Genomic DNA, 57,671 nt, shown 5'->3' on the forward strand with positions numbered 1-57,671 from the left:
TTACTTTATTGAGGGTGGCTTTTTACCATTTACCTGCGGACTTTCTGGATACCTATATTGACCACATCAATGGTGTCACCAGCGAACAAGTAAAACAAGCATTCCAACAACAAGTAAACCCTGATAAATTATTGTTAGTGACCGTAGGTAAATCATGAAACAAGTAGTCCGTATCATAGGTGGAATATACCGAGGAAAGAAATTACCATTTCCGGATGTAGAGGGATTACGTCCTACCCCAGATCGCGTACGTGAGACTTTATTTAATTGGCTCATGCACGACATTAGGGATGCACGCTGCCTGGATGCTTTTGCAGGCAGTGGCGCATTGGGTTTTGAAGCTTTTTCAAGGGGATCCCGCGAAGTTGTTCTTCTTGAGCAATCCCCAAAAGCCTATGATCATTTAGATAAAATCATCACTTCATTTAACTCGCCAAAACTTAAATTAATCAAAACAGACGCAGTTCAGTTTCTTCAGATGAGACAAAAAGAATTTGATATCATCTTTCTGGATCCTCCTTTTGCACAAAATTATCTGCCCCAATGTCTTTCTGGCATCACAATGTATCACTCCCTAAAAAAAGGGGGGCTTGTTTACATTGAATCACCCACGCCCACTCAATTAGATGAAACTCAGTGGCGATCAATAAAAATAAAAAAAGCCGGACAAGTCTTTTATGCTTTATATGAAAAATTGGTGTGATCTTCCCGCTCTATGTAAGAGAAACATATTTATTTTTGCCCTGATTTTAAAAAACAAAGATATCCTAAGCGCAATTGAATTTAGGACGCTAGCAAGGTTGTAATTTCTTTAAATTCATACATTTCCTAATCTATAGGCTTGACAAGGAGCTTGGCTCCTGTTTCAATCAAACGAATATTCCCAGACATTAAAGAACATTGAATGAACAACAAGCTTCTTATGTTAATTATTGCCTCAGCCTTGCTTGTGGGTTGCAAACATGGTGTGCTTTTTAAAAAACCACCCGTGAATAATCCAAGCGATGATGCCACAATTAAATTAGCAGAAGCAGCAGTATCAGTCAGTGATTCAATGCATGAAATGGCGAGAGTCGAAAAGGAAATTATACCTCCCCATGTAGACAATACGCTTACAATCCCCAACTCTTATAATTTGCAAGCCAGAGCAAGTGTGGATTGGTCTGGACCTATCGAAGAATTAACTGCTCGTATCGCCAAATCCGCGCACTTTAGATTTCGTGTGTTAGGAAAAGCGCCTTCGATTCCGGTTTTGATAAGCCTTAACATAAAAGATCAAAGTTTGGCTGAAATTTTGCGCGATATTGATTATCAAGCTGCCAAAAAGGCTTATATACACGTTTACCCTAACAGTCAGGTTGTAGAATTACGCTATGCCAAAATTTATTCCTAGTTTAATAGTTTTATTATCTGCTTTGCTGTTTGGCTGCCACTCAAAATATATGGGAGATACCAACTCATTAGCTGGGCTGCAGGCTATGGCCAATGTTACGGTAAAGGAACGGAATAAAAAACGAAATGGTAAAATTCGGCAAATGGCTTTAAAAGAAACTGCGCTAAGCTTAGGCGCGCAAGCAGGACTCGCGCACCGTGCCAAAATTATTGATGAGCATCTAATAAGACAATCACGCCGGCTTGATGCCATTTATGATTTTAATTCATTAATTCTAGAGCATAACATTTTACCTCCTGTTCTGCTGGAAGGTAGGAATACACTCAATTTGGCTGATGCTCAAACCATTCGTATCTCTGATCGTACCTATAGAGTTGCGAAACAGGCTCATTTTGTCACTACTCCGCCCACTTGGCGTCAATACTTATGGCTGGACTATGTGAAACCAGAATATCCTCACTATACGTTATTGCCAAAAACGAAAATAGAAAAAAAGATATGGTGCATGTATACAGCCAAAGGTTGGAAAAATGGTATTGATCAGGCAAATACGATTCTTGAAGAAAATATAGCAAGAATTAAAGAAGATTTTGGTGGCATGATCCTTTATCGAAAACTACTCGCTATGAATATGATCTCCCCTCCTTTTGTTTCTCATACAGATTTGGGTGTTACTGGGGATGCTTCGGAAATTCATATCGATGATAGGGTGTTAAGAATTACGGCCTTACCTGGATTAAATGTCAACAGTCAAGAATGGCGAGCCGCCGTTACTAAAGATGAAAATGCTTTAGAACGATTCAAAAACATGGAAAAATTAGCAAAACGTTCTAAAATTATTATAACGGATAAATCGTGGCAGCCTACGATTGCTCCAGTTAACGATAACAATAGAATTCAACAATAGGATGTATGAACAATAACCCTTATTTAATGCCCGATGAACCCACGCGTTTTACTCCGCTTTTCATGGATAAAATGTTAGAGCATACAGAACGACTTAATGCTTCTGATATCACCATCCAAACAGGCGAGCCGATTTATGCAGAGGTTTATGGAAAATTATTACGCATTACAAATCGTCGATTGTCCAATACGGAGCTGGGGGATTTGATCAATTCAATTTACGGACCTAATGCTACAACGCAGCTGTTGTCTGGAAAGGACATCGATACCCATTATGAGTTTCGTCCTAATCGAGGAGTACGTTACCGTTACAGGGTCAATGGGACAGCTTGTCTTGTAGAAGGCCATGACGCGATACAAATAACCTTAAGAACGATTCCAACAACGCCTCCAAGGCTAGAAACAATGAATCTTCCTGATAATGTTCTTGAAGCAATTGCACCCCAGGAAGGAATTGTTTTTATTACAGGGGCAACAGGATCAGGGAAATCAACTTTGTTGGCTTCAATCATTCGAGATCTCATCGAAACAGAAGATTCAAACCGTAAAGTACTAACTTATGAATCTCCAATTGAATTTGTTTATGATGAAATAGAAACAATATCGGCAGTAGTTAGCCAGTCAGAAATTCCGCGCCACTTACCTAGCTTTGCGGATGGAGTAAGGAATGCTCTGCGGCGAAAACCCCGTTTAATCATGGTGGGTGAATGTAGAGATGCGGAAACAATTAGTGCTGCATTAGAAGCAGCGCTTACTGGACATCCAGTTTATACTACCTTACATACTTCCGGTGTTGCTGAAACAATGCGCCGTCTTGTGACCTCATTTGCTGGTGAAGAGCGTTTGGGAAGAACAATTGATATTTTGGAAACCATTAGATTATGTATCTGGCAAAAGCTTGTACCTACTGTAGATGATCGAAGAGTCGCATTAAGAGAGTACTTGGTATTTGATGAGGAAGTCCGAGATGTATTACTCGAAAGTGATCCCAATGATGTAACTTCAGCTACTCGTAAATTAGTGCGACAAAAAGGCCAACTTATGACTTGGGATGCTAAAGCAAAATTTGAGCAGGGCATTATTAGCGAAAGGGTTTATAAATTAATCATTGCAGGCGCCAAAGAATACCAACAGTAAATGAGTTCCTCGAGTACCCCAAGATTATTTTTGGTACTGCCAAAATAATCGATTTCATCCACCTTACTTTTTCTGTAGGGTGAATAATAAAATCTCATGACATTTTCAATTCAAAATGATCCCTTCATGGCGCATAACTTTAGCTATAATTTAAAGAAAGGTACTATTTTTTTACCTTAATGTGGAATGATATGAATGATCAGGTAATGCTTTTAGATGCGTCACTAAGGGATGGAGGCCATCGAACTAATTTCCATTTTGAAGATGCACAATTAGAAAAAATCCTTGCCTCATTAGATGTTTCTGGCATCGAATATATTGAAATTGGCTATCGCAACGGAACTTTAACACCTGCAAAAATGGGCAGAGCGGGATGGTGTGCGAAAGAATATTTGCAATTTTGCCGTTCCTTAATTCGACAAGCGAATATGGTGGTGATGGTTTTTCCCAGTAACTTGACGCAACAGGATCTTGTTGAATTAAAAGAATGTGGTGTCGATTTACTAAGACTATGTATTACAAAAAATGAACTCACATCCGCTTTACCTAAAATTAAAATGGTAAAAAAAGTTAATATGAAATTTGCGGTTAATTTAGCTAATATTTCCTCTTATCAAGAAAAGGAACTCGATGAATCTTTGAAGCAAATCAGCGAGTATGTACCTGATATTATTTATTTTGCTGATTCGAATGGGAGCTTACTCCCCGCCCGTATCAGTGAAATTTATGAAAAATACACATCTCGTTATCCCATCCCTTTTGGATTCCATGCTCATGATAATTTAGGTTTGGCACAAGCCAATACCCTGGCGGCAATGAGTTCCGGAGTTCGTTTTATTGATGCCACTCTAGCAGGCATGGGTAAAGGTACCGGCAATTTAAAAACAGAGTTTTTTGTGGCTTACTTACATTCAATCCAGCTTAAGAAATATAATTTGGATCGTGTTTTAGAGGCAGCCAATTTTGTCCGCACCTCTTTAAAAATTGGCCAGGAATTAATTGAAATGTCTGAATTTATCCGAGGGATATCCGATCTTTCAGTTGCAAGTTATCCGTCTAAAGCTTAGGATTTATTACTCTGAGGGTAATGCAAGAAATTAGCTTTGGAGAATCTAATGACGCTAAAAATTGTAGATGCTCATTTCCATTTTTATGACAAGAAAACAAATCATTATCCCTCTTTAATGACATGCGATGAAAAGCTTGCTTTGTTATGGGGAAATCATTATCACTTAAATTTACCCGAATCTTATCTTCCTAATGACTACTTTTCAGATCTGAAAGATTTTGAAGTGGAACATCTGGTCATGGCTGAGTTTGTTTCGGCAGATCCTTTAAAAGAAATGCAATTCGCACAAGAGTTGTCAATACAGACGAATTATCCTTCGGCAGTTATAGCCAATATAAATTTAAGGGATAAAAGACTTGGGGACCGTCTCGAAGAATATAAGAAACTTCCCTTAATCCGTTCAGTCCGCGATCACTTACTTTGGGATCCTGCGAATAAACAACATTCCTATACGGATAGAAAAGACATTCTCAAAGAGCCTATTGTTGAAGAATCCTTTGGTATTCTAAATTCTTACCCTTTTAATTTTGAATTTGAAATCTTTGCTCCTGACATTCCTTTAGTCACAACATACGCAAAAAAGTTCCCTAAGATTCATTTTGCCTTACATTGCCTGGGTTGGCCGCTCGACCAGACATCTTCTGGATTTGAAATTTGGAAAAATGATATGCTTGAGCTCAGTCAGTGCCCTAATGTTTTTATTAAAATTACTGCCATTGAATGCATTTTTGGACTCAAATGGACCTTTGCTCAAATTGAACCTTGGATAAAAGAGTCGATCCATATTTTTGGAGCGTCGCGTTGCATGTTTGGAAGCCATCTTCCGATTACTAATCTTTCCCGAGGAGCCCACACATTGTACCAAGCCTATCAAGATTTAGTGGCTCCATTATCCAAGGACGATCAAACATTTCTTTTTTCAGAGACAGCGAAAAATTTCTATAGAATTTGAGACAAAAGGGAGAGTTAAAGGCCTCGTTTTTAAACTGGGTATGTTTCAGTGCAATAACTCTTGAACTCTATCAATTTTTTCTACCGATCTGATGAAGATCTTAAATTTCTATTTACATAGAACTCATGCTAATTGATTTTTCTGAAGTATCAGGAATGACACTTTTCAATGTATTAGCAAATTTACTATTGGGTTTAGAATCCACATACCCTTTAGCAAGGTTAATCAAGTCTGGGTTGTCTGGATCATTTTTTATTGCTTTTTCAAGTTGTTGAATTTTCTTACCTCTCATATCATCAGTAAACCCTTTATATCGATCTTTGACAGCATCTTTTGTATTTTGATCGACATTCTCAAAGCCGCCTTTACGATTTGCTTCTTGACACAAAAGAACTCCATGAATATTCGCACGTGTATTTGCGATTGTACAATTGTCATATTTTTGCGATTTTTGAGAGATTGTAGCCACGGGATCCTTACCTTTAGTGACCTGATGAATTTGATCCATCACTTCTGCATGGGAAAGATCTTTATCATGACCATTCAACATTTTATTGAGGAATTGAGGGGTAATATCCTTCTTGTCTACTTCATAGATTTGCGTCCCATGATCTGATTTTTTTGCCCCTTCACCACGGTTAGTAAAAACCAGATATGCCTTGTCTGATTTTCCTTCCACCGGAACAAAGGACAAACCCATAACATGGCCTTCACAACTGGTAGGAACAGTGGTTATTTTACCTTCTTTGATTCGATCGCTTAGCGCTTTGCCTGCCTCTGGACTTCCTTCAGGAGTACTGAATTGGAAATTTGCCTCTTTTTTCGCGAAAGCAAAAGCATCAGAGATTTCTTTAAAATCCCTTTTCTCGGGTTCTTTATTTGTTTCTTTACCGTAACTCGTGACTGCATCCGTCATCATATTATAAGTTGGCCCGATGTGGCCCCGTTGCGATTCAGTTCCATCGACAGCGGTCACTTCAATTCCTAATACGAGACCAAACTCTTTAACAACATGTAACTTGTCTGATTCTGAGGGCGTATATTTATCAGCGGAAGGAGGCGTGATTGTCTGCTGTTGGAGCGCTTGTCGTCCACGTTCGCTATGGATGGCCAGATCATATTCTGCCATAGCCTTAGAATCATACTGGGCTCCATAGTTAAGTAATGCATTTGCCAGAGAAAACTCTTGGCCTTGTAAAGCTTGTACTAAAGCAGTCTGTCCTTTTGAATTTTTTGCAGTATTTAAAGCAGTGGCCAAATCCTGATATCCACAATCTTTAGCCAATTCATTCAGTTGAGATTCTGTCGCGAATTGATTATTTAAAAGGGATGATGATTGCATTTTTTGAAAAAACGCAAACAGTTCTTGAATAAATCGCTCCTCATCCATTTTTGCTTTTTGTAATCCCTTGAGCTTGTCTTCAGCTGCTTCTGATTGGCTCTTTATAGTACTTTGTGGGGCTGATAATTCTGGCATAATTTTACTAATCTAAGTATGTTCATGTTATGTACAATTATATCATATTAATTGGTACGTCCCTTAAAAATTCGAGCACCAGGAATCGTTGAATTGATACTGATGCTCTTTGTATTTATTTACCGCCTATGCCTCCAGGCATTTTACCCTTACCTCCAGGTTGCTTTTTACCACCACCTTTATCACTGGGTGGAGGGGTTGCATTACCCGTAGCGCTCACATCGCCACCGCCACCTAATTTGCCAAGAGCACCTTTAGCCATGCCAACTCCTTTCACTCCATAACCGCCAAGAGTCTTATCGATTTGGCCTTGTGCTCCCTGGGTTTCTTTTCCTGCCTCTTGGGTTTTCCCTTTGACTTCCTCACCCCATTGGGAGGTTTCTTGACCAATACTTTCAGGCGTTCCACCTATCCATCGTAAAACCTTATCCGGCAAATAGGAAATCAGAGTAAATGCTTTTTGAATGATGACCAGATATAAGGTGGTATAAGTTAATATTGAGAAGAAGAACGCATAAATACCCGCCCAATCGGTATAACTCACTCCGCCAATACCGGTTCCAGATTGAACTGGATTCGAACCAAAAAGTTGGACAGCACTCGAATTTGCCTGGTTTGTCTGCATAAATCCTACTGCTTGGTCATATCCGGCATTAAGAATCCACACACCAACATAAGACAAGGCAATGGCAGCAATATAACCAATGATCATCATGGCTGGTCTTAAGAAGACATTCACCAAAATCATAATGGCCGCTTCCCCTTTTCCGAATGCTTCATGTCCTTCCGGGTGAGTTACCCCCAAGGCAACAATAGGGGCCGCAACCATTGCTTCAATCACTGAGATTAACCAGCCTAAAGATCCAAACAAGAAGATAATATAAGGTAGCAGCGGGATATAATATGCCGTGGTAAAGCCGACACTAACCATCACACCGACCCAGGCAATGACCAATGGCATACCCAAAGACATCATTGCAAAGATAAAGATTCCAAATACGGGAATGAGTGCACTGGAAATTGCCATATTTAACAACATCATCCACAAATTACCAGCAAAATTGATGTATTGGTTCCCCATATTGGCCAATGCAACTACTGGATTAACTCCTTTTGTCGCAAGGGTTGTGACACCGCTTTGGAAAATATTGGCCATTCCTTGTAAAGGCACCATCAGGAATGCCAAGACCACGCTGTTGATGATTTCCCCGAATATATCCAAAAACAGATTATATATAGTCACCAGGATAATGTTATAAAAGATATTTCCAAGTATTTGTCCTAAGCAAATAGAGAAGAAAGGCTTCACTGGACCACAAGAAAAAGTTTGGCGTTCTAGTCGATAAAGATCCGTATTGATAGCGAAGTTAATTGATTTCGCAAAGTTGAGCGTCTGCACTCCAGGCTGACCAGGAGTTTGTATCATGAGTGCATTATTCAAAAATGCAAACACCGTGGATGATTCGGTACCTCCTTTCGCCTTCATGTCGGAAGAAAGAGCAGGTAATTTATCTTTTGATGGATCGGCCGTAATCAAGGATTGGACATTTAAAGCCAATTGTTTTCCTTCATTGGATTCACCTAACCACTCACATAAATTAGCCAAGCTTTGACCTGAGGGTAAATCCTGGGTGTCACCAGCGGTACAACTCACCGATTTACCATCACTTGACGTGGAGAATGGACTGACCATTATTTTGGGATTAAATTTACTTCCATCCAATCCTGAATTTCCGTCAACTTGTCCTGCATTAGCAGTAGCATCAGTACCCTGAATTTGTACCAGGTTAAAAAAGTAGGCCCCAGCCATGATCCATCCTTGAGATAAAGCCTTATTGATGAAAGCTGTAGATTGGTCATTATTCGCTGATTCTCTAATGAGCCGAGCTAAATTCATCGTAGGCATCATAATGCCATTATAACTATTAATGGCATTGATTAATTCTGTACCATTAAATAAGGAACCACCTACTGCAGATCCGGTAACAGGCCCCCAGCTTACGCATTTATCCGCCTCTTCTGTATCGGCGCTATAAGAGGTACATGCCGTTCCGTTCACTTTATAAGGAACGCCAAATTGTACATTTGCATTACTGGAAAAAGGGGTGGTTGTGGAATTGGTTGCAGTAGACAATTGAGGGTCGTTACTGACTATGGAGCGAGCCACACCAGACAAATCCAGATACATCTGTTGTACTGCCAACGCACGAGACATCTGCGTAGCCGCTGCTTCAGAAGGAGTTAGAGTATTATTGCCCACTTTTACAGGATTTCCTGCCGTAAAATAATTGACTGACTCCTTATCAACAGTACTACCACCAGTAGCAGCTGTTTTATCAACACCCGTACTTGCAGTACCGGTTAATAAGTTGTTAAAAACTGGGTTAATATTTTCAATGTTATTCCATGTAAGTGAACCACAAACACCATTTAAAAAAGCATAAGGTGAGTTCGTATCAAGATTAGGCATGGGCACAGTCCAAGAGCCATTCGTTGGTGCCGCATTTTGGACCGTAACGGCATTCACTGAACTGATAAAGTCAGGAACTGTAGTGGAGCAAAATTTCTTCATCTCACTGCCATCAGCTGCCGTATAACAACTTCCTGTTTTTTTAGATTGGGCATCAAGTAGTTGCTGTCTTCTATTTTCCAATTGAGTTTGTAGGCCCAACATACACACTTGGCCTGCAAGGATAGTTGATGCACCTTTGGCAATACCAGCAACCCCCCCTCCCGCTTTTGTCGGATCAGCTTGCGCAAGCAATGAAGCGGTCGGATTGATTTGTTGCGCCTGAATAATTACTCCACCACGATTAAGATAACTTAATGCCGCCTCCCATACTTTATCTGCTGCCCCGACCCCTTGCACAACAACCCACATCACAAAAATTTGCATCAAGCAGTAACCAGAGGCTTTGGGGATCAATAAAGCCAAACCTACGGTGGAACGAATGGGTATCCATATAGAGGACCATTTTTGACCGAGCATCTGGCCTTCATGGGCAGTATTCATTGTAGATACCAGGAGGGTATACATAATGATGATACCCCCTAACGCCAAAACTGCAGCATTAAATACGGCAAACATACTTCCCATGATTTGGCTGCCGGTACCACTTAAAACACCGTCAACGACACCAAATAAATTACCAAGGAATACAACAGAATAATCACCAGCGGGAGGAGCAAAGCTTAAGGAGGAGCTGTCAGCGAAAATTAAACCAGGAAACAAAAGGAGAAACAGAGTTACAACCAACTTATTCATTTCTTTCCTCCCAACAACCCTTGCCGATACCATTCATTAAAGGTACATCCCAGTCTGCGATTTTTTATCTGGTAGTACCAAAAGTGATAACGGAAGGCTAAAACCAAGGCAATAAAAGTGACAACCAGGCTTACAAGAAAAGCCCTTATAGAACCATAAAACAGCTGATATACAGCATATGCAAAAATCAAAAGAGCAGCTAACACCATAATAATACTCAATCGAAATAAAGCCTTTTGCTTGGCGATAATATTTTCATCACTCAGATGCAATAGCTCTGCTGCTTCGCTAAATGATTCGGTAGGTGTCTCACCCTCAACTTTTTCTTGGGGTAAAAATAAACGTTTAAAACCATTTACTAAGTATAAAGTAAATGCCCTCATTCGTTCCCAATCAAACCACCTACGAACATTAATGATCCTCGTGATTAGATTAACTATTCGCGACCGCTTTTTCATATATTTTTTACTTCTTTCTTTTATCTTTCATAATATACTATAGTAGTAAGTAATGATTTCGTCCATCCGCTTAAATACAGTAAAGAAAGAGTAAAATATGCCTGATCTAAGTCATGAAGCGTCCGCCCAATATTGGTTTGAATATATTGATCCTATGATATACAGAGTCATCACATTTATGGAGAGTGTGGAAGACTGGACTTTGGATGGTAATCCAGAGTTTGAAAAGGCTATGGCGCAGTTAGGCAGAGAACTCGATGACATAGAAAAAATAGATATGAGTCTATTAGCTGAAGAAGAAAAATTTATCCGGATCGTAGGAAACATTAAATCGGGTCGAGGATTACGACTGCTGCAAGCGATTGATACCGTTCATCCCGGCAGTGCTTCTCGTGTTTTAATTCATGCGGAGGAAACCAGTACAGGGAGTCATGATCCTGCCGGAGTATTTCTAAAAAGGAATATTGTATTTGAACGTTTAAGATTGTTGTCGAGAGTTTTTTGTCAGTATCGTCTAAAACTTGTATTACGAGCACTTGAAGGGGAAGAATAAATGAAATTATTGTCCAAAAGAGTATTGGTAAATCTGCTATGTTTTACCGCTTTTCCTGCCGCAGCAGATAATTCACAATCTCTGTATAATAATAGTAGTTACCAAACGTCTACTAACACACAAAAAATGGTACAGTATCTACAAAATCTAGGCAGTTATTTAGGCTTTGATGTCACGACAATCCCCACCCAGAATAATGCAGATTACTCAATCAGCTATAAACTCATCAACCTAACCACGAACCAACTGGCGCAGACCTATCAGTTTTATACTCTTTTAGGTTCCATTCCCGTGAATACTTTTGCAGGTTCGACAAATGAAAGCAATACAGGCAACTCCGGAAACCCTTTTTCTCAGTTTCTTCCTAATGAAATAACCGGGGCTTCCGCTTTGAATGCTTTAGCGAATAATGTGTTTCAAAATTATAATAACGCGTCCACTGGAACTTCAGAGCAAGTGGGTGTGAGTAATTTAATAGATCAACAAACATACCAACAAGATCCAGTAAGCCAGGCAGTATTAAATATCCTGGGTACCCCAGACTACACTTATTGTATGGATGATAAATCCAAAGGTTTCGTTGAGGGGTGCAGCATACTTTATGAAACATTAGTCCCTTATAAAGTAATAGGTACCATTCCTGCTACCGATGCTTTTTTCACCTCGACCTACATACAGCCATTCTTAAATCAGTTAAACAGTAACGCATTAACTGCACCCTTAATGTACTCCACACAAAGTTTAGGAACAGGTAATCAAGGACAAGGAAACAGTAACTATCTTACTGGCGGTGCAAACCAGCCTGGTGGCAATTCTTCAAACAATGGATTGACTGCACAAAATCAGGAACAACTTGCTGCTAATTTTATTCGTTACGTCACTGGAAGTGTTGTTCCAATCCAATTACCGAAACGTAAGGATTATGATCAGTTGTATTTCCAGGCTGCTACATCAAAAGATAAAACACAACAAATGCAAGCAGAACAAGTTCTGGCTAAATATCTCGCCGGTTTAAGAACCTATGCAGCCCAAAGTTCTGTAGGAATCAGCAACTTATACTACATTATGTCAAAAAGAATGCCTCAAACTCAGCAAGCGCAGCAAAACTCCGGTCCAATGAGCCAGGCTCTTACTGAATACAATATGGCAACATGGAGATTATATACTCCAGGGGCTAGTAGTACGACCGGAGCTGGAACGTCCAATCCGTTGGGTGGCAATACTGGATCTGGGCCTCAAAATACCCAATGGATAAATAGCTTAAATAATGCGGCTCCTGCTACAGTAGAAAAAGAAATCGCCATACTGCTGGCAGAAATTAATTATCAGCTTTATCTCGATCGCCAAATTCATGAACGCCTGCTCATGACAAACAGCATCTTGTTGTTACAAAGTGTTCGTACTGGCGCACCTTCTACTGATTTTACAATACAGACCCCCCAATAATCTTACCTGGCTGGGGTGAAGAATCTTCACCCCGATCGTTTCCCTGAAAAATAGACCTTTTTATATCCTTTTTCCCGGAACCAAACTCCAGGAATGTAGGGCAATACCTTATAAAAAAGATGCAAAAAATGATGCATATGGTATGATTTATTACACATATAACCTTCTGTTTTTAAATAAACTTCATTCTTCATCTATGGTTAATATTTAAACATAAAAAATTAAAGAGGAAGGAAGTCCAAATATTGAACCATCATGTTCTTCTCCCACCAAAGAAGAGATAGAGGCCCTTAGAATAGTTTAAATTACGAGTTGATATGTCCAAAACAAAAACCTATATTTTTTATATTGATGGAATGACCTGTACGAGTTGTAGCGGCACACTAGAAAATTGGTTAAGAGATAAATTGTCTACACGAATGAAACAATTTCACGTAGACCTCACCACAGCAGATCCTAAAAAAGCCATCATCGTCATTAATGAGCAAGACTCGGTCCCATCCCATACAGAGTGGTCAGAAATAAAAGGCTACATTAATGAAATATTTCACTGTAGAGACATTGAACATCAACCAGAACAAAAAAAAGAACCTGAACCTGAGATACAACAACCAAATGATTGGAAACTAATTGTCGATAAAATCAAAAAAATAGCCACATCACATTGGTTTCTGGGGGCGCTTGGATGTTTGGCAGGGATTGCTGTGCTCATTTTATGTCTGGCAACGAGTGGACTCCCATTTATCGTGATGAGTTCTCTTGCCATTTTCAGTACGATATTCACTTTAGCATTGGGGGCTAATTCCTATTACGATGCGTGGATAAAACTGATCAAATCAAAAACACTTACTATGGACAGTTTGTTTGCATTGAGCACTGCATCCATATTGATTGTGTCGATTGCTTCTCTTTTCGTTCCTTGGCTTCCCATGATGTTTGAAGCGGGTTTGCTGATTTATGGGTTTAGGCATTTAGGCATCGCAATAGAAGATACGCTTAAAGAAAAAATAGGAACTACTAAATTCCAGGACAGAGCACCGAAGACCGTACGAAAAAAAAATAATTTAAGCTTTGAAGAAGTTAAATTGGAAGAAATAATGATGCATGATGTCATTATTGTTTATCCAGGGGAAATTATTCCTCTAGATGGCGTTTGCGAAGAAAGCAGCCTCATTTACAACACCATTACTACGGGCGCTCCTCTGCCCCATTATTTTGCACCCAATTCAGAAGTATTAGCAGGGATGAAATTAGCAGACAATGCAAAACCATTATCTATCCGGGTTACAAAAACTCAAAAAGAATCCTATTTGGCTCAGCTGGATACGGTAATGGAGCAATCGGTGTTGGATAAAGCCCCTATAGAACTAAAAACCAAACAATTATTAAATTATTTCATTCCTATAGTCATTCTATTGGCTGCTGCTTCTGGAATCATCGTTAGTCTATTTTTCCCGATATCTATAGCCATTCAATGTGCCGTGTCTGTTTTAGTGAGTGCCTGCCCCTGCACTTTAGGTTTGATTACGCCTTTGGCAGTAAAGACGGGGATGAATAAAGCGGCTGAAAATGGGGTGCAATTTAAAAGTGCCAATGTGTTACAGCAAACGGAGCAAATCGATCTGATCATGTTTGATTTGAATGGTACCTTAACCACTGGCATCCCCAAAGTAAAGCAATCTTATTTATTAGAAGAGTATCAATTTTTAGAGCCAGAATTTTATTCCTATTGTGCTGCGCTGGAAAAAGAATCCAAGCATCCTATTGGTAAAGCTATTTATGATTTTGCCAACAAGAAAGCGACTTCAAATTTTAAAGTGACGCAACTGAATACTTCCCTGCACTCAGGTGTTATCGGGAATATTGATGATAGAACTTATGCCCTGGGCAGTAAGGCATTTATGGAGGAACAAGACATTACAATTCCTCCGAATTTCATCCCCCCTGTTTTAGAGGCAGGTGATCAAATCGTCTATGTAGCACGTAATCAAACAGCCATTGGATGTATGATCATGACCGATCCCCTTCGTCAAGATGCTTGTCATACAATTCAATCATTACAAGCAATGGGAAAAGAAATTTATTTATGTACTGGCGCTGATGAAGAAACCGCATTGCGCTATGCTCAAGCCTTAGGCATTAAGACGGTTTATGCCAACTGCATTGCAAAACCGAGTAAAGACAATCAAAAGTCGAAAACAGTTTATATCCAAAATTTAAGAAAAAAAGGATATAAGGTCGCCATGGTTGGAGACGCCGCAAATGACGGCCCTGCAATTGCAGAAAGTAATATAGGCATCGCCATTGCTTCCTATGGTTGTGATGAAGTGACACTGCAAGCTGCAGGGATCGTCATTCCTTCTGCAACGTTACTTCCAATCGCCTCAGCTTTTGCAGTTTCTAAACAAACCGTTTCAAATATAAATCAAAATTTAACCATGAGCCTGGTTTATAATTTGAGCTCGATACTCATTTCGGGTGGATTACTGGTTGCTTTCGGCATGACCCTTAATCCGGTTATCGGCGTGGCTTTAATGATTTTCCAAGCCTGTATGATCTTAATGAATGTTTACCGTTTTAAACAACAACCTCTTGAGCATTTAAAAGAAGATGCAAAGAAAAATCTGGAACCAGACTCCACTGCAGATTTGTCCTATTTAACAAATAAAAAACAAATATCTGTTTGCCCTAACCCATTGAGATATGATCCTGTCCCTGCCCATAGCAGATCCAAAAAAACTACATTGATTCATCATTCCTTTTGGAGTAATTGTTTCTCAGCAAAGAAACAAGAGGAAGAGACTCACTTAATGCAACAGGATGGAACGGATGGCTGTTTCGATCATCGGCAAGATCATGTCTCTACGCCAATCATTTAATTATTCCTGGGGGAGGAAATCATAGCTTTTTGGAGGCAATTTGTGGAAATTGCTCCATTGCAACCTCTTTTCGTCGATACCCTATTTGCTCTAAGGGGTATACTCCCATGATGTTATCTAGATAGAATATCGTAGCAAAAGTTAAAGCACTCATAGGACTCCGTACGGCAACTTCTTTTAGATAATTACAAAACACAAATTGAGTCAACGCTTGCTTCACTCCGACAGTCGCCACATGCGACTTTGCCTGCCGGAAAAATGTGTAAGGTGTTAAGGTTAATAATCGGCCATTTTCAATTTTGGAAGCCAATAGTTTCCGATCGGCATAAGAATTGGGGAGTGACGTAAACAACGTTGCAATAACGCCTGCAGTAGCGCCGCCTGCTATTTTATTATAAGCATCGTTTTTGAAATGATACCGGGAAGTCACGTAATCTCCAACAATACCCAAAGCCGAAAAATTCATAAAGCTGGATAATGAACGAGAGCCCCAGTTGGCAAAGGTTAATTGTTTATAATTTACTAAAGACCATTTAAAATTTGATTTAGTAATAATCCCTGCATTTTCCAATTTCGCTTTTTCAATTAAAGCATTCGCAAAAAGAAGATCTGCCTGGGAAAAAACCAATGTTCCAAGCCAATATTGTCGATAAGAAAACTCAAACTCTTCTTCAACTACCTCCCGATTTGCTTGCTTGGAGGTTACCGCGACAGCGCCTCTTTGTTGACCTGCAACAGCATAAGGTAAAAATCCGCGCCAAAGACTACGAAATATACCTCCATTTAATCCATTCAGTGAATTGGTTTGGACATGGTTGAGCACCGCTTTAAATGGTTGTGTGACCGTGGAAACGGAAAGAGAAATGACTGCTGTTTTAAAACACAGATTCGTTAAAAAATAAGGAGCTGACGTAAATGTTGCATTTTTATTTTTAGAACTTTTGTTAGCTTCTTTTTCATTCATCTTCATAGCTCTTTGTAGTTTTTAAATAAAATTAATATAGAGGGAATTGGGAGGATTTGAACAAATTAGATAAGGAACATTTAAATAGATTTGTCAATAATATAATGGAGGGCTAATGTATTCTATTTCAAGATTTTAGTAAATGTAGACACATCATATTTTTTTTGTTCCTTCGCCCAAATATGATGAGATTCAAAGCGCCAGGGTATCTTTTTATTAAACTATGATTCGGTTAACCTAGAATCATACCTAATTTTTCCATGACTTCATCAACAGAAATCATTCGCATGGGTTCATCACCATGCACATGCTGACCCCAAACGTCTTCAATTCGCTTGCAGCCCAGTATTTTTTCTGCGGCTTCCGGATAACGGTTAACAACCAGGTGCTGAAAGAGATACGGACCCGAAATCAGAGGATTGGTTACTGCATGCAACGCAATGACTGGCGTGTTTACGGCAGTAGACATATGGGAAGGACCTGTATCAGGACAAAGGACTACCGTAGCCTTGCTGATAAGGGCCAACAGTTGCTTGGGTTTCGTTTTTCCCACAAGATTAATCGCAGGAATCGTTTGGGTAATCTGTTCTGCTAAATGTTTATCAAAATCAATCGGCCCCCCGGTGATAACGACCTGAATGCCCCATTTTTCCCGAGCCTTTTGCAGGACTTCAATATATCTCTCCACAGGCCAACTTCTTTCAGGTTTACTTGCTGCAGGATTCACTACCAAAATAGGACCCTTGTCGGGCAATTGTTGTTCTGCCCATTCATAATCCATATCTGAAAGTGGTAAGTCCCAACGAATAACACGCTCCTTTATTCCCAAGGCTTGAGCAAATTTTAAAAATCCATCTAAAGTATGTTCTAACCCAGGGGTAATTCGTTCATTAACAAATAGGCCATGGGCATCATTGGCACGATGTTCATCATAACCAATTTTCCTTTTTGCTTTGATTAAAGGATATAGTAAATTTGTTCTCAGACTTGCTTGAGGCGCTAACAATACATCAAAGGCGCGTCCTTTCATTTGCTTTCTAAAACGCAAGTAATCCAGGATATTGTTCGGTTTATTAATTAAAATGAATTCGACTCCATCCATGCCGTCAACCATGTCAAAAGCAGGTTTAGAGATAATCCAGGTCAATTTAGCTTTTGGGAGATTGGCTTGTAAGGTTCTAATCAGTGGAACGGCCATTAAAACGTCACCCAAGGCAGATAACCTTACAATACAAATGGATTTAATCATTCTGTAAAACAAACCTCGAACCACAATAAGGACATACTTCAACACCAGTTTTTTCTATAGGTAAATACACTTTGGGGTGAGCATTCCACAAGATCATATCCTTTGTTGGACAACTCAGAGGTAGTTCATTCGGATGGACCACATAATTTTTTTCAGTGCTTGACGGTTCTTTCTTTGTTTTTAACATAATGTTCCTTTAACGCTTATTTGCTAAGATTATCTAATATTTCCCCAATTTTCGCTACAATCTCATCATGAAAAGCCTCTTTTTGTGGATCATAATAAAAAGCTTCTTCCCAATGCCTGAGCCAGGTTAACTGACGTTTAGCCAATTGGCGGGTTGCTGCAATCCCTTGATCTCGCATTAATGAATAATCGTAGGCATTTTGAAGGTATTCAAGAGCTTGCCTATACCCCACGCAGCGCATAGAAGGCATGCTCGTTGTTAATGGCCATTTTTGCTGCAAAAGTTTCACTTCGTCAATAAAACCTGCTGCCAACATGTGATCAAACCGTTGCGCGATGTTTTGGTGCAACCAGCTTCTATCCTCTGGGAAGAGAATAAAATTAACGAAATGATAATTAGATTTCTCTTTCTGTTGAGTCTGAAATGCGGTTAAAGTTTTTCCAGTGATAGAATACACTTCTAATGCACGCTGAATTCGTTGCGCATCATGTGCATGAATCCGAGAAGCGGATTGCGGATCAATCTGTATTAATTTTTTATGAAGTGCGGGCCATCCCAAAATAGCCGCCTCATCCTCTAATTGTTGACGAATAGCAGGATCAGCCTCAGGCAAATTAGAAAGGCCTTTTTGTAATGCATTAAAATACATCATTGTCCCGCCCACAAGTAAGGGGATTTTTCCTTTCTTGATAATCTCTTCACCTAGAGAGGTTGCGTCCGTACAAAATTGAGCAGCAGAATACGATTCCGTAGGATCTTTTATATCAATTAAATGATGGGGTGCCCTATGCAATTCTTGCAGCGTGGGCTTTGCAGTTCCAATATTCATGTCTCGATAGATCATTGCGGAATCGACACTGATGATTTCAAAAGGAAATCGAGCCACTAAATCGCAAGCTAAAGCCGTTTTACCGGAAGCAGTTGGCCCCATGATGCAAAAAATTAAATTAGCCATTTTGTTCTCTTCAACATCTTATCTTTTCATTGTACCCTGAGTCGGCAAAAAAATTGCTTTTGTCGATAACCAAATCATTCAAGGTACAAAAAATCTATTTCACTTTAAGCTTTCAAGAAACTTTCTACAGTCCTCGGGTGTTATTATTTTATAAAGCTTGAACTGTTTATCTTCCTCTTTATATGTTCTTAATAAGAACTCATTTAATTCTATTTTTTCTTCTGGGCTTAAGGCATCAGGCTCAAATAATTGGGAGCGATTCATTAATTCCATGATTTTAACCTGTTCTACCTCATGCTGCTGAGATATAGAGTTTAAAAACAATTGTAAATCTAAATAAGGCATGCAAAGCGGGATGCTGTGAATAAAGATTTCATCTTCCCCTATCCATTCCATATTCATCCCCAATTGCTTCAGACACTGCAGTAGCTGGTCATTCTTTTTGAAATGCCTTGCCAAAGGATACCGTAGGGGAACTAATAAAGGTCTACTTTCCAATGGAAAAGACAAGTGCTGCATTCGCTCTTCCATCAGGTATTGGTACAATGCCAATATATCTACTACATAAGGTTGTTGCTGTATAAAAGCAATAATGTATTCACTATTTAAAATAGTCCAGGGAATTTCAGCTTCTAAACAGTGGTTCTTCTTATGTGATAATGCCAATTTCGGGTAAGGTTCATAGATTGATTCAATTTGCTCCTTCTCAGCCTGCTTGAATAATGGATAAGATACTCCTTCTTTAGCTTCATTTTTTAATTTTAATGCGGCAGACAATTGGGATATGAAGAAATCGAAGATCAAACGAGGCTGTTGAAAACGGACTTCATGTTTTGTGGGGTGAACATTCACATCAAGATCCGAAGAGTTCATCATGAGATACAACACACAAGCAGGAAACCTACCCGGGTGTAATAAACCTTCGTACACCTGCTTTATCGCATGGTATATTAATTTGTCTTTAACCATACGTTGATTAATATATACCCATAGTCGATCATTTTGGCTACGCTGATAATTTGGACCGCTTATCCATCCGAACAGTTTCATTTCTGCATGTGCTACATCAATATAAATGGATTCTTTGACAAAAGCGTGACCAAAAATGCGACTCACGCGGGTCAAACGGTTTTGTTCATTGATGGATGCAGGAAGAAATAAAATCTGTTTTCCATTATGTTTTAAAGTGATTGCTATGCCCGGGGCGCTTAAGGCAAAGCGTTTTACTACCGTTTCAATGGCTTGAAATTCAAGTTTTTCGCTTTTTAAAAAACGCTTTCGCACCGGTGCATTAAAAAATAAATCAACAACATCTACTGTCGTTCCAACTGCACGAGCACAGGGTAAAATGGAGCGCTCTGTCCCACGCACCTGGAGCATTGCTGCCGTTTTTTGTTGCTTTGGTTTGGAGCTAATTGTAACTTTTGCTACTGAAGCGATACTGGCTAATGCTTCCCCTCGGAAGCCCATACTATCAATAGAGTACAAATCATCCAGCGTACTGATTTTACTCGTTGCGTGGGCCGCAATTGCCAAAGGCAAGTCTTCTGCAAGAATACCGACGCCATTATCAGCAATCTTGATTTGATTCAAACCGCCATATCCTATTTCTATCGTAATTGCATTCGCTCCGGCATCAAAAGAGTTTTCTAATAATTCCTTGACGACAGAAGCAGGTCGCTCGATCACCTCACCCGCTGCAATTTGGTTTGCTATCAGGGGTGGTAATTGTTGGATTCTTATGCCCATGTACGAGGAATCACTAATTTTTGGCCTGGCCTCAACCGGGTTGTCCCCCCTAAACCATTTGTAGATTGTATGGCGGCAACAGAAACACGATAGCGAGAAGCAATCGAAGGTAATGTTTCTCCAGCTCGTACCAAGTGAATATTATTTGCTGTCATTGCTTCGATGCGTGAACCATGGGGCGGATTTTCCCAAAAATATCCTTTAATGCCCTGGAATATAGCTTGGCTCAAACGCGCTTGATATGTGGGACTGGTCAGATTTCTTTCCTCTACAGGATTTGAAATAAATCCGGTTTCGACCAAAATTGAAGGAATATCAGCAGATTTTAAGACTACAAACCCGGCCTGCTCCACCTTACTATTATGCAAGTTGGTGAAGTTCCCCAGTTGATTTAAAACCCGGCTTCCCATTTGTAATCCGGAATTGATGGTTGCTGTTTGCGATAAATCAATAAGTACGGAGCGCACTACCCCATTTTGATCATCCAAATCACCTAAATTCACGCCCCCCAATTCAGAATAGTTCTCTTTTTCTGCAAGCCAACGTGCAGCTTCACTGGTTGCGCCTCTTTGTGATAAAGCAAAAACAGAGGCGCCATTCGAATGGGGATTGTTGAATGCATCGGCATGAATGGCGACAAAAACATCCCCATTATATTTCCTCGCGATGTCCAGTCGTTGTCTCAAACCGACATAATAATCACCTGAACGAGTCAATACTGCTCGCATGCCGGGCTGTTTGTTGATTAATTGTTTTAGCCTTAATGTAATGGCCAAAACCACATCTTTTTCCCGCGTATGATGAGGTCCTCGGGCACCGGGATCTTTTCCCCCATGTCCTGCATCCAAAACGACAATAACATCCCGAAGTTTAGTGGGTTTAAGACTTACTTTTATAGGTTTCTGATTTGCTAAAATTGGTTTAACAGTTTGTCTTGGTTCAGATTTAATAGGCAAACTTGTCGTTTGGACTTTCTGATTGATGTAGTTTTTTTGGGCGACAGGAATGATTTTTTGGTAGGGTTTGGCCTGACTTATTACAAGGGGCCCCTTATGGACAAGATCCACTCGTACACCTCCGAAAGAACCATTAGGCCTCCAGGGAGATGATCTCAATTGTACTTTTTGGGTAACTTCGAAAACCAGTCTTAAGGTTCGTGGATCAGATCGGCCACTGCGTACTTGCTTTATTAATCCGTTAATCAAGCCTACTTCATTTAAATTGACTCCAAGTTGGGTTTCCTTCAAGTCTAATACAACCCGCTCGGGGTTGTTTAATAAAAATATTTTATGGGTAAATGGCCCATTGAGGGCTAGAAATAATGATGTTTGGTTTCCTTGCTGTTTTAAGGCAATGGATTTTAACTGTGCGCTAAATGTTGCAGTTGCAAGAGAGCAGAGACACATTACAACCAAATACCATGCGCGAAATCTCATAAGTCACCTGCCAGACGAGCTAAAATTTTTGTACCCAGTGCGCTCAATGCCACAATTTGCATTTCACGTCCCGTCCCTTTTATTTTTAACTTAAAACGAAGATCAATTTGTGGTAGTGCTTCCCCTGCATTTTCAGCCCACTCAATACAGCAAATACTCTCTTGAGTGAAATAGTCTCTAAAGCCGATATATTCCAGTTCTTCTACCTGATGAATTCGATAAAGATCAAAATGATGTATGATTAATTGATTGCATGTGTAACTTTCTACTAAGGAAAAAGTAGGGCTTTTAATCGCAGATTGCACCCCTAAATGTCTTAACAGGGCACGAATAATGGTGGTTTTTCCCGCCCCCAAATCACCACTAAAGGTCAAAATAAGGGAAGGGCAAAGGCATGTAGCCAGACGCGAAGCAAAATGTTCACTTGCCTTCTCATCCGACAAAACGATATTAACAAGAGTATCCGATTCGCGATTCGTCATCATTCAGCGTGATTCAATATAAGAGGTAAAACATCAAATAAATCACTGGCCAATAACCCAGCTCCTCCAAAATCCTTAGCTATTCTTTCTCCTGCAACTGCATGAACCCAAACGCCACATTGTGCGGCTTCGGACAAAGAATATCCTTGCGCGCATAGACCAGCAATAATGCCGCTTAGTACATCGCCCATGCCCGCGCTTGCCATTGCAGGATGACCTCGAGAACATACAAAAGTACTCTTCTCATCGGTGTGAACTACGGTTCCCGCTCCTTTCAAAACAACCACGCCGCCATATTGTTTTTGTATGTCAGCAGCAGCCTGGTATCTATCTTTTTGAACAAGCTCTGTGGAACAAGACAGCAAACAGGCCGCTTCGCCAGGGTGAGGTGTAAGAATCCAATTATCGTCCATTTGGGAATTTTCAGCCAATAATCTAAGTGCTGATGCATCAATTACCATAGGTAATTGCGATGTAATCGCCATTAAAAATAAATGAGTGGCCCATTCGCTTTCTCCCAATCCTGGTCCAATGACACACACTGTAGCCCGAGCTAAAAGAGGGATCAAATCTTTTGGTGTTTCCACAGCACTCACCATCGCTTCGGGAATCGAGGATAAGGCATTCTTTGCATGCTCAGGCCAGGTTGCAACAGTTACTGCTCCAGCTCCTGTTCGCATAGCCGCTTTGGCAGCCAAACTCACCGCACCAGGCATTCCTGGCCCCCCTCCAATTATCAAAACATGTCCAAAATTCCCCTTATGTGAATTTTTTAGGCGGCTTGCAAGAGGTAAAGATAAAGTATTCGTATCCAGCAAACATGCTGCTGGAGTTAATTGGGAGATACAGGAGTCGAGTTGTAAAGAACAACAATATATCTCGCCACAAAAATCCGAAGCGTCCGCAGTATACATGCCGGTCTTGGGTCCAATAAATGTGATCGTGGCATGCGCTTTGACACACAAATTTTCGACATTTCCTGTATCTGCGTTCAATCCAGATGGGATGTCCATTGCCACTACAGGAAGTCCGCTGGCATTAATTTGATGGATGGCTGAGGCAATCACTCCATGGACAGGTCCTTTCAAGCCAATTCCTAATAGCGCATCAATAATTAATTCTATTTCACTGTCTAAAGGCTCATCGGCAGCTTGACATTCAACGCCTGCATGGATAGCCATCAGGGCAGCATGTTGGGCGGCAATTGGAAGATCAGCCACTGCTTTACATTGGTAAATGGTTACCATTAATCCTTGTTCATGCGCCAAACGCGCAACCACATACCCATCGCCAGCATTATTCCCTGCGCCACAAAATACGGCAAGATGTTGAACCTGAGGATATAATTTTCTAATCAACAAAAATGCCTCAGCTCCTGCACGTGACATGAGTGCATTTTCATCCAATTGAAATATAGAACTCGCTTGTTGCTCACAAGCTCTAATTTGCTCACAACGATAAAGTGCATTAGCTGGCATTATCACCTTGTGCTCCAAATTGAGTATTTCGAACACGTTCGTATATGTAGTGGAGATAGAGTGAATTAAACTTGAGTCTTTTTAATTCCAAAAGTTTGATTCACCTTCCAACTACTTCCATTTACTTGACTAATTTTAAAGAGGGTTTACTTTTAGAAGCTTGGCCTTCAGACTCCCCTCCAGGATTGCCAGTGGACGCAGGAGGCGGATCTTCTTCATCTTCGACAGCAAATGCAATACCCCTGCCATTTTCCTTAGCATAAATCTCTAATACTGCTGCTGGTGGAACAAAAATTTGTTCTGTCTTCCCGGAAAAACGGGCAGTAAAGATAATGCGATCGTTTTCCAATAACAAGCCTCGGGTTGCTGCAGGTGAAATATTTAATACAATTCGATCCAGGTTTACATGTTCCCTAGGGACCTGTACTCCTGAATGCGCTGCATTCACTAGGATATACGGTGTTAATTCATTATCTACTATCCAATCATAAGCAGCACGAATTAAGTAAGGTTTGTTTGATGTCATTTTCATAGGTTATGCCGCTCTTAGTTGCCGCTCAGCATCAGTCAAACTTGTTTGAAACGATTCACGTTTAAACAAGCGCTGCATGTAAGCAATTATTCCTTTAAATTCGGGTGCAATTTCAATTCCCAATCGGGGCAAACGCCACAGCAACGGTGCCAATGCACAATCCAACAAAGAAAACTCATCACTTAAAAAGTAAGTTTTATCTGCAAAAACAGGATCAAGGGCGGTTAAACTATCAAACAAATTTGTCCTTGCCTGATCTGCATTATTCTCTTGTAGAATGCAATTCATTAAATAATACCAATCATGCTCTATTCTATGCATCATTTTTCTTGTCTCAGCACGAGCAACAGGGTATACAGGCAATAATGGTGGATGAGGAAAGCGCTCATCTAAATATTCCATAATAATGCGTGGTTCATAAAGCACCAGCTCTCTATCAATTAAAGTAGGAACAGTGCCGTATGGATTAACTGTTAACAAATCAGCGCTAGGCTCTGCTTGCTTGGCAGTTAGAATTTCTACATTGACCCCTTTCTCAGCCAAAACAATTCGAACTTGATGGCTGTACACATCATCTGTATCGGAAAATAATGACATTATAGTGCGCTTCGCAACAATTGCCATGAGCAACTCCTATTTAATTCAATCTATAACAAAAGTAAGAACAAACACACAAAACTTGAACTTTACCACATTTTTAACTTTTTGGGTTACTTTATACCGTTTTTTCGCCAATAAACTGCTTTTAAGCCCAGAGCTGCAAGAAAAAAGACAAATAAAAAACCGATAACGAAGTATCCGATGTGATAACGTTGTGACTGTATTGGCTCCCCAACGTAAACTAAAAAGCCTACTAAATCTTGCAAATGCGTATTCCAATCATGCTCAGGAATATCATGATTTAAAGTTTCCAGAATATTAGGCATTGCCACATCGGGAGTTACTCGATTGTTGGTACCGAAAGGTCTGGAATCATCTCTATAAAAACCATTTAGATAGTCATAGAGCCATGTAGAGCCTTTCTCCCGTGCAATCAAGGATAAATCCGGTGGTACTATACCAAACCATTGTTTCGCATCTTCTGGAGGTAAAGCAATGCGAATGGGGTCGTGAATTGTGGACTGCGTGAAAATTAAATTATTTTTTAATAATTTTTCGCTTATTTTACCATTAAATTGGCTGAAACCTAAACCTGATGCCATGTCATTATAGCGTAAATACTTCAATGAATGACAGCCTGCGCAATAATTCATAAATATTCGTGCGCCTCTTTGTAGGCTGGCCTTGTCTTCTTCATGGCCTCCTGCTGCGTTCAGGGCAATAGAAAATAAAATAGAGCACCCAAACCATAATGATAAAAAGAAAACATTTCCTTTCTGACTCATTATTGCCCCTCCAGACGTGTGGGCAATAAACGGGGCTTTTCAAAACGGGTATATAAGGGCATTAAAACAAAATATGCAAAATAGCAAACGGTGGCTAAACGGGCCAAGATCAACCGCCCCGGAGTCACCGGAATTGTGCCTAAATAACCTAATAAAATAAAAGAGAGTACCCCTAAGAACAACATCAAGCGTGAAGAATATCCTTTGTAACGCATGGAACGAACCGGGCTACGATCAAGCCATGGGAGAAGGAAAAGCAGCAATAATGCCGATCCCATACCTAGTATCCCTAACAGTTTATTAGGTATCGCTCGCAACATGGCATAAAATGGCGCCATATACCACATGGGTGCAATATGATCCGGGGTTATCAAAGGATTAGCTGGCGCAAAGTTATTTTGTTCTAAAAAGTAGCCGCCCATTTCCGGAGCGAAGAAAACCACAGAAAAAAATAAGATAAGAAAACCTGCCACCATAACCAAATCTTTAACCAGGTAATAAGGATGGAACGGAATTCCATCTACGGGTTTACCCTGTGCATCTAAATTATTTTTAATGTCTATTCCTTGCGGATTACTTGAGCCCACTTTATGTAAAGCAATAATATGTAAAAAAACTAAAAAGAGGAGCAATATGGGAAGAGCAATGACATGCAATGCAAAAAAACGTTGAAGCGTTGCATTCCCGACAGTGTAATCTCCCCTGATCCAGGTAACCAGATGATCCCCCAGATAAGGAATAGCGCTCAGGAGTGAGGTAATGACTTCAGCCCCCCAATAGGACATTTGCCCCCAGGGCAATAAATATCCAAAAAATGCGCCAGCCAATAGTACAATATAGAGGAGCATACCCAACAGCCAGACTAACTCACGTGGCCTTTGGTAGGAGCCGTAAAGTAAGCCCCGAAACAAATGTAAATAAATCACTATAAAAAAAGCAGATGCCCCCGTAGAATGCATATATCGTAACAGCCAGCCAAAATTCACATCCCGCATGATGAATTCAATGGAAGAAAAAGCTTGATCCGCGCTAGGAGTATAAAACATGGTAAGCCATAAACCTGTGATGAACTGATTCACCAACACCACAATAGCTAAAGAACCAAAAAAATATAAAAAGTTTAAATTCTTGGGGAGATAATACTCACTGAAATAATTTTTCCAGGTACTTATCAAAGGAAAACGTTCATCGAGCCAATTGAAGAATCTGTTCATTTAAACGAGCCTTAATACAGTACATGGCACCACTTCATCCTCTCAACAATAGCCATGAAAAACTGTTTGTTTTTCTTTCATCAGCCCACTATTGTCCTTAAGTTCATCAAGGTAGATATGGAACTTAAGCCTTATCCTCGCCAATAACAAGAGTGTGCTTACCTATAAAGTAATGCGGTGGTACTTCCATGTTAATCGGTGCAGGAACATCCTTAAATACCCTTCCAGAAAGATCAAAAGTTGATCCATGGCACGGACAGAAAAAACCACCGGGCCAGTTAGGACCTAATTCTCCAAGGTTAGGCTTGTATTTTGGAGAACAACCTAAATGAGTGCAAATGCCAACGAGGATTAAATATTCCGGCTTGACGGAGCGATGCTCATTTTTTGCATAATCAGGTTGTTGTTTGGTTAGCGAATTCGGATCACGCAATTTGGAAGCGTTTGTTGATAAACGATGCAACATTTCTTGCGTTCGCCTAATGACCCAAACTGGCTTTCCCCGCCATTCAACGACTACCTGCTCCCCTGGCTCCATCTTACTTAAATCTATCTGTACGGGTGCTCCTTCTGCTTGAGCTTTAGCGCTAGGTAACCAAGAAGCGACAAAAGGGGTTAGAGCACACAGTGCGCCGAGCCCGCCTAAAACACAAGTAGTCGTCAATAAAAATTGTCGGCGACCCTCATCGATGCACTTGTCTTTATCCTCATCAGGGTCGGTTATTTTCTTCACCATATATTTGCTTATCTAGTATGAGAAGCCTGGCGGCAACGGGATGTACCCGAAAATCTATGCAGTGCTTCGCGCAGGATCACGGCTTGGTTTCGCTGCGTCCAGGCTATCATAAATAAAAAAACCCCGCATCTGCGAGGTCTCTTAAAAAATAAACGATTAACGTTTTGAGTATTGAGTAGCACGACGTGCTTTGTGCAAGCCCACTTTCTTTCTTTCAACTCGGCGTGAATCACGGGTTAACAAGCCACGCGCACGGAGTCTTCGTCGAACTGAATTAGGATTAGGTTCAGCATCTTCAGCCAATCCTGTTTCGTCATAAGCAACTAACGCTCTAGCAATTCCTAAACGTACAGCACCTGCTTGACCAGAAACGCCACCACCGGATACTGTAATGTATACGTCAAATTTATTGACCAGATCAACGGTTTCTAATGGCTGCATCACAACCATGCAAGAAGTTTCACGGCAGAAATATTCCTGTAAAGTACGGCCATTTACTTGGATTTGGCCTTTACCTGGACGTAAAAACACACGAGCTGTTGAACTTTTTCTACGGCCAGTGCCGTAGTATTGCTTCATTTCAGCCATAATACTTATTCCTCAATATCAAGTTGCTTGGGTTGCTGTGCAGTATGTGGGTGTTCATTGCCAGCATATACTTTGAGCTTACGATACATCTCTCTACCTAAGGGATTCTTTGGTAACATTCCCTTAACTGCAAGCTCAATAATTCGAACAGGATTTCTAGCCTGTAATTTTTCAAAACTATCTGATTTTATCCCACCAGGATATCCGGTGTGACGGTAGTACATTTTGTTGGTGAACTTGCGGCCGGTAACAACAACCTTTTCCGCATTCGTAACAACAATGTAATCACCTGTATCAACATGGGGGGTGTACTCAGCTTTATGTTTGCCACGTAAACGACGAGCAATTTCAGTTGCTAAGCGACCCAAAACTTTATCGCTGGCATCAACCACAAACCAGTCGCGTTTGACTTCGTGGCTTTTGGCACTAAATGTCTTCATTAAATGAACTCCGAACCGCCTAATTGGTAATCTTCTATCATGGACGGGCGATTTTAACCAAAACAGAAACATCCTACAAGTAAAAAGGATAAAAATTTATTAACAATTTAATTAAATCTGCGTAAATATATCAAATTTAAAACAAGATTCATATAATTTTTTATATATTGTTGCTTGAGTACACTGGGAATTATGGGTGCAAGGATGTAGTTAATTTAAAAAGCGATTACATCACACCATTCCGGATTGGCGTAATCAAATTACTCTTGATCGATCAATAATTCTTCGGCAACATGACCGGCGATCAAATGCTTTTCTATGATTTCATCAATATCTGCAAATGAAGTATATGTGTACCACACACCTTCCGGATATATGACGATACAGGGGCCGGAACTGCAACGTCCAAGACAGCCTGATTTACTCACGCGCACTTTGCCCGGGCCATGCATTTCGAGTTCTAAAAGCTTCGATTTTAAATAATCAAAAAATGGCTCACCACCAGAATTGGCGCAGCATTTCTTGCCTGCAGCTTTTTGATTGGTGCATATGAGGACATGTTTGTTATAATAAGACAATGATTAATTTCCTATAGATTCAATTTTTGTTTTTAACTTCAAACCAGGCTTGAAAGTGACAACTCTCCTGGCTACTACAGGAATTTCTTGTCCAGTTTTTGGGTTCCTACCCGGTCTTTGTGGTTTATCCCTTAAAGTAAAATTACCAAATCCGGATAATTTGACATGGTTCCCATGCTCAAGCGCATACCGCAATTCCTCAAAAAAATTTTCGACCATTTCTTTGGAGGCGGGTTTGGATAATTTTAATTCATCACACAAGGTTTCTGCCATTATTGCTTTGCTCAATGCATTCACGATTATTCCCTCAATATGATTGAAAATTTGTCTTCTAACGTATTGATTATAGCACTAATTAAAGAATTGATCTCAGTGTCTATTAACGTTCGATTTTCATCTTGTAAAGTCATAGCCACTGCGAGACTCTTCTTGCCTTGGGGAGTTCCTGTGCCTGTATAGACATCAAATACATCAAAAGATTTTAACCAATTTTCTTTAATGCATGAACGAACCACTGATTCAATTTGCATCACACTGACTTCCGAATTCACAAGGAAGGATAAATCCCGACGAATTTGTGGATACTTTGAAATTGCTTGGTAGCGGGGTGTACTTTGTGCCGTCAATGACTCTAAATTAATCTCAAACAAGAAAACATCATGTTGTAAATCCAAAGCATCCATCAACCGGGGATGTAAGGCACCCATCCACCCGGCACATTGTCCATTAATTTTTATTTGAGCCGATTGTCCTGGATGTAACGCTTCATGAGCGGCCGCAATAAATTCAACCTGATTTAACTTAAGGGAGGCAAATAATGATTGAAGATCGCCTTTCAAATCAAAAAAATCATAAGCACGCTTAGGCTCGCTCCAACTGAGACCTCCCTGTTCTCCCATCAACAAACCGGCAATACAAGGACGTTCGGTAAGCTGTTCTTTATTCACATCAAAAACCACACCAATTTCAAAAAATTTAATCGCATTTTGTTGACGATGAACATTATAGATCATGGATGCAATCAAACCGGGCCACATGCCAACGCGCATTTGCGATAATTCAGATGAAATGGGGTTCAGCAATTGCATCGACTCTTTTTGAGGGTAGAGTTCTTGTTGTAATTCAGGATCTACGAAACTGTAACTGATGGTTTCATGATATCCTCTATGACTAAACCAATGGGACAATTTCGCTGCTATTTCTTCATTACTGCAGGTTGTTCCTGCCTGGACTTGTGTGTATATAGGTTGTGCATGTAAATTATCATATCCATAGAGGCGGATAATTTCTTCTACTAGGTCTTCATCGTGTTGAATGTCAAAACGATGTGAAGGAATGATCACATCAAGAAAATTATTTCGCTCTTTTCCAACTGTAATTCCTAATCCACTTAATAAATTTTTCATTTCCTGTAGTGAAATACTTAAACCAGTTAATTTTTTCACTTTGTCGGTATCAAAGGAGAAATGAATGGTTTGTGGTAAAAAGCCTTGTTCAACAGACTCAATCACTGGTCCAGCTTGACCACCCGTTATTTCTAATATTAAAGAAGTCGCACGCTCGAGCGCTTTCATCTGCAGGCCTGGATCGACGCCGCGTTCATACCGTTGTGATGAATCACTAAATAAACCGAATTTTCTTGCAACCCCTGCAATCACGATGGGATTGAAATAAGCACTTTCTAAAAAGACATCTTGAGTATGCGCCTGGACTGAACTTGCTTCTCCTCCCATAATACCTGCCATGGCCAAAGGCTTTTCCTTATCGGCAATCACCAGGACTTTTTCATTAAGGGTTAATTCTTGCCCATCGAGCAACTTTAATTGCTCCAGATGATTACTGAAGCGAACATTGATTTCACCTTTAATTGTTGCAAGATCAAAAGCATGCATGGGCTGGCCTAACTCCAGCATGACATAATTCATTACATCCACAACGGGATGCAATACCCGGATGCCACTACGGCGCAGACGCTCACTCATCCATAAAGGAGTCGTAGCCTGGGTGCTGATATTTCGAATGACTCGGCCACAATAACGGGGACATGCCTCAGGGCTTTTTAAATGGATTGACAATACATCATCAATGCTGGGAGGAGTCTTAGAAATACTTTTTTCCAATAAAGGTAATTGATTCAAAGCAGCTACTTCACGCGCAATTCCTAAAACACTAAAACAATCAGCACGATTAGGAGTCAAATCCACATCGATGACATGGTCATCTAAATTCAAGTAAGCACGCAAATTCATACCTACAGGCGCATCTTGTTCCAATTCCATGATGCCATCGGATTGCTCAGCCATGCCAAGTTCACTGACAGAACAAAGCATTCCCTGAGACAGTTCGCCACGCAATTTGGATTCTTTAATATTAAATCCACCTGGCAACCGCGCGCCAACCATGGCTAATGCCACTTTTAACCCAGCTCTTACATTGGAAGCGCCACAAACAATTTGCAAGGGTTTATGGGAGTTTATGTTAACATCACAAAGAGTTAACTTATCCGCATTAGGATGAGGTTTGGTACTAAGAACTTCGGCAACGATCACCTGGGTAAACTCACCTGCTACTGGACTCACAGCATCTACTTCCAGACCAGCCATAGTCAATTGGTTTGCTAGTTCTTGCTCAGTTAATGAGAAATCAACCCATTCACGCAACCATAATTTACTTAATTTCATTTATAGTCCTTACCACCTGGTTATACTTTTAAAGGGTCACACAATGGCGCCAACTAAGTGAGCGTCTGCGAGCAAATCGCGAGACATAGACAAGGAAATTTTTCTTAGTTGACGCCAATGCATTGATACTTACTGTTGTCATTGGAAGCTATCCACTGACATCAATAATTAAAACAATTTTAAAATTGACTTAAGAAAGTAAGGTCATTTTCAAACATCATTCTTAAGTCATCAATTCCATAATACAACATGGCTAATCTGTCCAATCCCATTCCAAATGCCCAACCTTGGTATTCGTCGGGCGAAATATTAACTGCTTTAAGAACATTCGGGTGCACCATGCCACAACCTAAAACTTCAAGCCATCCTGTAAATTTACAGGACCGGCAGCCTTTACCATTGCATTGGGTACATTCAATATCTACTTCTGCCGAAGGTTCGGTAAAGGGAAAATAAGAAGGCCTGAACCGCAATGCTAGCTTACGCCCGAAGAAATCGGCAAAAAGATCTTGGAGCAAACCTTTGAGACTTGCTAATGTAGCCTGTTTGTCAATTAATAAGCCTTCAACCTGGTGAAACATGGGGGTATGGGTTAAATCCGAATCACATCGATACACACGGCCAGGAGCAATTAAACGAAATGGAGGCTTACGTTCTTCCATCGTGCGTATTTGTACTGGTGAGGTATGCGTTCGCAATAGGCGACCATCACCAAAGTAAAAGGTATCATGCATGGCACGGGCTGGATGATGACCGGGAATATTTAACGCTTCAAAATTATAAAATTCAGTTTCTATTTCGGGACCATCGACTACATCAAAACCCATGCGACTAAAGAATTCATTAATCCGATGTTTTACCTGGGTTACCGGATGCAAAGAGCCACTCTCTTTCTTACGTCCTGGAAGGGTTATGTCAATACGCTCTGCTGAAAGTTTTTCTAATAATTGTTTTTCTTTTAGTTCAAGCATTTTCGTTTCAATCAAGGTACTGATTTCACGTTTTGCTTGATTGACTAACTGGCCTAATTTCGGCTTCTCTTCGGCAGATAGGTGCGCCAGGCTTTTTAAAATTTCTGTTAATTTGCCTTTTTTACCTAAAAAGTCAACGCGAATTGATTCTAATCCAGATACATCTTGTGCATTCTTAATGGCTTCAGAAGCCTGTTCTTGTATGGTGATGATATCCTGCATAATTAAACCCACAAGTAAAAAGGAGGCCGCAGCCTCCTTAAAATAAATTTTTTAGCAATCTAATTTGCTCATAGCCTGGGTAAATCATAGCCGAACCCAAGTTTTTCTGCTATAGATTTCCTGGATCAGGCATCGGCTTAACCCAGGCTACAACGAAAACATCATGTCGCGTTTCGATTAATTTGCTAATGCAGCTTTAGCTTGTTCAGCAATTGCAGCAAACGCTACTTTGTCATGAACAGCCAAATCAGCCAATACTTTTCTATCCAGTTCAATTGCGGCTTTTTTCAACCCATCAATCAAACGGCTATAAGATAATCCACACTCACGAGCTTGTGCATTAATACGAGTGATCCACAACGCACGAAACTGACGCTTTTTCTGGCGTCTATCACGATATGCATATTGACCTGCTTTAATAACTGCTTGTTTTGCCATGCGGTAGGTACGGCTACGGGCTCCGTAATAACCTTTTGCTTGGTCTAAAACTTTCTTGTGACGTGCTTTCGCTGTCACACCACGTTTAACTCTTGGCATTTTTCATTCCCCCCTTAACTACCGTGCAACATACGTTCTGCCAAACGAGCATCGCATGGCTTCAAAGTACCTGCTTCTACACGCAAATGTCTTTTTGCTTTGGTAGACTTTTTGGTAAGGATATGATTTCTATAAGCACCGCGACGTTTAATCGCGCCACTTGCTGTCTTACGGAAGCGTTTAGACGCTCCGCGATGGGACTTTAACTTCGGCATAACAATATACTCCGCATTAATCAGCTACTTACTTTTTTTGGGCGATAAGACCATCAATAATTGTCTTCCTTCGCGTTTTGCGTGCTGTTCCACTACAGCAATTTCTGCTGTGTCCTGCTGCAATCGCTCAAGAATCTTCATACCGAGTTCTTGATGAGCCATTTCACGACCACGAAAACGTAGCGTAATTTTGACTTTATCACCATGATTGAGGAAACGGATCAGGTTGCGTAGCTTGACCTGATAATCTCCATCTTCCGTCGTCGGACGGAATTTTAATTCCTTGACCTGAATTTGCTTCTGCTTTTTCTTTGCTTCAGCTTGTTTTTTACTCAGTTCAAAGAGAAACTTGCCGTAATCCATGATACGGCATACAGGAGGCTTGGCTGTTGGGGATATTTCCACAAGGTCCAATCCACTTTCTTCGGCTGCACGTAATGCTTCACGTGTAGAGATAATACCTGCCTGGTTCCCATCGACATCAATTAAGCGTACCTCAGGTACATTGATCTGTTCATTAATTCGTGCGCGATCACTTTCACGCTTAGTTGGTGCACTAATGGTTTAACCCCCCCTGTTTGTTATTTATTTGATCCTTTACGAGCAATTTCTTGCACCAAGGTATCACAAATTGTATCTAATGTCATCACACCCAAATCCGTACCTTCGCGTGAACGCACAGCAACCTGGTTGGATTCTACTTCTTTATCCCCGATTACTAAGAGATAGGGTACTTTTTGCAAAGTATGTTCGCGAATTTTAAAACCAATTTTCTCATTTCTCAAGTCATTGTTAGCGCGAATACCTCTTTTTTGCAAAATTTGTGTCACTTTTTTTGCATATTCATTCTGTTTTTCACTAATGGTTAATATCACAGCTTGTGTTGGAGACAACCATAAGGGCAGCTTTCCTGCATAATGTTCAATCAAAATTCCCATAAAGCGTTCAAATGACCCTAAAATGGCACGATGAAGCATCACAGGAATTTGTTTGCTGCCATCTTCTGCAATATATGAAGCATCTAAACGCCCTGGCATTGAGAAATCCACTTGGATGGTCCCACATTGCCAAATTCTCCCGAGACAGTCTGATAAGGAGCATTCAATTTTAGGTCCATAAAAAGCACCTTCTCCTGGTGCATCGACCCATTCAATATTGCGATCTTTCATCGCTTGCTTTAAAGCTTCTTCAGCTTTATCCCAAACCTCATCGTTTCCGACACGTTTTTCGGGCCGTAATGCCAAACGATATTTGATGTGCTGAAAACCAAAATCTGCATATACGGATTGAACGAGCTCCAGCATCATAGCTACTTCTGATTGAATTTGATCTTCAGTACAGAAGATATGCGCATCGTCTTGAACCATGTTTCTAACGCGCATAAGACCATGTAATGAACCAGATGGTTCGCATCGATGGCAGTTCCCAAATTCAGAAAACCTTAAAGGCAAATCTCTGTAACTTTTTAATCCTTGGTTAAATACCTGAACATGGCATGGGCAATTCATGGGTTTTACAGCATAATGCCGATTTTCCGTTTCGGTCACGAACATTTCATCTCTAAAATTTGCCCAATGACCTGATTTTTCCCAAAGAACTTTATCTACTAATTGGGGTGTTTTTATTTCTTGGTAACCAAAATCAATCAAGCGATTTCGCATGTAACGTTCGAGTTCTTGATAAATTGTCCAGCCTTTGGGATGCCAAAATACCATGCCGGGAGCAATATCTTGAAAGTGAAACAGTTCTAAACTCTTACCCAATTTGCGATGGTCGCGTTTTTCGGCCTCTTCGAGACGGAAGAGATAGTCAGCCAAAGATTTTTTGTCTGCCCAGGCAGTACCATAGATACGCTGCAACATTTCATTATTGGAATCGCCACGCCAGTACGCTCCAGCGAGTTTGGTTAGTTTAAATGCTTTGATAAATCCAGTAGAAGGAACATGGGGGCCACGGCAAAGATCTTCAAAATTACCTTGTTTGTATAAAGACAATACTTCGTCTTTGGGAATGTCAGCAATGATTTTCGCTTTATATTCTTCGCCGATACTCTTAAAATATTGAATCGCTTCATCCCGAGGCAATTCCCTTCGTGTTACTGGATAATTTTCTTTGCTCAGCGCCACCATTTTTGCTTCGATTAATTCCAAATCTTCTGGCGTAAAGGGTCTTTGGAAGGCAAAATCATAATAAAATCCATCTTCAATAACCGGCCCTATTGTGACCTGTGCTGAGGGAAAAAGATTTTTTACGGCTTGCGCCAGTAAGTGCGCAGCAGAATGGCGAATGACTTCAAGGCTCTCTTCTTGTTTTTCAGTCAGAATTACTAATGCACAATCATTTTCAATAAGAAAAGAAGTATCCACCAAGCGCTCATTAACACGGCCAGCTAAAGCCGCTTTAGCCAATCCAGGGCTAATGCTTTGAGCTACTTCATAAACAGTTATAGGCGCTTCAAAATGTTTTATACTTCCATCAGGTAATTTAATGTTTGGCATCATTTTATCCGTAAGCACTTTCTTTCAAAAAAAAACCCTGCATGGCAGGGCTTAAACCTTACTTAAGAGGAGTCCATCTCAAGCATCATCCCAAATGAAAAGGGGCGCTCCTGGAATTCGATATTTGCATGGTAGGCACGAGTGGGATCGAACCACCGACCACCACCATGTCAAGGTGGTGCTCTACCACTGAGCTACGTGCCTATAAAACGACCTGCAGATACATTGGGATGAAGTATATAATAATGTGGCATCACAAAGCAATCATTTCGATCTAGAAAAAGCCTATGTCACTCGATGCCCCTATTTTATTCAAGCAATGACCCTTTCCTGCCGGTATAAAGGTACTTGCAACAAAAGTTCGCTGACATTGTGTTTCACCACTTCTTTAAAGCAATGATTAGAGGCGTATACTTTTCGCTGCCGCTCAGAACTTGTTCCCGAATCCATGATTGTTTGAAGCGTTGCAAAATAGGTTTGGTATTTCAGTTGCTCCATGTAAGGTTTTAATTTTTCAAACCATTCTTTTAAGTCATCACGCATCAATTTTGTTTTTCCTTCGGTATTCATGACGAGCTCAGCGTCTAACCCATGGCGAATCGCCCTCCATTTATTTTCCCGTGACAGCCAATATGGGGGATAAGCAACTGACTCAAGCCAACTTCCGTTGTCTGCAAACCAATGGGCAAGAGTATGGATCAAAGCCACAAGAGCCACCGTTTCCGCAAGGGTTGCCGTGCCATCACAAACGCGAATTTCCAGTGTCCCAAAACCGGGGCTTGGTCTCATATCCCACCATAAATCTTTGAGGGATTTAATAGAGCCACATAATCTCAGCGTTTTATACAAGCTTTCAAAATCTTGCCATGAGCGTACATGATAAGGTTGACCTGCCGTAGGAAGAGCCTCATACGTAGTGGGTCGGCATGAAGCAAGCCCGGTATCGATTCCTTGCCAAAAAGGTGAGCTGGAAGATAATGCCAATAAATGGGGCAAGAAATACATAAAGAAATTATTAAAGCGTATGCATTCTTCCCCACTGGACATACCCAAATGCACATGAAGACCATAAACACTCATTCTTCGGGTCAACCATTGGTTCCTGTCAATTAAATCTTGATATCTGGCTGTGGGAGAAATGACCCAATCCGCATATCTGGAGAATGGATGCGACCCAGTTGATGCAAGTAAAATCCCTAATTTTTTAGTGATACGTTGAAGGTCAAGCAGCGTTGTATAAAGATCTTCCTCCACATCTTGCACCGTTTTGCATTTGGATGTATTTGCTTCTATGGTACTTAAATAAAATTCTGGTTTGATCTTCTCAAGATGAGATACTGAATTTAACACCTCTTCCGCTCTGGAACATAAGTTGAAATTCTCAGAATCGATAAGTTGTAATTCTACTTCTACCCCTAAAGTTAAAGTCCCATTGGTATTAAAGAGAATTTCATTCTCTGATGCGAATAAGGACTGAGCGGACTCTTGTTCTTGAATGGATAAGGATTCGTTGAGTTGACTTTGCATAATTAATCCTTCTTTTTATTATGGATTCATAGAGAAACATATTGGAAAGGGCCTTTGCTTTATTTTGGAAGGCTCTATACAGTTCGATTTAATAGTGGTGTACAATAAATATACCTTTAGTTTTCATGTCTGTTGAAATAATTCGTATACAAATCATTTTTAAATACTAATGGTTAAAGCGCTCAATTTCAACCTTGAATTTTTATAAGCCCCTTCCATGAATACAATGAATCACCAACAAATTGACCAAGAAAACCCTGTTGAAATAGAGTCGGCACAACGATCCAAAGATATTATTTTGGCACTACGAAAAATCATGCAGCAGATGGATTTTCATTCGCGAAGGTTAAATAAATGCTATGGAATGACCGTACCCCAAATCGCCTGTTTGTATGAAATTTATGAGAATGGGCTAATGACCATCTCAACCTTATCAAAAAAAGTATATCTATCCATGAGCACTTTGGTCGGCGTCATTGACAGGCTTGAGGAAAAAGAATTTGTGCATCGTACCCGTGATATTAAGGATAGAAGAATAATCTATATCGATATTTCTGAGAAAGGAAAAAATTTTGTTCGGGCTGCCCCCTACCTGCTACATAATCGTCTGAATGAAAATCTTCGTGCCCTAGATGAAAATGAGCAAATTAATCTCGCAAATTCCATTAATTTATTAGTGAACTTACTCAAAGATATTTAATCCAAATTTATTTTGCTATTTTTTGAGAACACTTAACTCATTTAAATTAAATCTTTACACTCGATACATTCCATTTTTCTAATAAAGTCCGGGGCTACTTCTACAAAATAGCCCTATTTAATTTGCCACCAACCGGATTTTTTACGTGAACTACTGGGGGCAATCACAGTCATTTGGCTTTTATCCGATAAAGTAATTAAAAATACATCATTACCATTTTTATCTTGTGATAAATAAGTGGCTGAATTCGCATAGCTATTGGATAAACCGATGCCTACAGGGTATCCCCCATTATATTTATCTGAGGCGTTAAATGCTTGGTCACCATTCAAATCAAACCGGGCATATTGGAAAGCGCCTCCATTTAAAAAGTTCAGCTCTAAGAGCATGGATTTAAAACCAAAACCGCATGAGTTAAGAGGTGGTGTATTTAAAGTGGCAATAAAAGCCCCGTTAATCAGATCAGGATTTGTGATTATTCTTTGGCCGGCGATAGGCAGATCAGCGAACCAGCCGACTTTATTCGTCCAATTTATGGTATTTGCCGTTGCAGTTATAATGTCTTTGGACAAACCGGAAGTGGTCGATTTAACCACCGTCAATGTTTGCTGCTGTAAGTCTGCACGCGTATAGGTGGTTGAAGTCAGGGGTTTATCCCATACACCATAAATTGTTTGAGTTTGGCTATTGGCTAAGTCAGACGTCGTCAGCAGTTCTCCCGTTCCAAAAACAATAAAGGTACCTTGATAACGGGGATAATTCGGGTTTAAAGTCACGATAGGGGCTGTTGTTATAGGCTGGGGAGTACCCACTGAGTCTCGGGCTTGAAACAATAATCGAGGACTCCATGTACTCGGATTATTTGATGAAACGTCAACTGCCCAAAGATTGCCTTGCAAATCCCCTGCATAAACTACTGTTATCGGTTGCCCTTGCAATCCATCTCTCTGGCCTAGTGCAACGGTTGACAGTCCTTGGGGTAAATTCACATTACAGGCTGAAGGAAATGCTGCACAAAGATCTATTTTTTGAATTAATGCTCCTGTTTGCGGATTTATTGCATAAAGTACCGCATTATTATTCGCACTATTATAACCATTACCAAAAAATACAGCGAAATCTAATGAAGTGGAGCTTCCGCTACTTATTTGCCCCACCTGCGGGATGCTGAATGTAAGACCTAAATCCGGATCTGTAAACTCCCACAAAACTGCGTTAGCCAATGCAGACTCCGTACTCAGGATAGCGGGATTGGTAATATCAAGAGCATAGATACTCTGGCCACCAGCATTTTCTCCACTGACGAGGATGGTATGCCAGGAACCATCAGAAAATTGGACGTCGCTACTGGTTGGAGAACCATTGGCATAAAACATATGGTTTTGATTATAAAGTGTAGAAGGGAGCTGGTATAGATTTTCAAATACCCCATTGGGAATAAAGCCAAACAACTCCTGCCCTGTAATTGCATTAAACGCATGAAGCATTCCATCGTTCGCCCCAACGTAGAGAATGGGTTGCCGATTCACATAATTTTTTGCAAAATTGACATAACTTGTCGTCAAATAAGGCGATTGCGGTGAAGAAACTAAAATAACCTGGCTGTCGACTATATCCCCAAGGATATGCGAACGGTTACGAAACGCTCCGCCATTTCTTTTTTCCAAGGCGGTATTTCCGCGAATATATTCCAAGCGCTGCTGGCCTAATGAATCAAATGGTTGTAATTGCGATTGTTGGGTTGCGTTGATGTTTGTCCACTCGAAAGGCACGCCCACTGAAGCAAGAGGATCCCAAGTGGCTATTTTGCGGTTTGACCACCCTGAGCCAACCACCATCGAATCGAGTTGTGATTGCGCCGACCAGTTTACCGTACTCGTTGGTACACCTGTATTGGGATCAAGCTTTATGGAGACCAAATCCCCTGTCCAATCTTCATAAGGGGTATCCCGGGTAGTAAAATTGGCTTGATATTCCACCGTATCGGTATTGATACGGGTTGAACTCACAGTGGATGCAGAAGTTGAGAAAGAACCATTTTGAATGTTTGTCAGGATCACATTAAAGCTATTGGAAAGTTGTTCTGGATTTACTGCAGGGTAATAATCACCAGAACCGCCTGTTACTGCAAGCGCTTTTAACGTCGCTGCAGCTTGGGGATTAATTGTAGGGTCAACCCCTGCGCCTAGACCAATAACAAAAGTCGTAATTCCATTATTCTTTAAATCGGCTATTTGGCTTATCGCATCAGATAATGCCTGACTATTGGTGGTGTTGAGCGTTCCATCAGCATTGAATGTTGCGGTCACCCCATATCCCACAGCTGCCGCACTACCGATTGGTGGCCAATATCTCCCCTGGAGATCCTGGGTTGGCAAACCATCTGAGATGAGAATGATGTATTTTTTTTGCGGGCAAGAACCACTCGAGGTGTTAACTGTTTTCATATAACTTGCCGATTTACTTAACATTCCCGCCAGGGGCGATTGAGTAGCAGATGCTTTAATTTCGGTGGTTGATGTTGAGTTGGTTTCCGGTTGTAAAAAGGGTGTAAATGCATTCAATGCATTGGCAACACTTGTGGTGGTCGGATTGATTCCTGCACTCTTCATGTTTACGAGAACATTCCCTGTATTAAACGAGTTACTGCTGTAATAGACAAATCCCCTTTCGACGAACATCACCTGTGGGGAAAATGGCACAAAGCCAGCATTGGTAGGCGATAACAGAAATTTACCTAAAGAGGGTGTTGTATTGTTATAGGTCATCCTCACATTGCCCTGATTGTAATTTGATATCGTATAATTAGGCGGGTAAGGATTTGACGGGCTGGGCCCGTTATATGCCAAGAAGATCCCTGGATATGCACTGGAGGTAAAAAGGATATCATTGATTGAAGGATCGTCGCTTGATGCCCCTATTTGCATATACTGACTTGAGGACACAACACCGGCTGCATAAAGCGCGGCGATGGAGGCGCAATTGCTCGCCACAGTTGAGGTTGCTGAAGGGTAGTTATAGCAAGGATTCGTCACATATCGATTCCCTGCAAGCGGAGTGTTCGTAAAAACAAAATTACTGCTTTGAGGGGACATATAATAAACCCAAGTATTATTCACACTGATACTGCTCGTACTATAGGATCCCAAAGCAAAATCTGTTGTGGGGATATAATGCTCAAGTATTGCCTGGACTGATTGTTTTGCTACATTTAATCGACTCGGGCTATTGTCAACTTTTTTTGTCCCTTGAATTACGGTATAGGGTGCAAGTCCATTAGCGTCGGGTCCTTGTAATGGGGGAGTAAAACCTGATGGGACAGTATAATTGACTGGGGAGCTTGATTCATAAAGCGAGGTCAGATTACTGGATAATGAACCGGAGCCTGTCATAATGGCCCCGCTAAAATTCCCATCCATGGATTGTGAATTTCCTATGAGGATCAATACCTGAGGATGAGTCGGACTGGCAATTACTAAGGGAATCTGGGGAATGGCCAATGACACAGCATAAAGGGATACCGATATAGACATCAAAACAGGGGTGAGCGCTCGTGATAAAGAACGGCTAAGGCAAAACTTTCTTTGTCGATGTCTACCCCTAAATATAAATCTGTCCATGATATTCCATTACCTTGTTGCGCTTGAAAGTTAATTGAATTTACAATGAGCATTACATTCATCAAGCTTTATTAACACCCAAAAGACTATTCTGTCTTGAGACACGCATGAAGGAAAGTAGTACTTATTCCAGTACGATCCTTTCAGCATTTTTTGTCTCCGATTACCAAAACAAAAATGGGTTACATGAATAATAAAGATAACCTACCTTATTTAAAATACAAGAATTAGACTTCTGTCACAATGACTTTTCATTACAAACCAAAAGTATGTGTTTATCTTGGCCTTGTGTCTAAAGTCAACTTTTGGAATGAACATTGAATTCCTTAGGGTGAATAAAAATTTATTAATAATTTATTGCTTAGTTTGCCAGACCAATCTTAATAGAATGGCTTGAATGGAGGGGAACCATTCAAGCCATGACATTTGCGAGGTCAACTGCTATGAGTTATACCACTTTTTCTTTGAATTGAACTTACGGTGATAATGTTCCATCGATATCACCTTTTCCATTTTGGGACTAGAAAACCATGCTGCAGTTTTCGAGGGTATTATAACGATATTGTTTCCACTGTCAACATATAATTTCTAAAGGAAACTTATAGTTTCTTTAATGAAGCATAATTTTGCGGGGTTTATTTCTTTTTGTTATAATTCGTTTCTTTTTATTTCAATAGAGATTACATTTGGATAAATTTAATTTGGCTACACAATTTGCAGGCCGTTTACGTGATGCCATGATTGCGGCAGGATTTAACTCCAAACGTTCCACCTCTGGGGTTTGTATCCATACGCTTTCAGAAATTACGGGTTATTCCGTACAAATTTGCCGTAAATACCTTCGTGGCGAAGCCATTCCTGATCCCCTGAAGCTTATGGAAATTGCAGCGAAGCTTCATGTTTCGCCAGGATGGTTATTATTTGGTGACGCCACGAATGATCAAATCGGTTTGCAAGAAAAAGTCTTAATTGATAAAAACTTACTTCAATATATCTTTATCAAAGCCTCTTGCCTTTATCGTGGAGATCTTCTAGAGCAGGAAATATCTGGTTTTTTAATGGGGTTAATTCATGATGTGAGCCTCATCAGTGCGGAGGAAGAACAAGCAAAAAAAATAATTGATTTGGCACTAGCTTCAGTTAAACATTTTAGTCACGCGCTGGAGAAATGATCAATCCATTGATGAGTCAAAATGAGTCTCCATACCTATTTCTTACTTTGATCCAATAGTGATATCATTGGTTTTTAAAAATACACTGAGTTTATATGTTACTCCACTACCTTTTTATCATTGGCATTTGCGTTGAAGCAATGACAGGTGCATTAGCAGCTGGGCGTAAAAAAATGGATTTTTTTGGGGTGATGCTCATTGCCAGTATTGCTGCGCTAGGCGGGGGTACCGTTAGGGATACTTTATTTAATACTTACCCCTTAACTTGGGTAATCCATCCAGAATATTTGCTGTATACCTCAATTTGTGCGTTTCTCACTATATTTATTGCACATTCGCTAACACGAATCATGAAAATATTTTTAATACTTGATGCCCTGGGATTATCTACTTTTGTAATCATTGGAACCCAGAAGGTTTTTAATCATGGTTTGTCACCAAGTATCGCCATCATTAGTGGTATGATTACTGGCATTTGCGGCGGTATGCTTCGGGACATCTTGTGTAATGACATTCCTTTAGTATTGAGAAAAGAACTCTATGCTGTCATTGCATTAGCTGGAGCAGTGTTGTTTATTACACTCGATTATTTTCATGTTTCAGAAAATATTAATGTATTGATAACTTTCTTTAGTATTTTTAGTGCACGTCTCATTGCTATATTTTTCCATATTGAAATACCAGTATTTGATTATTCAGAAAGTATCAAAAAAAGAAAAAGAAGACCGTAGAACAGGTTGTAGCTTGGTTGCTTGGTGCGGAGAAGATTCCTGGTTGCAAGCAACCAGGTAATTTCAAGAATGGACTTAGACTTCTTTTACTTCAAGAATACTTACTTCTTCAACAGGCACATCAGCATGTCCCATGCTTTGTCCAGTTTTTACTTTAGCAATGGCATCAACAACATCCATACCCTCAACAACTTCACCAAATACACAATATCCATATCCTTGCATGTGATCACCGCTGTAATTTAAAAAGGCATTATCTGCCACATTAATAAAGAATTGAGCAGTCGCAGAATGAGGATCCATAGTACGTGCCATCGCGATTGAACCACGCTTATTAGGTTTTGCATTTTTTGCTTCATTTTTAATAGGTTCACGGGTAGATTTTTGCTTCATCTCTGAATCAAGACCGCCACCTTGAATCATAAAACCGGCAATAACTCGATGAAAAATTGTGTTGTTATAGAAACCACTTCGCACATAATTTAGAAAATTTTCTGCGGTAGCCGGAGTATTTTCTGTATCTAATTGAAGATGAATATCACCTTTAGATGTACTAATTACAACCATTGTATCTCCTGTAGATTTAAATTAATTGATGAATCAAAAATAAAAAACATTTTACCTTTTTGCAGAACTATTATTTTTTTGGCACCAATAGGAATGAGCTGTCTTTCAATTCGAACTCTCATTGATTATTAACTGGCGCATTTTATCACAAACATCGTGCATCACATGAACATTATGAATACTTGCTAACGCGGTAAATAAATTTGTTTTTTGTTTTGCTAATTGATGCAGGTAAGATCGTGAATAATTCATACAAGTATAACAGGAACACTGGGCCATAATGGGTGACATGTCATTCGCAAAACACGATTTTTTAATTTGTATTCGTTCATTTTCATATTCACTGAAAAAACGTAACCAATTGCCTTCACGAATCAGTTCGCCGCAATACAACGATCCATGCCTCGCATTACGTGTTGGAGCAACGCAATCGAACATATCGATACCTTCCGCAACGACATCTAGTAAATCCTGGGGGGACATTCCTACGCCCATGGTATATCGTGGCTTATTTTCGGGAAGATAATCTCGCACCCAACGAACCACCTCCACTGTAGTTTTCATATCAAATCCTATGGTTTCACCGCCAATGGCGATACCGTCAGTATTCATAGAAGCAACGAAATCGGCACTTTCCCTTCGTAAATCTTTAAAAGTACCGCCTTGTATAATACCGAAAAGTGCTTGTTGGTATCCATATTGGGAATTGGGATATTTTTGGTGGTATTGAATCGATTGCTTTAACCAGCGATGGGTACGGTCCATAATATGACTGACCTCATCTTTAGTACAACTGTCAGGAGTACATTGGTCAAAAGCCATTATTATATCTGCGCCGATGATTTTTTGGGTTTCCAGAGACATTTCAGGAGTCATATGAATTAAGCGTTGGTTTGTTGGTATTTTAAAGTGTGCTCCTTCCTCATCTATAGTACAAATTTCTTTGTTCTTAGATAAACTAAATACTTGAAAACCGCCGCTGTCCGTCAACATAGGCCCATGCCATCCCATGAAAGGATGCATGCCCCCCGCTTTTTCAATGACATCCATACCGGGAGCGCACAACATATGATAAGTATTACCCCCTAAGATAATCTGACTGTGTGCCTGGTGTAATTCCTCAGGAGTCATATTATTCACGCCAGCACGTGTACCAACCGGCATAAATACAGGGGTGATGAACTCACCATGCGCAGTGGTGATTCGCGTCACTCGTGCTTGAGTGTGGGTGTGCCGATGCAAGACATCGCAAGAAAAAGTTTTCATCTGCTAAATATTTAAAATAGCTGATCATAGCCAAGTCATGTTCAGATTACCAGTATCCTCATCAGTTTCATTATTAAGTTTCATTTTTATATTTTAGGAAAAGCAGAGCAACCAGGGATGCAAAAGTTGAATTTACTTTATAAATTAAGTGACCGACTGGGGTTTAGAAAAGTAGTACAATCTATGATATCATCCCAAAAACCGAGGAAGCATGGTCCTGTTTATCCCCTATTAAAAAGGATACCCTTTATATGCCTAGCGCAAATTCTAGTTTATTCATGATTGATATAGAAGGCCCTGAGCTTACAACCCTAGAGAGGGAAATTTTAAAACATCCTTTTATCGGTTCAGTTGTCCTCTTTGCGCGCAACTTTATAAGTCCTAAGCAATTGGACCGCTTAATTCTCGACATACGACAAACTAATCCCCAGATTTTCATTGCCTGTGATCATGAAGGAGGTTTTGTACAACGCTTTTTACGTCAAGGGTTTCGCTCATTACCTGCATCCAGGGTTTATGGTGATGTCTATGATCTAAGTCCAGAAGTAGGTATTAAGCTTGCCCGTCAATATGGTGATATTATGGCTAAAGATTTACTCATGAATGGGGTAGATTTAAGCCTTGCGCCTGTTCTTGATCTTCATGATAGAAGTCTTGTGATTGCGCATTTAGATCGTGCCTTCCACTCTAACCCGGATGTAGTGACTTCTTTGGCCAATGCTTTTATTGAAGGAATGAATAAAGCAGGCATGCCATCAGTTGCAAAACATTTCCCCGGCCATGGTTCAGTCAATGCGGACTCCCATATTGCCATGCCTGTTTCTCTGGCCACAATAGACGAATTAAGGATGAAAGATTTAAAACCTTTCATTGACTTGATAAAAAAAGGGGCACTTGATGCCGTCATGCCTGCTCATGTTACTTATAAAAACATCGATGCGGCAAAACCTGCAGGTTTTTCCACGATATGGTTGCAAGAAATCTTGCGTAAAGATTTGGAATTTCAAGGATTGGTATTAAGTGATTGTTTGAGTATGACTGGCGCGGATATAGGTAATTTAATGACGCGTACAGAGGAAGCTTTAAATGCTGGGTGCGACATGCTAATTATCTGCCACCAACCTCGTCCTGTTCTTATGGAGTTATTACAAAATATCAGGGTTAACCAATCCACTGAATCCGCAATGCGTATTGCCCAATTTAAAAGTAAGATGATTCGATTGGCGCACCCAGAGAAGGAAGAATATAAGTCCTTCCTATTAAGTAAGGAACAAGCAAGCGATTCAAGCGCTGTAGGACATAATGCACAGTTCAATACTTCAAAAACGATTTAAATTCTTCCTGACTTTAATGGACTGCGGAAGGAAAAAATTGGCATTAGCCAGGATAATGACAAGGCCGACTTAAAAATTTTCCCGAAGCGTATTTAAACGAGTATGCCAAAATAAAACAATTCCCATAATCGCCATAAAAAGGAAGTACATAGCGCACCATCCAGGCATGGAAATGCCAAGCATCCTCCAACTGACCTCAGCACAATCCCCACTACCCCAAAATAAAGTTTTTACTACAGTTTGCCAGGGGAAATAACGGATTAAAACATCAAGCCCTGGCATACAAGCGGGTGCCTGGCTTGCTGGTAAGGATTGTAACCATAATTGTCGTAAAGCAAAAAACAAGCCCGCACATGAAATAAAAAATTGCAGTAAGCTGACAATGTGCGCTCTTTTTAAAGTTTGAAAACTGATTCCCATCACACCCAGTAATAAAAACACACAAATACGTTGCATCATGCATAATGGACAAGGATTTAATCCAACTACATATTGAAAATAAAAAGAAGCAAATAATACAAACAGGGTCAATGCTGCGTTAAAAGTTTGTATTTTTTTATAAGTCATTTTTTTCATGATTTTGGCAACATGTAGGATATAGCCGCTTTGAGATCCTCATCATTGCATTTAATACACGTTCCTTTTACAGGCATAGCATTCAATCCTTTTAGTGAAGACGCAAGTAAATCATTTAAAGCTTTCCCGGCTAACCGTGGTTTCCAATCTTGTTCATTCCTGAATTTTGGTGCTCCAGCAAGACCATCTCGGTGGCAAATAATACAAAATTGCTGATATATTTCTTCACCGGGTTCTTTCTTATTTTCTGTAATATTTTTTGTTTTATTATCTGCTAGCGCTTCACTTTGTAATGACACTTTACCTATGGGCTGAATTCTTTGCTGAATTTCTACCTGATTCAGTTCACTACATGCATAGGATGCATATAAAAAGCAAAACAATAAAATAAAATACTGCAATCTCATGCCCTGTACAACCTCATGATAATAATGGAGCATAATAACCAGAAGTGAATTTTTTTTCCAGCTGGATTAAAAATCAAATCTAAAAAATCATTTTGTTACCCGGAGCCAATTTAATTTATAATGGTTTTTTTAAAATTCATGAGGTAAGAATATGGTTCAAGCAATTCCAGAGGGATTTCATACCGTCACACCTACATTGACCTTTAAAGACTGTAGGAAAGCAATTGAATTCTATGAAACAGCATTTCATGCAAAATCATTGCATATTTTTCCCACATTAGATGGAAAAGGCATTATGCATGGCCGCATTCAGATAGGAAGCTCGATTATTATGATGGGCGATGAAATGGAAGGAGATAATTGCGCCCAAAGTGCTGAAACGCTTGGTAAATCCCCGATAGGGTTTTTTCTGTATGTTTCTGATGTGGACTCAGTCTTTGAGAAAGCTGTTGCAGCAGGAGCGCAAATTACCATGCCAGTCGCCGACATGTTTTGGGGGGATCGTGCTGGTCAGGTTAAAGATCCATTTGGATATTTATGGATGATTGCTACCCACACTAAAGATTTAACTGATGGGGAAATTAGAGAGAATGCAGCAGATTTCTTTTCTTCTTTTACAAAATAAGTTTTAAGGATTTTAAATGTCAGAGTACACTGAACTTGATGCTAATTTACTTATAGCTGATCCTAGAATACTTGCTGTTCCAGTAATAGAAAATCATGATCCAATGGTGGATATCATTAATCATCCGGAAATTAGCTATGGACCCTCTCCTGAAATCCCGAATAATACAGATTACACAAAAATGAGATTGACGGTTTTTGAAAAATTAAAGGAAGCGCAATCCTTATTACCGCAAGGATTACGTTTTTGTTTGTATGAAAGTTACCGGAGTTTAAGCCTTCAAAAATCCCTTTTTGATATACGCTATGAAAAGGTAAAAAACAAACATCCCTTTTGGTCTCACCAAGAAATTTTTATAGAAACTACACGTATGGTTTCGCCTGTAATCAATTTAGACGGGACTACAAACATACCCCCACACGCCACAGGCGCTGCTATCGATATTTACCTCATTAATGATCAAGGTATCCCAATTGAAATGGGGATTCATCCTAAAGATTGGATGGAAGATGTGGAAGGTACTCTATCCTTGACGGACTCAGCAATGATTACTGATGAAGCAAAACGGAACCGGGAAATTATGAGTCAGGCTTTGGAAAAGGTCGGTTTTGTGAATTACCCCAATGAATATTGGCACTGGTCTTATGGTGATCGTTATTGGGCCTATTATAAACAACAAAGTTTTGCCTTTTACAACAGTTATCAATAGAGAATAAGAGATTCTGTCATTCCAGATATGATGACAGAATCCAAATCATGCCCGTTGAAATTATTTGCTATTCCTCTCAGCACCCATTGCATATCCTATATGACAGGTCTTAGTGGTCACTTCAGTGCCTTTCGTAATTAAATCCAATCCCATTTTGTAACTTCGACAAGCAAGTGATTCTTCACCTAATTTTTCATGTAATTGTCCTTGGGCTTCGTAGCCCAAAGCTGTGGGTTCAATTTCATTGGATTTCTCAAGATAATACTTTGCTTTTCCCCACAACTGTTGTTGCATACAAAGTTGTCCTAAACATAAATAAAGTTTCGCTGAATGCGTATTTTTTTTCAGCAAACCTTCGGCAAATGCCAATTGCTTTTCATCTGGAGGTAATGCACTGTAGAGCTCAATCAACTGAGGAATAAGATCTTTGCGCAAAGCGCGACGCAACAAATTATTTGCAGTTGTATAATGACCATTGTGAATCAAAAAACGAATATATTCTGCTGTGATGTTCGGATTATTTGCTAAATTTTTCGGAAGTGAATGAATAAAATTCGTCACAGTATCTGGATGATTTTGCTTTATGAGATCGATAAGCCTATAGAAATAAGCATTATATTGTAACGTATCAAACTCTTGTTGATTCACCACGTGATATTTTTTCAAATCGGGTAAAATAGAGATGAGTTGTGGCCAATCTTTTACTTCCTGATAAAGCTGCATGATGAGTTTTAAAACATAAGGATGGCGGGGTGCGATATCATGTAAATGTTTTAAAGTGGCTAAAGCCTGCTCCCATTGATGATTTGCAAGTTGCAGTTCTGCTTGGGTCAATTCCACAGCAATTTTAGCTTCCGGCATAGAATGCTGGGCTTCCCGCAGATAATCATCGCGTAACTGATTATCACCCATTTTCTGCGCTGCTCGAGCTGCTGTGAGATAATTAAGTAAGGGCGTATCAGTATTGGGCAATGCCTGGATTAAATGATTTTTAGCTTTTAACCAATAACCTTCACTGTACTCAATTAATCCTTTTCTCGTAATGGCCTGGGCTTTTTGAGCCAGACGTCTTGAATGCCATTGGGTTAATGTACTTGGGGTTCGCGCAATTTTCTTGATCAAACGCAAAACTAGATAACAGATAATGAAGAGAATAACCAAGCTAAGAATGGCGACCCAGACTGTTGTTTCAATGGTCCAATGATTTATAGCAATTAATACATAGCCGGGATCTTTATTGAGTTGGATCCCTAATACGACTGAAATGAGTAAAATGAAAAAAGCAAAGATAAGTCGGGTCATGATTGATTTCCTCCTTGTTCCTCATTTACAGAAGGACCAATGGACGCTTTTTTGTTATCAATTAACTCATTCAGCATGGGGAGTGCCGTGCCTGGTTCGGGTCTTTTCTGATTTACATTGGCTTGCTGTAATTCGGTTAATTGTTTCACTAAAGCTGATGTATTCGTCGATTTTTCATTGAAATTCTTAAGGGTACTCATTGCTTGTTTTAAAACCAGTTGATACACATTTTGATTGTTATTTAATACAGCCCATTGCGCCTCCTGAAGATTTAAACGAATCTTTTCTTTAAGAATAGCTTCAAATAATGGAGACATAATAGGTTGAATGTCTTGATCATGGCGTCTAATTACAATGAGCTTCTCTAGAACACCCATGCTATTTTGCAAGTGAGTTCGCCATTTGGGTGTATTATTGGTTGGAGATGTTTCATTTTCCGTTGGGGGTACCTTTTCATTTCGAAGCAAGGGAATGCTTAAGTTTTCGATGCTATTTTGAGCAGCATCCAATTGGCTGAGCAATCCTGCGACATCCACAGAGGGTAACGATTGCACTTGAGCTATATCCTTAGCTATTGCCTGACGCACATTCAAAATTTTAGGTTCATTTAATTGCTTTAATAAACTATCCGCTTGCTTCAATAACGCAATTGTTGAATCAGTTCCATTGCTCCAATGGGCATTAATTTCAGCCAGTTCAAGATAGTAACGTGCTTTTAAAAGAAGCCAATCTTGATTTTGATAAAATTTCTGATTGATTGCATTTTGTAATTGCTTACTTAAATTTTCAAATTTAATTTGAAATTGGTTTTGAGCCTCTTCCGCATAATTTGTCTTTTCTGTAATGAGTTCTTGTGTTTGCGTTTGCTTTTGCACTACTTGTTGAATTCGCTGTGAAAAATTATTTTGCGTGTCATTTATTTGCTGATTTAACTGCGTATTAAGAAAAAGAGTATAGGCTGCAATACCTAAAGCCACAAAAGCAACAATGAAGGCGAATGCTGGTATTAAAAATTGTTTTTTACAAATGTTTGAATTACTTTTAGGGCTGTCTTTTCCATTTGGTGAAGTATTGGTTGCTTTTAAAGTTTTTTTCTGTTGTTCTTCTTTGTCACTAGCCATAAATTAATCCTTGTTTACGTAGTCAAACAATGAGTTCATGATTTGATTCGGATTGCATACCTTAATGCTTTTTATGCCCATTGCGGTGGCTATATGGGCCAGACGATCACTTATCACGAGCCATTTTTTTTTACGAAGCCAGTCGTGGGCCTCCCTATCAAACATTTTAAAAAGGTGATGCAAAGACTGTTCGCTGGTTAACAGTATAATGTCCACTATATCATCATGCCAGATGGAATGAATATATGCGGGTTTAATTTGAGGAATTTGCCTTTGATATACCCTAAGGATAATCAGGTTGGCACCTCTTCGTATCAATTCTTCCTCAATAAGCGTTCTGCCTCCTTTCCCTTTAAATAGTAGCACGTTTTGTTTGCTAAGTTGTTGTAATGGTTGTAACTCTAAAAAATGTTCGCTGTCTGACACATCGGGGATTGTGTTGACATGGATACCGAAATTCTGCAATGCCGCGGCACTGCCTTGACCAATGGCATGAACTTGGATCGAGGTGGGCCATTCAAGGTGTTGTTGCTTTAATTGGTTGAAACCAAAATAGACCGCATTGGCACTAACAAAAATGGCATGATCTACCCTCTTCAAATCGGGTAATAAATGAATCCAATCCATTTCAGATTGCTTAATTTCTAATGTTGGGAGATCGATTGCCACACCTCCTGCAGCACGTATCCTTTGGCTTAGATGCTGCGCCTGGTCTTTAGGGCGCGTATTGAGAATACGCAAACCATTTAGAGCATTCATGCTAAACTGAGGCAAGAAGATCCGCTGCTCCTTGCTGTAGCAAAGATTCGGCGCATTGTTCGGCTAAGTTTAATGATTGATCTAGAGCACCTGTTTGTAAGCTCTCAATTATTTTTGACCCATCGAGAGTTAAAATTTTTGCATGCAAGGACAGTTGTTTATTGTCCAAAGGTACACAGTAAACTGCTAAAGGAACATGGCAGTTACCTCCAAGAAGTGCATTAACCTTACGTTCTGCATAGACGCAAATCGAAGATATGGGATCATCGAGTTCAGCAACAAGTTTTTGAATCTCTCGATCGTCTGTTCTGCATTCAATTGCCAATGCACCCTGGCCACAAGCCGGTAGCATGAATTCTGGTGAGAGTTGTTCTTTGATGACATCAGTAAATCCCATTCGCTCAAGACCTGCTGCAGCGAGAATAATTGCTTGGTATTCACCAGATTTAAGTTTCTCAAGCCGAGTATTAATGTTTCCTCTTAAAGATTTGACGCATAAATCAGGCCGGAAAGCCAATAATTGTGACTGTCTCCTCAAGCTAGAAGTTCCTACTATAGATTGGGCGGGTAGGGATTGAAGATTAGTATATTCATAACTGACCAATACATCAAAAGGGTTATCTCTTTTACAGATTGCAGCCAAACTGAGGCCTTCCGGAAATTCTGCAGGCATGTCTTTTGAGGAGTGAACCGCAATATCTGCTCTTTTATCTAATAATGCCTCTTCTAGTTCTTTTACAAATAAACCTTTTCCACCTATCGCTTGAAGTTTATCTATGAGGAATTTATCTCCGGACGTACTCATCGGGACTAATTCGATATCCATGTTCGGATATTTGTTTAACAATAAATCACGCACATAATTGGCTTGCCATAAAGCCAATGGACTTTGACGAGTGGCTATACGTAAGGTTTCTGAAAACATTTTGATACCGCATTTTGGACTAATAATGCGGTATCATACTATGTTCATTACAAGGATGCACGTACGGAAAGTGCGATAAAAATGTAAGTCCAGCCATTTACAATCATATCGATTGCTATGAACATCCCGATAACCCATAACCCACTTATTGGCCATTGCATGAGGATTAATACCCCAAGAATAATGGAAATGAGCCCAGCAAAAAGAAACCAGCCCCATCCACTTGCTTCTTTTAGGGAGAAGGCCATAATAATGCGAATGACACCAATGACAATCAAAACCCCGGCAAGAAGTGCCGTAATTAAAGAAGAAGCTAAAAAAGGATCATAGAATACGACTCCAGCTGCAACCAGATATAAAATTCCGATGAATGCCTGCCAGAAAATTCCTTTCCAATCCCTATGTTTGAAAATATCGATGAAGTGAGATACAGCAGAAATGATTAATAAAGCTGCGAAAAAATACATGCTGACCAGGGTTAAACCGATAACCATGCTCAAACCCACAAAGCCCAGAAAAACAAGAACAATTCCTAATCCTAAAAGCCAACCCCAGTTATGCCTTAAAACTTCTCTGGTATCGTTTTTATTAGTGCGTGCCATAGCATTTCCTTATGGTGATTACATCCGTAAATATATCCAATTTGAACTATAACCTAAGTTTCAAAAGTTTGTCGATAAGTGATATTTTTTATATTTCGTAAAGCTTTGAATTTTCATTTTTATAAAAATTTGGGGTGATGGCAGACATCATTACAATCGATATTGCTTTTTTCCACCTGGATAGTGACATGCTGAATATTAAATTCATACCGTAATTGATCAATCCATTCCGCACGTAATGCATCTGAAAGCTCCTCATCAGGCATATATAGATGCACTGACATGGCATTTTCCTGGGTACTAAGCGCCCAAATATGTAAATCATGAAAGCTTTTTACCCCAGGTTTACTCAGCAAAAAATCACTTACAGCCGTCCAGGAAATATTATCCGGTACCCCATCAATAATTAATCTGAAACTGCCTACAAATAATGACCAAGTTCCTTTCAATATGATGAATGCGATCAATAAACCCACTACCGGATCTATCCAAAGCCAACCAGTCCAATACAAAAGTGCAGCAGACAAAACGACACCCACAGAAACGAGTGCATCATAAAATAAATGTAAATAAGCAGCCCTAATGTTTAGATCATCAGATCCTTTGGCAAATAATAAAGCAGTGGTTGAATTAATGACGATGCCGATACCTGCGACTACCATAACAGACAATGCATGAACTTCGGAGGGTGAAAATAATTTATATACAGCGTCCGTAGCAATGACACCACATGAAAAAACCAATAATATCCCATTGGCCAAAGCCGAGAGAATTGATGTTTTTTTTAGACCATAGGTCGCTTTCATGGTAGGAGTACGTTTCATAAGTACGGTAGCAACCCAAGCCAAGACCAAACCTAAGACATCCCCCAAATTATGGAATGCATCCGCCAATAAACTGGTAGAATGAGACCAATAAGCAAAAATAATTTGCATCAGCACAAAAAGTCCATTGGCTACAATAGAAATAATAAATGCTTTATTAAAGGTTGCAGGAGCATTATGTCCATGATGATGGCCTCCACTCCCATGCGAGTGCGAATGGGTACTCATAAAGCTCCTTCGTCTTTTTGATCTTCTGAATAATAATTTATTCCAATTTTTATCCGGTTACGCTCTTTTTGTTTACGCCAGGCGTTGGTATCGCGTAATGAATAAACACACCCGCAATATTCTTGCTTATAAAAGTTTTCACGCTTTGCAATTTCATACATGCGTTCCGAACCACCATTTTTTCTCCAATTGTAAGTCCAATATTCCAAATTGGGATATTTGTTTGCTGCCCTAAGTCCGCAATCATTGATTTGGTTCATATCTTTCCAGCGTGATATACCCAGGGAACTGCTGATTACAGGAAAGCCATGCTCGTAAGCGTATAAAGCGGTGCGTTCAAATCGCATATCAAAACACATGGTACAGCGTTTGCCTCGTTCAGGCTCCCATTCAAGGCCTTTAGCCCTTGCGAACCAATTGTCTTTATCATAATCCGCATCAATAAAGGGTATATTATGTTTTTGGGCAAAATTAATATTTTCGTTTTTCCTAATCTCATATTCCTGAACTGGATGAATGTTTGGATTATAAAAAAAGATAGTGAAATTAATTTCAGAACTGATAAGCGCTTCCATGACCTCACCAGAGCAGGGTGCACAACAGGAATGCAATAACAATTTGTCTGCACCATTAGGTAATTCAAGTCGCTCTCTTTGTATCATTTTGTTACATCCGCTAAATTGATAAAATGGTGACGATAATAAATCATTTCAGCAATTGAGTCTTTAATATCGTCTAAAGCCAAATGTTTTGACTCTTTCACCACCCCATTTAATAATTCCGGCCTCCAGCGTATCGCCAGCTCTTTTAAGGTACTTACATCCAAATTTCGGTAATGGAAAAATGCGGCAAGCTCAGGCATATATTTATATAAAAACCGCCTGTCCTGACAGATGCTGTTACCACACATTGGGGATTTGCCTTTATCCAAATATTGCTTTAAAAATTCGATAGTCTGTAGTTCTGCTTGTGTTTCACTGATTTGACTTTGTAACACCCGCGCTACCAAACCTGATTGTCCATGCTGCCTGGTATTCCAGGAATCCATTCCGTCCAACAATTCTTTTGGCTGAGAAATAGCAAAAACAGGCCCTTCACCGATGATATTTAAATGGGGATCAGTAACTACCGTAGCAAGTTCAATAATTCTGTCCTTTTCAGGATCAAGTCCTGTCATTTCTAAATCTATCCAAATTAAATTTTGATTATTCTTCATTTGTTTTCCAGGAATTTAAAATCAGTTCTACGCACGCCACTCGTCTTTGATGCAATGCCTCTTTAATTGCATCACCCGTATATCCTTCAGCAATTATCTCTTGGCTATTCACTTTAGCACATTCAGACAGTAAATAACTCCATAGCTTCCTTTGTGGATAATCCAGCTCTCGACCACAGCCTCTGGCGTCTGATTCACAAGCAATTAACATGTTATAAAAAAGATGAGGGCGCCGAAAAGCATCACTCCGTTCTAAAATTTTTACAATCGTCGAGGCTTTCAATTCAAATAACCGATGGATATTCAGATGAAAACGGGACACCATCGTTGCTAATTTACGATAATCATTGGGTATTTTTAGTCGAGAACATAAAGAATCAATGATTGATACGCCTCTTTCTTCATGCCCGTGGTGGCTTGGCCAATGACTCATGGGTGATAAAGCTTTACCTAAATCATGCACAAGCGCTGCGAAACGTATCACAGGATCAGCAGTTAATGCGACGGCTGCCTGTAAAACAAACAAAGTATGAACCCCTGAGTCGATTTCATGATGATAGCGATAAGGATTTGGAATACCAAATAATGCTTCTATCTCAGGTAAAATAATCCTTAATGCATCACAAGAGCGTAACGTGAGAATAAATTGTTCTGGATTGTTTTCTTCCAAACTTTTTTGCCACTCTTGCCAAACACGTTCAGCAACTAAATGAGCTAATTCACCTCTTTGAACCATAGTATACATTAATGAGCGTGTGTCATCGGCTAATTTAAATCCTAAATGATGAAAACGTGCTGCAAAACGTGCAATACGCAATACCCGCACGG

The 57,671-nt window shown here is 39.9% G+C and carries 57 protein-coding genes and 1 tRNA gene (2 of these 58 cut by a window edge); 16 read left to right on the forward strand and 42 right to left on the reverse strand.

The features are described 5' to 3' along the window. The 7 genes from BU07_RS0101880 to BU07_RS0101910 all read left to right on the forward strand — a co-directional run. Positions 1 to 158, forward strand: partial view of a M16 family metallopeptidase gene (locus BU07_RS0101880; protein WP_031563126.1) — the 3' end only. 1,147 nt of this gene lie to the left of the window's left edge; 158 of the gene's 1,305 nt are visible here — the last part of the coding sequence; its start codon lies beyond the left edge, outside the window; its stop codon occupies positions 156 to 158. After that, on the forward strand, positions 155 to 703 hold the full coding sequence (gene rsmD / locus BU07_RS0101885) for a 16S rRNA (guanine(966)-N(2))-methyltransferase RsmD (protein WP_031563127.1): 549 nt from the start codon (positions 155 to 157) through the stop codon (positions 701 to 703). Before BU07_RS0101880 ends, rsmD begins: the two co-directional genes overlap by 4 nt. A 201-nt stretch (positions 704 to 904) precedes the next feature. Next, the gene (dotD, locus tag BU07_RS0101890; protein WP_031563129.1) at positions 905 to 1,393 is read left to right on the forward strand and encodes a type IVB secretion system lipoprotein DotD; all 489 of its coding nucleotides are present in this window, start codon (positions 905 to 907) and stop codon (positions 1,391 to 1,393) included. Further along, positions 1,374 to 2,300 (forward strand): type IV secretion system DotC family protein, encoded by a 927-nt coding sequence (locus tag BU07_RS0101895; RefSeq protein ID WP_031563131.1) that lies wholly within the window; start codon positions 1,374 to 1,376, stop codon positions 2,298 to 2,300. The genes dotD and BU07_RS0101895 overlap by 20 nt, the downstream gene beginning before the upstream one ends. A 5-nt stretch (positions 2,301 to 2,305) precedes the next feature. Beyond that, entirely contained in the window at positions 2,306 to 3,436 is a 1,131-nt protein-coding gene (gene dotB / locus BU07_RS0101900; RefSeq protein ID WP_031563133.1) for a Dot/Icm type IV secretion system ATPase DotB, read from the forward strand. Between the two features lie 191 nt (positions 3,437 to 3,627). Next, positions 3,628 to 4,503: a beta/alpha barrel domain-containing protein gene (locus BU07_RS0101905; RefSeq protein ID WP_031563135.1), complete on the forward strand. Its 876-nt coding sequence runs from the start codon at positions 3,628 to 3,630 to the stop codon at positions 4,501 to 4,503. 48 nt (positions 4,504 to 4,551) lie between these two features. Then, positions 4,552 to 5,457: an amidohydrolase family protein gene (locus BU07_RS0101910; protein ID WP_031563137.1), complete on the forward strand. Its 906-nt coding sequence runs from the start codon at positions 4,552 to 4,554 to the stop codon at positions 5,455 to 5,457. Positions 5,458 to 5,569: 112 nt separating this feature from the next. Here BU07_RS0101910 and ankD read toward each other — a convergent pair whose 3' ends face one another. The 3 genes from ankD to icmV all read right to left on the reverse strand — a co-directional run bounded on the left by ankD (position 5,570) and on the right by icmV (position 10,657). Next, positions 5,570 to 6,934, reverse strand: a complete 1,365-nt coding sequence (gene ankD / locus BU07_RS0101915; RefSeq protein ID WP_031563139.1) for a Dot/Icm T4SS effector AnkD/LegA15 — start codon at positions 6,932 to 6,934, stop codon at positions 5,570 to 5,572. A 115-nt stretch (positions 6,935 to 7,049) separates the two neighbouring features. Beyond that, positions 7,050 to 10,199: a type IVB secretion system protein DotA gene (gene dotA, locus BU07_RS0101920; RefSeq protein WP_031563142.1), complete on the reverse strand. Its 3,150-nt coding sequence runs from the start codon at positions 10,197 to 10,199 to the stop codon at positions 7,050 to 7,052. After that, positions 10,196 to 10,657, reverse strand: coding sequence for a type IVB secretion system protein IcmV (icmV, locus tag BU07_RS0101925; protein ID WP_031563145.1), 462 nt, complete (start codon positions 10,655 to 10,657; stop codon positions 10,196 to 10,198). Before icmV ends, dotA begins: the two co-directional genes overlap by 4 nt. A 97-nt stretch (positions 10,658 to 10,754) precedes the next feature. Here icmV and icmW point away from each other — a divergent pair, with 97 nt between their 5' ends. From icmW to BU07_RS0101940, 3 genes are all read left to right on the forward strand, one after another. After that, entirely contained in the window at positions 10,755 to 11,210 is a 456-nt protein-coding gene (gene icmW, locus BU07_RS0101930; RefSeq protein WP_031563148.1) for a type IVB secretion system protein IcmW, read from the forward strand. Further along, positions 11,211 to 12,656, forward strand: a complete 1,446-nt coding sequence (gene icmX, locus BU07_RS0101935; protein WP_031563150.1) for a type IVB secretion system protein IcmX — start codon at positions 11,211 to 11,213, stop codon at positions 12,654 to 12,656. 317 nt (positions 12,657 to 12,973) lie between these two features. Beyond that, positions 12,974 to 15,535, forward strand: a complete 2,562-nt coding sequence (locus BU07_RS0101940) for a heavy metal translocating P-type ATPase (RefSeq protein ID WP_084157775.1) — start codon at positions 12,974 to 12,976, stop codon at positions 15,533 to 15,535. A gap of 19 nt (positions 15,536 to 15,554) precedes the next feature. On the opposite strand, the gene BU07_RS0101945 is transcribed toward BU07_RS0101940, so the two are convergent. From BU07_RS0101945 to BU07_RS0102065, 25 genes are all read right to left on the reverse strand, one after another. Next, positions 15,555 to 16,499, reverse strand: coding sequence for a hypothetical protein (locus BU07_RS0101945; RefSeq protein ID WP_031563155.1), 945 nt, complete (start codon positions 16,497 to 16,499; stop codon positions 15,555 to 15,557). Positions 16,500 to 16,731: 232 nt separating this feature from the next. Further along, positions 16,732 to 17,748 (reverse strand): glycosyltransferase family 9 protein, encoded by a 1,017-nt coding sequence (locus BU07_RS0101950; protein ID WP_031563157.1) that lies wholly within the window; start codon positions 17,746 to 17,748, stop codon positions 16,732 to 16,734. Beyond that, positions 17,741 to 17,935, reverse strand: coding sequence for a zinc-finger domain-containing protein (locus BU07_RS0101955; RefSeq protein ID WP_031563159.1), 195 nt, complete (start codon positions 17,933 to 17,935; stop codon positions 17,741 to 17,743). The genes BU07_RS0101950 and BU07_RS0101955 overlap by 8 nt, the downstream gene beginning before the upstream one ends. 16 nt (positions 17,936 to 17,951) lie before the next feature. Then, complete coding sequence (gene miaA / locus BU07_RS0101960) at positions 17,952 to 18,890, reverse strand: tRNA (adenosine(37)-N6)-dimethylallyltransferase MiaA (RefSeq protein ID WP_031563163.1); 939 nt, start codon at positions 18,888 to 18,890, stop codon at positions 17,952 to 17,954. A 99-nt stretch (positions 18,891 to 18,989) separates the two neighbouring features. Next, a complete protein-coding gene (gene mutL, locus BU07_RS0101965) occupies positions 18,990 to 20,639 on the reverse strand; it encodes a DNA mismatch repair endonuclease MutL (protein ID WP_031563165.1) in 1,650 nt (549 codons plus the stop codon). Beyond that, positions 20,630 to 22,075, reverse strand: coding sequence for an N-acetylmuramoyl-L-alanine amidase family protein (locus tag BU07_RS0101970; protein WP_031563168.1), 1,446 nt, complete (start codon positions 22,073 to 22,075; stop codon positions 20,630 to 20,632). The genes mutL and BU07_RS0101970 overlap by 10 nt, the downstream gene beginning before the upstream one ends. Next, a complete protein-coding gene (gene tsaE / locus BU07_RS0101975; protein WP_031563171.1) occupies positions 22,072 to 22,557 on the reverse strand; it encodes a tRNA (adenosine(37)-N6)-threonylcarbamoyltransferase complex ATPase subunit type 1 TsaE in 486 nt (161 codons plus the stop codon). The genes BU07_RS0101970 and tsaE overlap by 4 nt, the downstream gene beginning before the upstream one ends. Beyond that, the gene (locus BU07_RS0101980) at positions 22,557 to 24,035 is read right to left on the reverse strand and encodes a bifunctional ADP-dependent NAD(P)H-hydrate dehydratase/NAD(P)H-hydrate epimerase (protein ID WP_031563173.1); all 1,479 of its coding nucleotides are present in this window, start codon (positions 24,033 to 24,035) and stop codon (positions 22,557 to 22,559) included. The genes tsaE and BU07_RS0101980 overlap by 1 nt, the downstream gene beginning before the upstream one ends. A 121-nt stretch (positions 24,036 to 24,156) precedes the next feature. After that, positions 24,157 to 24,567 (reverse strand): ClpXP protease specificity-enhancing factor, encoded by a 411-nt coding sequence (locus tag BU07_RS0101985; RefSeq protein ID WP_031563175.1) that lies wholly within the window; start codon positions 24,565 to 24,567, stop codon positions 24,157 to 24,159. Between the two features lie 3 nt (positions 24,568 to 24,570). Then, positions 24,571 to 25,191: a glutathione S-transferase N-terminal domain-containing protein gene (locus tag BU07_RS0101990; RefSeq protein WP_031563178.1), complete on the reverse strand. Its 621-nt coding sequence runs from the start codon at positions 25,189 to 25,191 to the stop codon at positions 24,571 to 24,573. 86 nt (positions 25,192 to 25,277) lie between these two features. Next, positions 25,278 to 25,952: a cytochrome c1 gene (locus tag BU07_RS0101995; RefSeq protein WP_031563180.1), complete on the reverse strand. Its 675-nt coding sequence runs from the start codon at positions 25,950 to 25,952 to the stop codon at positions 25,278 to 25,280. Further along, positions 25,952 to 27,166 carry a cytochrome b gene (locus BU07_RS0102000; protein ID WP_031563183.1) on the reverse strand — a complete coding sequence of 405 codons (1,215 nt, stop codon included), beginning with the start codon at positions 27,164 to 27,166 and terminating at the stop codon, positions 25,952 to 25,954. The genes BU07_RS0101995 and BU07_RS0102000 overlap by 1 nt, the downstream gene beginning before the upstream one ends. A 124-nt stretch (positions 27,167 to 27,290) precedes the next feature. Further along, positions 27,291 to 27,902, reverse strand: coding sequence for a ubiquinol-cytochrome c reductase iron-sulfur subunit (petA, locus tag BU07_RS0102005; RefSeq protein WP_031563186.1), 612 nt, complete (start codon positions 27,900 to 27,902; stop codon positions 27,291 to 27,293). A gap of 156 nt (positions 27,903 to 28,058) precedes the next feature. Next, positions 28,059 to 28,490: a 30S ribosomal protein S9 gene (gene rpsI, locus BU07_RS0102010; RefSeq protein WP_031563189.1), complete on the reverse strand. Its 432-nt coding sequence runs from the start codon at positions 28,488 to 28,490 to the stop codon at positions 28,059 to 28,061. 5 nt (positions 28,491 to 28,495) lie between these two features. After that, positions 28,496 to 28,930, reverse strand: coding sequence for a 50S ribosomal protein L13 (rplM, locus tag BU07_RS0102015; RefSeq protein ID WP_031563190.1), 435 nt, complete (start codon positions 28,928 to 28,930; stop codon positions 28,496 to 28,498). A gap of 260 nt (positions 28,931 to 29,190) precedes the next feature. After that, positions 29,191 to 29,508, reverse strand: coding sequence for a (2Fe-2S) ferredoxin domain-containing protein (locus BU07_RS0102020; RefSeq protein ID WP_031563192.1), 318 nt, complete (start codon positions 29,506 to 29,508; stop codon positions 29,191 to 29,193). 3 nt (positions 29,509 to 29,511) lie between these two features. After that, positions 29,512 to 29,805, reverse strand: coding sequence for an integration host factor subunit alpha (locus BU07_RS0102025; protein ID WP_031563194.1), 294 nt, complete (start codon positions 29,803 to 29,805; stop codon positions 29,512 to 29,514). 2 nt (positions 29,806 to 29,807) lie between these two features. After that, a complete protein-coding gene (gene pheT, locus BU07_RS0102030; RefSeq protein WP_031563197.1) occupies positions 29,808 to 32,189 on the reverse strand; it encodes a phenylalanine--tRNA ligase subunit beta in 2,382 nt (793 codons plus the stop codon). Between the two features lie 179 nt (positions 32,190 to 32,368). Then, positions 32,369 to 33,382, reverse strand: a complete 1,014-nt coding sequence (pheS, locus tag BU07_RS0102035) for a phenylalanine--tRNA ligase subunit alpha (RefSeq protein WP_031563199.1) — start codon at positions 33,380 to 33,382, stop codon at positions 32,369 to 32,371. A 177-nt stretch (positions 33,383 to 33,559) separates the two neighbouring features. Then, positions 33,560 to 33,919, reverse strand: a complete 360-nt coding sequence (rplT, locus tag BU07_RS0102040) for a 50S ribosomal protein L20 (RefSeq protein ID WP_031563200.1) — start codon at positions 33,917 to 33,919, stop codon at positions 33,560 to 33,562. 14 nt (positions 33,920 to 33,933) lie between these two features. Then, positions 33,934 to 34,134, reverse strand: coding sequence for a 50S ribosomal protein L35 (gene rpmI / locus BU07_RS0102045; RefSeq protein ID WP_019234612.1), 201 nt, complete (start codon positions 34,132 to 34,134; stop codon positions 33,934 to 33,936). A gap of 24 nt (positions 34,135 to 34,158) precedes the next feature. Then, positions 34,159 to 34,695 (reverse strand): translation initiation factor IF-3, encoded by a 537-nt coding sequence (infC, locus tag BU07_RS16610; RefSeq protein ID WP_035898927.1) that lies wholly within the window; start codon positions 34,693 to 34,695, stop codon positions 34,159 to 34,161. Positions 34,696 to 34,715: 20 nt separating this feature from the next. Continuing rightward, positions 34,716 to 36,632, reverse strand: a complete 1,917-nt coding sequence (thrS, locus tag BU07_RS0102055) for a threonine--tRNA ligase (RefSeq protein ID WP_031563207.1) — start codon at positions 36,630 to 36,632, stop codon at positions 34,716 to 34,718. 129 nt (positions 36,633 to 36,761) lie between these two features. Beyond that, a tRNA-Val gene (locus BU07_RS0102060) sits at positions 36,762 to 36,836 on the reverse strand. 108 nt (positions 36,837 to 36,944) lie between these two features. After that, the gene (locus tag BU07_RS0102065; protein WP_031563209.1) at positions 36,945 to 38,159 is read right to left on the reverse strand and encodes a carboxylate-amine ligase; all 1,215 of its coding nucleotides are present in this window, start codon (positions 38,157 to 38,159) and stop codon (positions 36,945 to 36,947) included. A 226-nt stretch (positions 38,160 to 38,385) separates the two neighbouring features. Between BU07_RS0102065 and BU07_RS0102070 the strand changes: the two genes are divergently transcribed. Continuing rightward, on the forward strand, positions 38,386 to 38,859 hold the full coding sequence (locus tag BU07_RS0102070; protein ID WP_242601862.1) for a MarR family winged helix-turn-helix transcriptional regulator: 474 nt from the start codon (positions 38,386 to 38,388) through the stop codon (positions 38,857 to 38,859). 113 nt (positions 38,860 to 38,972) lie between these two features. Here BU07_RS0102070 and BU07_RS0102075 read toward each other — a convergent pair whose 3' ends face one another. Next, a complete protein-coding gene (locus BU07_RS0102075; RefSeq protein WP_423202574.1) occupies positions 38,973 to 42,392 on the reverse strand; it encodes a pilus assembly protein in 3,420 nt (1,139 codons plus the stop codon). A 773-nt stretch (positions 42,393 to 43,165) separates the two neighbouring features. Here BU07_RS0102075 and BU07_RS0102085 point away from each other — a divergent pair. Continuing rightward, the gene (locus BU07_RS0102085; protein ID WP_031563217.1) at positions 43,166 to 43,651 is read left to right on the forward strand and encodes a helix-turn-helix domain-containing protein; all 486 of its coding nucleotides are present in this window, start codon (positions 43,166 to 43,168) and stop codon (positions 43,649 to 43,651) included. Between the two features lie 95 nt (positions 43,652 to 43,746). Further along, positions 43,747 to 44,382, forward strand: a complete 636-nt coding sequence (locus BU07_RS0102090) for a trimeric intracellular cation channel family protein (RefSeq protein WP_031563219.1) — start codon at positions 43,747 to 43,749, stop codon at positions 44,380 to 44,382. A gap of 75 nt (positions 44,383 to 44,457) precedes the next feature. Here BU07_RS0102090 and BU07_RS0102095 read toward each other — a convergent pair whose 3' ends face one another. Next, positions 44,458 to 44,949, reverse strand: a complete 492-nt coding sequence (locus BU07_RS0102095; RefSeq protein WP_031563221.1) for a peptidylprolyl isomerase — start codon at positions 44,947 to 44,949, stop codon at positions 44,458 to 44,460. Positions 44,950 to 45,054: 105 nt separating this feature from the next. Then, positions 45,055 to 46,215 carry a tRNA guanosine(34) transglycosylase Tgt gene (gene tgt, locus BU07_RS0102105; RefSeq protein WP_031563224.1) on the reverse strand — a complete coding sequence of 387 codons (1,161 nt, stop codon included), beginning with the start codon at positions 46,213 to 46,215 and terminating at the stop codon, positions 45,055 to 45,057. Positions 46,216 to 46,466: 251 nt separating this feature from the next. On the opposite strand from tgt, the gene nagZ reads away from it, so the two are divergent. Continuing rightward, positions 46,467 to 47,549 (forward strand): beta-N-acetylhexosaminidase, encoded by a 1,083-nt coding sequence (gene nagZ / locus BU07_RS0102110; protein ID WP_031563226.1) that lies wholly within the window; start codon positions 46,467 to 46,469, stop codon positions 47,547 to 47,549. Positions 47,550 to 47,618: 69 nt separating this feature from the next. On the opposite strand, the gene BU07_RS0102115 is transcribed toward nagZ, so the two are convergent. Both BU07_RS0102115 and BU07_RS0102120 read right to left on the reverse strand, forming a co-directional pair. Continuing rightward, the gene (locus tag BU07_RS0102115; protein WP_031563229.1) at positions 47,619 to 48,125 is read right to left on the reverse strand and encodes a disulfide bond formation protein B; all 507 of its coding nucleotides are present in this window, start codon (positions 48,123 to 48,125) and stop codon (positions 47,619 to 47,621) included. Continuing rightward, the gene (locus BU07_RS0102120; protein WP_031563231.1) at positions 48,122 to 48,532 is read right to left on the reverse strand and encodes a c-type cytochrome; all 411 of its coding nucleotides are present in this window, start codon (positions 48,530 to 48,532) and stop codon (positions 48,122 to 48,124) included. The genes BU07_RS0102115 and BU07_RS0102120 overlap by 4 nt, the downstream gene beginning before the upstream one ends. 151 nt (positions 48,533 to 48,683) lie before the next feature. Between BU07_RS0102120 and BU07_RS0102125 the strand changes: the two genes are divergently transcribed. Continuing rightward, complete coding sequence (locus BU07_RS0102125; protein ID WP_031563233.1) at positions 48,684 to 49,157, forward strand: VOC family protein; 474 nt, start codon at positions 48,684 to 48,686, stop codon at positions 49,155 to 49,157. Positions 49,158 to 49,173: 16 nt separating this feature from the next. Then, complete coding sequence (locus BU07_RS0102130) at positions 49,174 to 49,866, forward strand: M15 family metallopeptidase (protein ID WP_031563236.1); 693 nt, start codon at positions 49,174 to 49,176, stop codon at positions 49,864 to 49,866. Positions 49,867 to 49,926: 60 nt separating this feature from the next. On the opposite strand, the gene BU07_RS0102135 is transcribed toward BU07_RS0102130, so the two are convergent. The 9 genes from BU07_RS0102135 to BU07_RS0102175 form a co-directional block, all read right to left on the reverse strand. Then, positions 49,927 to 51,168, reverse strand: a complete 1,242-nt coding sequence (locus tag BU07_RS0102135; protein WP_051635443.1) for a heme biosynthesis protein HemY — start codon at positions 51,166 to 51,168, stop codon at positions 49,927 to 49,929. Further along, complete coding sequence (locus BU07_RS0102140) at positions 51,165 to 52,289, reverse strand: uroporphyrinogen-III C-methyltransferase (RefSeq protein WP_031563241.1); 1,125 nt, start codon at positions 52,287 to 52,289, stop codon at positions 51,165 to 51,167. The genes BU07_RS0102135 and BU07_RS0102140 overlap by 4 nt, the downstream gene beginning before the upstream one ends. 3 nt (positions 52,290 to 52,292) lie before the next feature. After that, positions 52,293 to 53,048: a uroporphyrinogen-III synthase gene (locus tag BU07_RS0102145; protein ID WP_031563244.1), complete on the reverse strand. Its 756-nt coding sequence runs from the start codon at positions 53,046 to 53,048 to the stop codon at positions 52,293 to 52,295. A gap of 1 nt (position 53,049) precedes the next feature. Next, positions 53,050 to 53,973 (reverse strand): hydroxymethylbilane synthase, encoded by a 924-nt coding sequence (hemC, locus tag BU07_RS0102150; protein ID WP_031563247.1) that lies wholly within the window; start codon positions 53,971 to 53,973, stop codon positions 53,050 to 53,052. A 47-nt stretch (positions 53,974 to 54,020) separates the two neighbouring features. Next, the gene (locus BU07_RS0102155) at positions 54,021 to 54,575 is read right to left on the reverse strand and encodes an HdeD family acid-resistance protein (protein WP_031563250.1); all 555 of its coding nucleotides are present in this window, start codon (positions 54,573 to 54,575) and stop codon (positions 54,021 to 54,023) included. A 119-nt stretch (positions 54,576 to 54,694) separates the two neighbouring features. Then, positions 54,695 to 55,627 carry a cation diffusion facilitator family transporter gene (locus BU07_RS0102160; protein ID WP_031563252.1) on the reverse strand — a complete coding sequence of 311 codons (933 nt, stop codon included), beginning with the start codon at positions 55,625 to 55,627 and terminating at the stop codon, positions 54,695 to 54,697. Then, complete coding sequence (locus BU07_RS0102165; protein ID WP_031563254.1) at positions 55,624 to 56,289, reverse strand: epoxyqueuosine reductase QueH; 666 nt, start codon at positions 56,287 to 56,289, stop codon at positions 55,624 to 55,626. The genes BU07_RS0102160 and BU07_RS0102165 overlap by 4 nt, the downstream gene beginning before the upstream one ends. After that, complete coding sequence (gene orn, locus BU07_RS0102170) at positions 56,286 to 56,843, reverse strand: oligoribonuclease (protein ID WP_031563256.1); 558 nt, start codon at positions 56,841 to 56,843, stop codon at positions 56,286 to 56,288. The genes BU07_RS0102165 and orn overlap by 4 nt, the downstream gene beginning before the upstream one ends. Then, positions 56,833 to 57,671, reverse strand: partial view of a multifunctional CCA addition/repair protein gene (locus tag BU07_RS0102175; protein WP_031563258.1) — the 3' portion only. The gene runs 394 nt beyond the window's last position; the window shows 839 of its 1,233 coding nt (coding positions 395–1,233); its start codon lies off the right edge, out of view; it ends in the stop codon at positions 56,833 to 56,835. The genes orn and BU07_RS0102175 overlap by 11 nt, the downstream gene beginning before the upstream one ends.

This window comes from Legionella wadsworthii DSM 21896 = ATCC 33877 (assembly GCF_000701265.1).
Lineage (GTDB): Bacteria > Pseudomonadota > Gammaproteobacteria > Legionellales > Legionellaceae > Legionella > Legionella wadsworthii.

Coding starts and splice junctions, on each gene's coding strand:
- rsmD (WP_031563127.1), top strand. CDS start 155: ATGAAACAAGTAGTCCGTATCATAGGTGGAATATACCGAGGAAAGAAA.
- dotD (WP_031563129.1), top strand. CDS start 905: ATGAACAACAAGCTTCTTATGTTAATTATTGCCTCAGCCTTGCTTGTG.
- BU07_RS0101895 (WP_031563131.1), top strand. CDS start 1,374: ATGCCAAAATTTATTCCTAGTTTAATAGTTTTATTATCTGCTTTGCTG.
- dotB (WP_031563133.1), top strand. CDS start 2,306: ATGAACAATAACCCTTATTTAATGCCCGATGAACCCACGCGTTTTACT.
- BU07_RS0101905 (WP_031563135.1), top strand. CDS start 3,628: ATGAATGATCAGGTAATGCTTTTAGATGCGTCACTAAGGGATGGAGGC.
- BU07_RS0101910 (WP_031563137.1), top strand. CDS start 4,552: ATGACGCTAAAAATTGTAGATGCTCATTTCCATTTTTATGACAAGAAA.
- ankD (WP_031563139.1), bottom strand. CDS start 6,934: ATGCCAGAATTATCAGCCCCACAAAGTACTATAAAGAGCCAATCAGAA.
- dotA (WP_031563142.1), bottom strand. CDS start 10,199: ATGAATAAGTTGGTTGTAACTCTGTTTCTCCTTTTGTTTCCTGGTTTA.
- icmV (WP_031563145.1), bottom strand. CDS start 10,657: ATGAAAAAGCGGTCGCGAATAGTTAATCTAATCACGAGGATCATTAAT.
- icmW (WP_031563148.1), top strand. CDS start 10,755: ATGCCTGATCTAAGTCATGAAGCGTCCGCCCAATATTGGTTTGAATAT.
- icmX (WP_031563150.1), top strand. CDS start 11,211: ATGAAATTATTGTCCAAAAGAGTATTGGTAAATCTGCTATGTTTTACC.
- BU07_RS0101940 (WP_084157775.1), top strand. CDS start 12,974: ATGTCCAAAACAAAAACCTATATTTTTTATATTGATGGAATGACCTGT.
- BU07_RS0101945 (WP_031563155.1), bottom strand. CDS start 16,499: ATGAATGAAAAAGAAGCTAACAAAAGTTCTAAAAATAAAAATGCAACA.
- BU07_RS0101950 (WP_031563157.1), bottom strand. CDS start 17,748: ATGATTAAATCCATTTGTATTGTAAGGTTATCTGCCTTGGGTGACGTT.
- BU07_RS0101955 (WP_031563159.1), bottom strand. CDS start 17,935: ATGTTAAAAACAAAGAAAGAACCGTCAAGCACTGAAAAAAATTATGTG.
- miaA (WP_031563163.1), bottom strand. CDS start 18,890: ATGGCTAATTTAATTTTTTGCATCATGGGGCCAACTGCTTCCGGTAAA.
- mutL (WP_031563165.1), bottom strand. CDS start 20,639: ATGGGCATAAGAATCCAACAATTACCACCCCTGATAGCAAACCAAATT.
- BU07_RS0101970 (WP_031563168.1), bottom strand. CDS start 22,075: ATGAGATTTCGCGCATGGTATTTGGTTGTAATGTGTCTCTGCTCTCTT.
- tsaE (WP_031563171.1), bottom strand. CDS start 22,557: ATGACGAATCGCGAATCGGATACTCTTGTTAATATCGTTTTGTCGGAT.
- BU07_RS0101980 (WP_031563173.1), bottom strand. CDS start 24,035: ATGCCAGCTAATGCACTTTATCGTTGTGAGCAAATTAGAGCTTGTGAG.
- BU07_RS0101985 (WP_031563175.1), bottom strand. CDS start 24,567: ATGAAAATGACATCAAACAAACCTTACTTAATTCGTGCTGCTTATGAT.
- BU07_RS0101990 (WP_031563178.1), bottom strand. CDS start 25,191: ATGGCAATTGTTGCGAAGCGCACTATAATGTCATTATTTTCCGATACA.
- BU07_RS0101995 (WP_031563180.1), bottom strand. CDS start 25,952: ATGAGTCAGAAAGGAAATGTTTTCTTTTTATCATTATGGTTTGGGTGC.
- BU07_RS0102000 (WP_031563183.1), bottom strand. CDS start 27,166: ATGAACAGATTCTTCAATTGGCTCGATGAACGTTTTCCTTTGATAAGT.
- petA (WP_031563186.1), bottom strand. CDS start 27,902: ATGGTGAAGAAAATAACCGACCCTGATGAGGATAAAGACAAGTGCATC.
- rpsI (WP_031563189.1), bottom strand. CDS start 28,490: ATGGCTGAAATGAAGCAATACTACGGCACTGGCCGTAGAAAAAGTTCA.
- rplM (WP_031563190.1), bottom strand. CDS start 28,930: ATGAAGACATTTAGTGCCAAAAGCCACGAAGTCAAACGCGACTGGTTT.
- pheT (WP_031563197.1), bottom strand. CDS start 32,189: ATGAAATTAAGTAAATTATGGTTGCGTGAATGGGTTGATTTCTCATTA.
- pheS (WP_031563199.1), bottom strand. CDS start 33,382: ATGCAGGATATCATCACCATACAAGAACAGGCTTCTGAAGCCATTAAG.
- rplT (WP_031563200.1), bottom strand. CDS start 33,919: ATGCCAAGAGTTAAACGTGGTGTGACAGCGAAAGCACGTCACAAGAAA.
- rpmI (WP_019234612.1), bottom strand. CDS start 34,134: ATGCCGAAGTTAAAGTCCCATCGCGGAGCGTCTAAACGCTTCCGTAAG.
- thrS (WP_031563207.1), bottom strand. CDS start 36,632: ATGCCAAACATTAAATTACCTGATGGAAGTATAAAACATTTTGAAGCG.
- BU07_RS0102065 (WP_031563209.1), bottom strand. CDS start 38,159: ATGCAAAGTCAACTCAACGAATCCTTATCCATTCAAGAACAAGAGTCC.
- BU07_RS0102070 (WP_242601862.1), top strand. CDS start 38,386: ATGAATCACCAACAAATTGACCAAGAAAACCCTGTTGAAATAGAGTCG.
- BU07_RS0102075 (WP_423202574.1), bottom strand. CDS start 42,392: ATGTCTATATCGGTATCCCTTTATGCTGTGTCATTGGCCATTCCCCAG.
- BU07_RS0102090 (WP_031563219.1), top strand. CDS start 43,747: ATGTTACTCCACTACCTTTTTATCATTGGCATTTGCGTTGAAGCAATG.
- BU07_RS0102095 (WP_031563221.1), bottom strand. CDS start 44,949: ATGGTTGTAATTAGTACATCTAAAGGTGATATTCATCTTCAATTAGAT.
- tgt (WP_031563224.1), bottom strand. CDS start 46,215: ATGAAAACTTTTTCTTGCGATGTCTTGCATCGGCACACCCACACTCAA.
- nagZ (WP_031563226.1), top strand. CDS start 46,467: ATGCCTAGCGCAAATTCTAGTTTATTCATGATTGATATAGAAGGCCCT.
- BU07_RS0102115 (WP_031563229.1), bottom strand. CDS start 48,125: ATGAAAAAAATGACTTATAAAAAAATACAAACTTTTAACGCAGCATTG.
- BU07_RS0102120 (WP_031563231.1), bottom strand. CDS start 48,532: ATGAGATTGCAGTATTTTATTTTATTGTTTTGCTTTTTATATGCATCC.
- BU07_RS0102125 (WP_031563233.1), top strand. CDS start 48,684: ATGGTTCAAGCAATTCCAGAGGGATTTCATACCGTCACACCTACATTG.
- BU07_RS0102130 (WP_031563236.1), top strand. CDS start 49,174: ATGTCAGAGTACACTGAACTTGATGCTAATTTACTTATAGCTGATCCT.
- BU07_RS0102135 (WP_051635443.1), bottom strand. CDS start 51,168: ATGACCCGACTTATCTTTGCTTTTTTCATTTTACTCATTTCAGTCGTA.
- BU07_RS0102140 (WP_031563241.1), bottom strand. CDS start 52,289: ATGGCTAGTGACAAAGAAGAACAACAGAAAAAAACTTTAAAAGCAACC.
- BU07_RS0102145 (WP_031563244.1), bottom strand. CDS start 53,048: ATGAATGCTCTAAATGGTTTGCGTATTCTCAATACGCGCCCTAAAGAC.
- hemC (WP_031563247.1), bottom strand. CDS start 53,973: ATGTTTTCAGAAACCTTACGTATAGCCACTCGTCAAAGTCCATTGGCT.
- BU07_RS0102155 (WP_031563250.1), bottom strand. CDS start 54,575: ATGGCACGCACTAATAAAAACGATACCAGAGAAGTTTTAAGGCATAAC.
- BU07_RS0102160 (WP_031563252.1), bottom strand. CDS start 55,627: ATGAGTACCCATTCGCACTCGCATGGGAGTGGAGGCCATCATCATGGA.
- BU07_RS0102165 (WP_031563254.1), bottom strand. CDS start 56,289: ATGATACAAAGAGAGCGACTTGAATTACCTAATGGTGCAGACAAATTG.
- orn (WP_031563256.1), bottom strand. CDS start 56,843: ATGAAGAATAATCAAAATTTAATTTGGATAGATTTAGAAATGACAGGA.